General features: G+C 61.1%; 54 protein-coding genes and 1 pseudogene (2 of these 55 running past the window's edge). 32 read left to right on the top strand and 23 right to left on the bottom strand.

All coding sequences use genetic code 11. From position 1 onward, the window contains the following. Positions 1-303, top strand: the final stretch of a protein-coding gene (locus FHT78_RS13890; protein WP_183744667.1) for an SDR family NAD(P)-dependent oxidoreductase. Its footprint begins 654 nt before the window's first position; only the last 303 of its 957 coding nucleotides appear in the window; the start codon falls outside the window, past its left edge; it ends in the stop codon at positions 301-303. On the opposite strand, the gene FHT78_RS13885 is transcribed toward FHT78_RS13890, so the two are convergent. Beyond that, positions 300-1,922, bottom strand: a complete 1,623-nt coding sequence (locus tag FHT78_RS13885) for an ABC-F family ATP-binding cassette domain-containing protein (RefSeq protein WP_183744664.1) — start codon at positions 1,920-1,922, stop codon at positions 300-302. The two genes, FHT78_RS13890 and FHT78_RS13885, sit on opposite strands and share 4 nt — an antisense overlap. 165 nt (positions 1,923-2,087) lie before the next feature. On the opposite strand from FHT78_RS13885, the gene FHT78_RS13880 reads away from it, so the two are divergent. The 4 genes from FHT78_RS13880 to FHT78_RS13865 all read left to right on the top strand — a co-directional run bounded on the left by FHT78_RS13880 (position 2,088) and on the right by FHT78_RS13865 (position 3,585). After that, entirely contained in the window at positions 2,088-2,519 is a 432-nt protein-coding gene (locus FHT78_RS13880) for a DUF1801 domain-containing protein (RefSeq protein ID WP_183744661.1), read from the top strand. Positions 2,520-2,532: 13 nt separating this feature from the next. Further along, entirely contained in the window at positions 2,533-2,964 is a 432-nt protein-coding gene (locus FHT78_RS13875) for a DUF1801 domain-containing protein (protein WP_183744659.1), read from the top strand. 96 nt (positions 2,965-3,060) lie between these two features. Next, entirely contained in the window at positions 3,061-3,204 is a 144-nt protein-coding gene (locus FHT78_RS13870) for a hypothetical protein (protein WP_183744657.1), read from the top strand. A 6-nt stretch (positions 3,205-3,210) separates the two neighbouring features. Further along, entirely contained in the window at positions 3,211-3,585 is a 375-nt protein-coding gene (locus FHT78_RS13865; protein ID WP_183744655.1) for a VOC family protein, read from the top strand. A 10-nt stretch (positions 3,586-3,595) separates the two neighbouring features. Here the strand turns inward: FHT78_RS13865 and FHT78_RS13860 are convergent, their stop codons facing one another. Next, the gene (locus FHT78_RS13860; RefSeq protein WP_183744653.1) at positions 3,596-4,435 is read right to left on the bottom strand and encodes an alpha/beta hydrolase; all 840 of its coding nucleotides are present in this window, start codon (positions 4,433-4,435) and stop codon (positions 3,596-3,598) included. A gap of 242 nt (positions 4,436-4,677) precedes the next feature. Between FHT78_RS13860 and FHT78_RS13855 the strand changes: the two genes are divergently transcribed. Beyond that, positions 4,678-5,298 (top strand): ABATE domain-containing protein, encoded by a 621-nt coding sequence (locus tag FHT78_RS13855; protein ID WP_183744651.1) that lies wholly within the window; start codon positions 4,678-4,680, stop codon positions 5,296-5,298. Positions 5,299-5,318: 20 nt separating this feature from the next. On the opposite strand, the gene FHT78_RS13850 is transcribed toward FHT78_RS13855, so the two are convergent. Then, complete coding sequence (locus FHT78_RS13850) at positions 5,319-6,035, bottom strand: class I SAM-dependent methyltransferase (protein WP_183744649.1); 717 nt, start codon at positions 6,033-6,035, stop codon at positions 5,319-5,321. Between the two features lie 45 nt (positions 6,036-6,080). Then, positions 6,081-6,944: a DMT family transporter gene (locus FHT78_RS13845; RefSeq protein ID WP_183744647.1), complete on the bottom strand. Its 864-nt coding sequence runs from the start codon at positions 6,942-6,944 to the stop codon at positions 6,081-6,083. 87 nt (positions 6,945-7,031) lie between these two features. Here FHT78_RS13845 and FHT78_RS13840 point away from each other — a divergent pair, with 87 nt between their 5' ends. The 5 genes from FHT78_RS13840 (at position 7,032) to FHT78_RS13820 (ending at position 11,937) form a co-directional block, all read left to right on the top strand. Continuing rightward, positions 7,032-8,462, top strand: a complete 1,431-nt coding sequence (locus tag FHT78_RS13840) for a PLP-dependent aminotransferase family protein (RefSeq protein WP_183744644.1) — start codon at positions 7,032-7,034, stop codon at positions 8,460-8,462. 108 nt (positions 8,463-8,570) lie between these two features. Next, positions 8,571-9,974 carry a PLP-dependent aminotransferase family protein gene (locus FHT78_RS13835; protein ID WP_183744641.1) on the top strand — a complete coding sequence of 468 codons (1,404 nt, stop codon included), beginning with the start codon at positions 8,571-8,573 and terminating at the stop codon, positions 9,972-9,974. 339 nt (positions 9,975-10,313) lie between these two features. Then, a complete protein-coding gene (locus FHT78_RS13830) occupies positions 10,314-10,682 on the top strand; it encodes a DUF983 domain-containing protein (protein WP_183735777.1) in 369 nt (122 codons plus the stop codon). A 205-nt stretch (positions 10,683-10,887) separates the two neighbouring features. After that, positions 10,888-11,349 (top strand): nuclear transport factor 2 family protein, encoded by a 462-nt coding sequence (locus FHT78_RS13825; RefSeq protein ID WP_183744638.1) that lies wholly within the window; start codon positions 10,888-10,890, stop codon positions 11,347-11,349. Positions 11,350-11,370: 21 nt separating this feature from the next. Continuing rightward, a complete protein-coding gene (locus FHT78_RS13820) occupies positions 11,371-11,937 on the top strand; it encodes a TetR/AcrR family transcriptional regulator (RefSeq protein WP_183744636.1) in 567 nt (188 codons plus the stop codon). Between the two features lie 94 nt (positions 11,938-12,031). Here FHT78_RS13820 and FHT78_RS29660 read toward each other — a convergent pair whose 3' ends face one another. After that, entirely contained in the window at positions 12,032-12,166 is a 135-nt protein-coding gene (locus tag FHT78_RS29660) for a hypothetical protein (protein ID WP_281412850.1), read from the bottom strand. Between the two features lie 157 nt (positions 12,167-12,323). On the opposite strand from FHT78_RS29660, the pseudogene FHT78_RS13815 reads away from it, so the two are divergent. Then, positions 12,324-13,024: pseudogene (locus FHT78_RS13815) on the top strand (hypothetical protein); the annotation flags it as partial. Between the two features lie 49 nt (positions 13,025-13,073). Next, entirely contained in the window at positions 13,074-13,385 is a 312-nt protein-coding gene (locus FHT78_RS13810) for a Dabb family protein (protein WP_183744631.1), read from the top strand. Between the two features lie 70 nt (positions 13,386-13,455). On the opposite strand, the gene FHT78_RS13805 is transcribed toward FHT78_RS13810, so the two are convergent. Then, on the bottom strand, positions 13,456-13,917 hold the full coding sequence (locus FHT78_RS13805) for a cupin domain-containing protein (RefSeq protein WP_183744628.1): 462 nt from the start codon (positions 13,915-13,917) through the stop codon (positions 13,456-13,458). Positions 13,918-13,940: 23 nt separating this feature from the next. Here FHT78_RS13805 and FHT78_RS13800 point away from each other — a divergent pair, with 23 nt between their 5' ends. Next, on the top strand, positions 13,941-15,008 hold the full coding sequence (locus FHT78_RS13800; protein WP_246715273.1) for a LysR family transcriptional regulator: 1,068 nt from the start codon (positions 13,941-13,943) through the stop codon (positions 15,006-15,008). Positions 15,009-15,482: 474 nt separating this feature from the next. On the opposite strand, the gene FHT78_RS13795 is transcribed toward FHT78_RS13800, so the two are convergent. Further along, positions 15,483-16,697 (bottom strand): MFS transporter, encoded by a 1,215-nt coding sequence (locus FHT78_RS13795; RefSeq protein ID WP_183744625.1) that lies wholly within the window; start codon positions 16,695-16,697, stop codon positions 15,483-15,485. A 286-nt stretch (positions 16,698-16,983) separates the two neighbouring features. On the opposite strand from FHT78_RS13795, the gene FHT78_RS13790 reads away from it, so the two are divergent. From FHT78_RS13790 to FHT78_RS13755, 8 genes are all read left to right on the top strand, one after another. Further along, positions 16,984-17,232 (top strand): hypothetical protein, encoded by a 249-nt coding sequence (locus FHT78_RS13790; RefSeq protein ID WP_183744622.1) that lies wholly within the window; start codon positions 16,984-16,986, stop codon positions 17,230-17,232. A 54-nt stretch (positions 17,233-17,286) separates the two neighbouring features. Continuing rightward, positions 17,287-17,958, top strand: coding sequence for a response regulator transcription factor (locus FHT78_RS13785; protein WP_183744619.1), 672 nt, complete (start codon positions 17,287-17,289; stop codon positions 17,956-17,958). Further along, positions 17,948-19,351, top strand: a complete 1,404-nt coding sequence (locus tag FHT78_RS13780) for a HAMP domain-containing sensor histidine kinase (protein WP_183744617.1) — start codon at positions 17,948-17,950, stop codon at positions 19,349-19,351. Before FHT78_RS13785 ends, FHT78_RS13780 begins: the two co-directional genes overlap by 11 nt. A gap of 120 nt (positions 19,352-19,471) precedes the next feature. Beyond that, a complete protein-coding gene (locus tag FHT78_RS13775) occupies positions 19,472-19,900 on the top strand; it encodes a hypothetical protein (RefSeq protein ID WP_183744614.1) in 429 nt (142 codons plus the stop codon). Positions 19,901-19,999: 99 nt separating this feature from the next. Continuing rightward, positions 20,000-21,190 (top strand): c-type cytochrome biogenesis protein CcmI, encoded by a 1,191-nt coding sequence (ccmI, locus tag FHT78_RS13770; RefSeq protein ID WP_183744611.1) that lies wholly within the window; start codon positions 20,000-20,002, stop codon positions 21,188-21,190. Next, positions 21,187-21,756 carry a cytochrome c maturation protein CcmE gene (ccmE, locus tag FHT78_RS13765; RefSeq protein ID WP_183744608.1) on the top strand — a complete coding sequence of 190 codons (570 nt, stop codon included), beginning with the start codon at positions 21,187-21,189 and terminating at the stop codon, positions 21,754-21,756. Before ccmI ends, ccmE begins: the two co-directional genes overlap by 4 nt. After that, a complete protein-coding gene (locus FHT78_RS13760; protein ID WP_183744605.1) occupies positions 21,753-23,750 on the top strand; it encodes a heme lyase CcmF/NrfE family subunit in 1,998 nt (665 codons plus the stop codon). The genes ccmE and FHT78_RS13760 overlap by 4 nt, the downstream gene beginning before the upstream one ends. Beyond that, on the top strand, positions 23,747-24,202 hold the full coding sequence (locus FHT78_RS13755; RefSeq protein WP_183744602.1) for a cytochrome c-type biogenesis protein: 456 nt from the start codon (positions 23,747-23,749) through the stop codon (positions 24,200-24,202). Before FHT78_RS13760 ends, FHT78_RS13755 begins: the two co-directional genes overlap by 4 nt. 38 nt (positions 24,203-24,240) lie before the next feature. On the opposite strand, the gene FHT78_RS13750 is transcribed toward FHT78_RS13755, so the two are convergent. From FHT78_RS13750 to FHT78_RS13735, 4 genes are read right to left on the bottom strand one after another with little or no spacing between them, the layout of a single operon-like run. Next, positions 24,241-24,630, bottom strand: a complete 390-nt coding sequence (locus tag FHT78_RS13750; RefSeq protein WP_183744599.1) for a DoxX family protein — start codon at positions 24,628-24,630, stop codon at positions 24,241-24,243. Next, positions 24,627-25,043 carry a VOC family protein gene (locus tag FHT78_RS13745; protein ID WP_183744596.1) on the bottom strand — a complete coding sequence of 139 codons (417 nt, stop codon included), beginning with the start codon at positions 25,041-25,043 and terminating at the stop codon, positions 24,627-24,629. Before FHT78_RS13745 ends, FHT78_RS13750 begins: the two co-directional genes overlap by 4 nt. 5 nt (positions 25,044-25,048) lie before the next feature. Beyond that, entirely contained in the window at positions 25,049-25,525 is a 477-nt protein-coding gene (locus tag FHT78_RS13740) for an SRPBCC domain-containing protein (protein WP_183744593.1), read from the bottom strand. Between the two features lie 38 nt (positions 25,526-25,563). Next, on the bottom strand, positions 25,564-25,911 hold the full coding sequence (locus FHT78_RS13735; protein ID WP_183744590.1) for a metalloregulator ArsR/SmtB family transcription factor: 348 nt from the start codon (positions 25,909-25,911) through the stop codon (positions 25,564-25,566). Positions 25,912-26,141: 230 nt separating this feature from the next. Between FHT78_RS13735 and FHT78_RS13730 the strand changes: the two genes are divergently transcribed. The 4 genes from FHT78_RS13730 to FHT78_RS13715 all read left to right on the top strand — a co-directional run bounded on the left by FHT78_RS13730 (position 26,142) and on the right by FHT78_RS13715 (position 32,986). Beyond that, positions 26,142-27,698: a Do family serine endopeptidase gene (locus FHT78_RS13730; RefSeq protein ID WP_183744588.1), complete on the top strand. Its 1,557-nt coding sequence runs from the start codon at positions 26,142-26,144 to the stop codon at positions 27,696-27,698. Positions 27,699-27,797: 99 nt separating this feature from the next. Next, positions 27,798-28,544 (top strand): response regulator transcription factor, encoded by a 747-nt coding sequence (locus FHT78_RS13725; protein ID WP_183744585.1) that lies wholly within the window; start codon positions 27,798-27,800, stop codon positions 28,542-28,544. Then, positions 28,541-29,947 carry a HAMP domain-containing sensor histidine kinase gene (locus FHT78_RS13720; RefSeq protein ID WP_183744583.1) on the top strand — a complete coding sequence of 469 codons (1,407 nt, stop codon included), beginning with the start codon at positions 28,541-28,543 and terminating at the stop codon, positions 29,945-29,947. The genes FHT78_RS13725 and FHT78_RS13720 overlap by 4 nt, the downstream gene beginning before the upstream one ends. A gap of 81 nt (positions 29,948-30,028) precedes the next feature. Continuing rightward, positions 30,029-32,986: a bifunctional [glutamine synthetase] adenylyltransferase/[glutamine synthetase]-adenylyl-L-tyrosine phosphorylase gene (locus tag FHT78_RS13715; RefSeq protein WP_183744580.1), complete on the top strand. Its 2,958-nt coding sequence runs from the start codon at positions 30,029-30,031 to the stop codon at positions 32,984-32,986. An 11-nt stretch (positions 32,987-32,997) separates the two neighbouring features. On the opposite strand, the gene FHT78_RS13710 is transcribed toward FHT78_RS13715, so the two are convergent. The 3 genes from FHT78_RS13710 to FHT78_RS29655 all read right to left on the bottom strand — a co-directional run bounded on the left by FHT78_RS13710 (position 32,998) and on the right by FHT78_RS29655 (position 39,452). Then, positions 32,998-35,313: a PAS domain-containing sensor histidine kinase gene (locus FHT78_RS13710; protein WP_183744577.1), complete on the bottom strand. Its 2,316-nt coding sequence runs from the start codon at positions 35,311-35,313 to the stop codon at positions 32,998-33,000. Between the two features lie 203 nt (positions 35,314-35,516). Continuing rightward, entirely contained in the window at positions 35,517-38,165 is a 2,649-nt protein-coding gene (gene pepN, locus FHT78_RS13705; RefSeq protein WP_183744574.1) for an aminopeptidase N, read from the bottom strand. Positions 38,166-38,345: 180 nt separating this feature from the next. Next, complete coding sequence (locus FHT78_RS29655; protein ID WP_183744571.1) at positions 38,346-39,452, bottom strand: methyl-accepting chemotaxis protein; 1,107 nt, start codon at positions 39,450-39,452, stop codon at positions 38,346-38,348. A 437-nt stretch (positions 39,453-39,889) separates the two neighbouring features. Between FHT78_RS29655 and FHT78_RS13695 the strand changes: the two genes are divergently transcribed. Further along, entirely contained in the window at positions 39,890-40,828 is a 939-nt protein-coding gene (locus FHT78_RS13695; protein WP_183744568.1) for a DMT family transporter, read from the top strand. Between the two features lie 245 nt (positions 40,829-41,073). Next, entirely contained in the window at positions 41,074-41,946 is an 873-nt protein-coding gene (locus FHT78_RS13690) for a hypothetical protein (RefSeq protein ID WP_183744565.1), read from the top strand. Between the two features lie 23 nt (positions 41,947-41,969). On the opposite strand, the gene FHT78_RS13685 is transcribed toward FHT78_RS13690, so the two are convergent. The 5 genes from FHT78_RS13685 to FHT78_RS13665 all read right to left on the bottom strand — a co-directional run bounded on the left by FHT78_RS13685 (position 41,970) and on the right by FHT78_RS13665 (position 45,784). Continuing rightward, on the bottom strand, positions 41,970-42,116 hold the full coding sequence (locus tag FHT78_RS13685; RefSeq protein ID WP_183744562.1) for a hypothetical protein: 147 nt from the start codon (positions 42,114-42,116) through the stop codon (positions 41,970-41,972). A gap of 66 nt (positions 42,117-42,182) precedes the next feature. After that, positions 42,183-42,374, bottom strand: a complete 192-nt coding sequence (locus FHT78_RS13680) for a hypothetical protein (protein ID WP_113427356.1) — start codon at positions 42,372-42,374, stop codon at positions 42,183-42,185. Between the two features lie 134 nt (positions 42,375-42,508). After that, on the bottom strand, positions 42,509-43,384 hold the full coding sequence (locus tag FHT78_RS13675; RefSeq protein WP_183744558.1) for a uracil-DNA glycosylase: 876 nt from the start codon (positions 43,382-43,384) through the stop codon (positions 42,509-42,511). Between the two features lie 68 nt (positions 43,385-43,452). Next, a complete protein-coding gene (locus FHT78_RS13670) occupies positions 43,453-44,748 on the bottom strand; it encodes an Hsp70 family protein (protein WP_183744555.1) in 1,296 nt (431 codons plus the stop codon). A 145-nt stretch (positions 44,749-44,893) separates the two neighbouring features. After that, positions 44,894-45,784 carry a LysR family transcriptional regulator gene (locus FHT78_RS13665; RefSeq protein WP_183744552.1) on the bottom strand — a complete coding sequence of 297 codons (891 nt, stop codon included), beginning with the start codon at positions 45,782-45,784 and terminating at the stop codon, positions 44,894-44,896. Positions 45,785-45,888: 104 nt separating this feature from the next. Between FHT78_RS13665 and blaOXA the strand changes: the two genes are divergently transcribed. Next, positions 45,889-46,713, top strand: a complete 825-nt coding sequence (gene blaOXA / locus FHT78_RS13660; RefSeq protein WP_183744549.1) for a class D beta-lactamase — start codon at positions 45,889-45,891, stop codon at positions 46,711-46,713. Positions 46,714-46,749: 36 nt separating this feature from the next. Here blaOXA and FHT78_RS13655 read toward each other — a convergent pair whose 3' ends face one another. Continuing rightward, positions 46,750-49,869: an efflux RND transporter permease subunit gene (locus FHT78_RS13655; RefSeq protein ID WP_183744548.1), complete on the bottom strand. Its 3,120-nt coding sequence runs from the start codon at positions 49,867-49,869 to the stop codon at positions 46,750-46,752. Then, positions 49,866-51,182, bottom strand: a complete 1,317-nt coding sequence (locus FHT78_RS13650; RefSeq protein ID WP_183744545.1) for an efflux RND transporter periplasmic adaptor subunit — start codon at positions 51,180-51,182, stop codon at positions 49,866-49,868. Before FHT78_RS13650 ends, FHT78_RS13655 begins: the two co-directional genes overlap by 4 nt. Before the next feature lie 296 nt (positions 51,183-51,478). Between FHT78_RS13650 and FHT78_RS13645 the strand changes: the two genes are divergently transcribed. After that, positions 51,479-52,360: an aminoglycoside phosphotransferase family protein gene (locus FHT78_RS13645; RefSeq protein WP_183744542.1), complete on the top strand. Its 882-nt coding sequence runs from the start codon at positions 51,479-51,481 to the stop codon at positions 52,358-52,360. Positions 52,361-52,369: 9 nt separating this feature from the next. On the opposite strand, the gene FHT78_RS13640 is transcribed toward FHT78_RS13645, so the two are convergent. After that, the gene (locus FHT78_RS13640; protein ID WP_183745354.1) at positions 52,370-53,158 is read right to left on the bottom strand and encodes an SDR family oxidoreductase; all 789 of its coding nucleotides are present in this window, start codon (positions 53,156-53,158) and stop codon (positions 52,370-52,372) included. Positions 53,159-53,413: 255 nt separating this feature from the next. On the opposite strand from FHT78_RS13640, the gene FHT78_RS13635 reads away from it, so the two are divergent. Further along, positions 53,414-55,078 (top strand): electron transfer flavoprotein-ubiquinone oxidoreductase, encoded by a 1,665-nt coding sequence (locus FHT78_RS13635; protein ID WP_183744539.1) that lies wholly within the window; start codon positions 53,414-53,416, stop codon positions 55,076-55,078. Positions 55,079-55,290: 212 nt separating this feature from the next. Further along, positions 55,291-55,911: a L,D-transpeptidase gene (locus FHT78_RS13630; RefSeq protein WP_183744536.1), complete on the top strand. Its 621-nt coding sequence runs from the start codon at positions 55,291-55,293 to the stop codon at positions 55,909-55,911. A gap of 74 nt (positions 55,912-55,985) precedes the next feature. Here FHT78_RS13630 and FHT78_RS13625 read toward each other — a convergent pair whose 3' ends face one another. After that, positions 55,986-56,021, bottom strand: partial view of a DMT family transporter gene (locus FHT78_RS13625; protein WP_183744533.1) — the end only. The gene runs 870 nt beyond the window's last position; only the last 36 of its 906 coding nucleotides appear in the window; its start codon lies off the right edge, out of view; it ends in the stop codon at positions 55,986-55,988.

The following is a 56,021-nucleotide window of genomic DNA, read 5'->3' as shown; positions in this document are numbered from 1 at the left end:
CTGCAGCGCCATTTGCAGAAAGAGGACATGGTCGCCGCCGGCTGGATCGATGCCGAAGGCAATGCCGCCGACCCGAGTTTCAAGACCCCAGAACAGGGTGCCGCCACACAGGTCTGGGCTGCAACCTCGCCGCAGCTCGAAGGGCTCGGCGGCCTCTATTGCGCAGACTGCGATGTCTCCGTCATCTCCGATGACGGTGCGGAAACCCGCGTGCGCGCCTATGCCGTCGATCCGGATGAGGCGGCCCGGCTCTGGGCGCTCTCGGCGGAACTGACCGGTGTAGACGCCTTCGCTAGATCCTAGGCGTGGATGCCGGGTGCCTCGTAGCCGGTGCGCTCGACATATTCCGTGTAGCCGCCGCCATACTGGTGAATGCCATCGGGTGTCAGTTCCAGCACCCGGTTGGAAAGTGCTGCCAGGAAATGGCGATCGTGCGAGACGAAGAGCATCGTGCCCTCGAAGTCAGCGAGCGCCTTGATGAGCATTTCCTTGGTGTCGAGGTCGAGGTGGTTGGTCGGCTCGTCGAGCACGAGGAAGTTCGGCGGGTCGAACAGCATGTGGGCCATGACGAGGCGCGCCTTCTCGCCGCCGGACAGCACGCGGCAGCGCTTGTCGACATCATCACCCGAAAAGCCGAAGCAGCCGGCAAGCGCCCTCAGTGGCGCCTGGCCGGCAAGCGGAAAGGAATCTTCAAGCCATTCCAACACGGTGCGCTCGCCGTCCAGCAGATCCATGGCATGCTGAGCGAAATAGCCGAGCTTGACGCTGGCGCCTAGCGCCACGCTGCCGGCATCCGGTTCGGCCGTACCGGTCACCAGCTTCAGAAGCGTGGACTTGCCGGCGCCATTGACACCCATGATGCACCAGCGCTCCTTTCGTCGCACCATGAAGTCCAGCCCTTCATAGATGGTGCGGCTGCCGTATTTCTTGTGCACATTCTTGAGATTGACGACATCTTCGCCCGAGCGCGGCGCCGGCTGGAATTCGAAAGCCACCGTCTGGCGGCGCTTCGGCGGCTCGACGCGCTCGATCTTTTCCAGCTTCTTGACGCGGCTCTGCACCTGCGAGGCATGGCTGGCCCGCGCCTTGAAGCGCTCGATGAACTTGATTTCCTTGGCAAGCATCGCCTGCTGGCGCTCGAACTGCGCCTGCTGCTGCTTTTCGTTCTGTGCCCGCTGTTGTTCGTAGAAGCCGTAGTCGCCGGAATAGCTGTTGAGGGAGCCGGCATCGATCTCGATGATCTTGGTGACGATACGGTTCATGAACTCGCGGTCGTGCGAGGTCATCAAGAGCGCGCCCTCGTAGGTCTTCAGGAATTCCTCGAGCCAGATCAGGCTCTCGAGATCCAGATGGTTGCTCGGTTCGTCGAGCAGCATGACGTCCGGGCGCATCAGCAGGATGCGGGCGAGCGCCACGCGCATCTTCCAGCCGCCCGAGAGCGCGCCGACATCGCCGTCCATCATTTCCTGGCTGAAGCTCAAGCCGTCCAGAACTTCGCGGGCGCGGCCTTCCAGCGCATAGCCGTCCAGTTCCTCGTAGCGTGCCTGCACCTCGCCGTAGCGCTCGATGATCTCTTCCATCTCGTCCATGCGATCAGGATCGGACATGGCCGCTTCCAACTCGCGCAACGCGGCGGCAACGATGCTGACCGGGCCGGCGCCCTCCATGACTTCGGCAACCGCGCTGCGGCCGGCCATTTCACCGACATCCTGGTTGAAATAGCCGATCGTGACGTGCTTTTCGACCGAGACCTGGCCTTCATCCGGCAGCTCTTCGCCGTTGATCATGCGGAAAAGCGTCGTCTTGCCGGCGCCGTTCGGACCGACGAGACCGATCTTTTCGCCGCGATTGAGGGCGGCTGTGGCTTCAATGAAGAGGATGCGGTGGCTGTTCTGCTTGCTGATATTTTCGATACGGATCATGTCTAACGCGGAAGCTTGGGAGAATTTTGGCGTCCTTATGCCACGGGTTCGCCGCCGTGTCGCAGGTTTTCCGCGTCATCAAGCTGTGATCTTTGCAGCCTGTGTCCATTACGCACGACTGGAAATCGAGACATCCTTTCTTATTATCACCAAGGGGAGGTGCCTATGACCAACAAGATATCCGCCAAACCGGCAGAGCCCAAGCTGCTATCCGGCGGCAATCCGCAGATCGTCAAAGGCGAGGGCGATGGCCCGGTGCAGGCCTATATCGCCGCCATGCCCGGCTGGAAAAGTGATGTCGGCCGACGCCTCGATGCGTTGATCATGCAAACCGTTCCCGATGCCCACAAGGCCGTCAAATGGAACTCGCCGTTCTACGGCGTGAAGGGCGACGGCTGGTTCCTCGGCATCCATTGCTACAACAAATACATGAAGGTCGCCTTCTTCCGCGGCGCTGCCTTGCAGCCTGTACCGCCAGAAGAATCCAGGACAGCGCAAACACGCTATTTCCACATCCACGAACAGGATGAGATTGACGAGGCGCAGTTTACATCATGGGTGAAACAGGCAAGCCTGCTGCCCGGCGAGAAAATGTAAGGAAGAGAGTCTGATGAAAGCCGCGACGACGAAAAAGGAAACCGAGAAGAAGGAAGCCTCTCCCTCCGAGCGCATCGATGCGAAGATCGAGGAGCTCGGCGACTGGCGCGGCCAAACGCTCGCCCGCATCAGGGCCATCATCCGCGAGGCTGACCCGGAGGTAGAGGAAACGTGGAAATGGCGCGGCGTCCCCGTTTGGGAACATGCCGGCATCATCTGCACCGGCGAAACCTATAAGGCGGTCGTCAAGCTGACCTTCGCCAAGGGCGCTTCCGTGGAAGACCCGTCCAACCTCTTTAATTCCAGCCTCGAAGGCAATACGCGCCGCGCGATCGATATTCACGAAGGGGAGAAAATCGACGAGGCGGCCCTGACGGCGTTGGTGCAGGCGGCGGTGGCGCTGAACACTGCGCGCAAACCGGCATCGAAGAAAGTGAGCGCTTAATTCGGCGGACCAAAGGCGGTCCCGCCCAATCGCTCATTGCCGATACCGCAGAGCATCCCATGTGGAGCCTTATGAACTCATTTCCATTGACGCCCGATGGCGGGAATGCTCGTCGCCATCCTCCTGTCCAGCCTGTTGACGCTGACGGGAACGCCGCAGCTGATCCTTTTCGCCCTGCTTCCCGCAGCCGGCGGCGCGGTCGCTGAACGTGTCGTCCAGCGCCGCTCCGGCAATTCGTGAGAACCGATGGGTCGTTTGAAGGAAATCGTCATCGATTGCGATGTGCCCTCGCGCGTCGCCCGCTTCTGGGCCGAAGCGCTCGATGGCTATGCAGTTCTGCCTTACGACGACGAGGAAATCGCACGCCTGGCAGTGCTCGGCCTGACACCCGAAACCGACCCGGTGGTGATGGTCGCAGGCCCAGGAACGCGCCTCTGCTTCCATCTTCGCCGGGGAGAGCGGCCGGCCCGCAACCGCGTTCATCTCGATATCGCTGCCGACGACCGGGTAAAAGAGGTCGCGCGCCTGATATCCCTGGGCGCGACCTTCGTGCGGGAGACGGCTGATTACACGGTGCTAAACGATCCAGAAGGCAACAATTTCTGTGTCACTTCCGACTAATCAGTCAACCTCAGCCGAGGAAATCGCGGATCGCAGCGGCAATCTCGTCCGCATGTGTTTCGAGCGCGAAATGGCCCGTATCGAAGAACTTGATCGTGGCGTCAGGAATATCGCGGGCGAAGGCTTCCGCGCCCGGCGGCAGGAAGAAGGGATCGTTCTTGCCCCAAACGGCGAGGAAGCGCGGCCTGTGGGTCCGGAAATAGTTCTGGAAGGTCGGGTAGAGCGCCACATTGCTCTTGTAGTCGCCCATCAAATCGAGCTGTACGTCTTCCGCGCCTGGTCGCGAGAGGTAGAAATTGTCGAGCGAGTAACCGTCGGGCGAATTCCTGGTCGTATCGGCAACGCCATGCGTATACTGCCAGATCGTCGTTTCCGGCCCGAGGAACGCCTTCAGCACGGCGCGGTTTTCTGCGCTGGCGTCCTGCCAATAGGCCTGCACCGGGTTCCATGCATCGCTGAGGCCATCGACATAGGCATTGCCATTCTGCGAGATGATGCCCGTGATCCGCTCTGGGTGCTTCACAGCCAGGCGGAAGCCGGTCGGAGCGCCATAGTCGAAGACATAGACTGCGTAGCGATCGAAGCCGACGATCTCTGTGAAGCGGTCGATCGTGTCTGCAATGCTGTCGAAGCTGTTGACCGCGGGATCGTCCGACTGGCCGAAGCCTGGAAGGTCGGGTGCGATAATATGGTAACGATCGGCCAGCAGCGGGATCAGATCGCGAAACATGTGGCCGGAGGTCGGGAAGCCATGCAGCAGCAGGAGCTTTTGCGCGCCTTTGGGGCCGGCCTCGCGATAGGCGATCTTGATGCCGTCGACGGTGGTGTTGCGGTAGCTGATCTTGGTCATGATCATGTTTCCTTCGGTTGAGATGAGGGGCGATATGTCGGTCGTTCGGGCTGCGGCCACTGTTGCCGCCGCCTCGCGGATGACCTTCTTCTTCGTTTTCAGCTTGTAACTGTTTAAATCGATATAGAACGGTTACTCTCGAATAAAGTAACTTGTCAACAACCTTTTGAGTGGTTACGTATTAATCACGTTTCGAAAGAGGCTGCTTTTGATTGCAACCGGCAGCCGGAATAGGACCTGTGATGGCTAACCCCTCTCCCGCCCTTTTCCTGGGCGACGCGCTAGCGCTGGATTTTCTGAACTCGGTGGCAACAGGCGCCGATGCGCCTGTCGATTGGATCGAGGATGGGGAGGGGTTGCTGTGCTGGCTCGAGCAGGCAAAGCTTGTCTCGCCGGAAACGCTGGAAGCCATGCGGGCTCAGGCGCTGCCGGGAGAATTGGACAAGGTCGCCGATCAAGCGAGGAACCTCCGCGAGTGGTTCCGGACCTTCGTCCGCGAGCACAAGGGAAAACGGTTGAAGCCCGGCGCCCTGGCCGAACTCGAACCGCTGAACCGCCTGCTGGAGCGCGACGAAGGCTATAGCCGCGTCGTGGTGCGGCAGACCGACGAAGGCGAGGCTTTCGAATTCCAGCCGATGCGCAAATGGCGCTCGCCGGAAGCATTGCTGCTGCCGGTCGGCGAGGCGCTCGGCCGCTTCGTCTGCACCGAGGATTTTTCCAATGTAAAAGCCTGCGAGGGACAGTCCTGCACCCTGCTGTTTGCCGACCACACGCGCGGTCACCGCAGGCGCTGGTGCAGCATGGCGCTCTGCGGCAACCGCGCCAAGCAGGCCGCACACCGCGACCGGATCAGGCAGGTCTAAAGGCCGCCGGAGCAGGCTGCCTAAGCATAAGTGACCCATCCCCTGAAGCTGAAGGCGGCGTAGAACAGGCTGACATCTGAAAAGCCTGCCGTGCGCAACATGGCCTCCTCTTCGTCGGGGGCGAGAATATGCAGCCTTTCCCGCACCGCCTTGCGTGCATTCTCCTGTCGGAAAGGGTCTGTTCCGTCAGGCGCGCCATAGGCGATATGGCGATCGATCCACAGCGATCGCTCCGGCTCGGTTTGCGGGAAGCTCATATGCGCAACAACAAAGGGGGCGCCGGCTCTCAGTCGGCGGCGAATTTGCAAAAGTATTTCAAGCCTCTGCTCTACGGGGATATGATGGAAAGTCAGCAGGCAAACGGCGGCGTCGAAAGGGCCTTCAGGCGCGGCATCGATGCCGCCCTGGTGAAAGCCGATACGGCTGCTATGTTCGTCGGCAACCTCCCGCGCCAATTGCAGCATGTCGGCGGAGGGGTCGACGCCATCAAAAGTCCAGCCCGCACGCGCCTCGGCAAAGGCCTTGAGTTCAAGCCCGCCACCGGCGCCGAGCACGAGCACGCGACCATTGTCAGGCATCCGCTCCGCCATCAGCATTGCCGCCATCCGATGCAGGCTTGAAAAGCCAGGTACCTGCCGCGGCGGCCCTTTGAGATAGGATTTGACGGCATCGCCGGTAAAGGCAGATGCCGTCCTGCGAGAGGCGGGCGGACTGGGGTGATCGTCAATCTGCATCATGTAGCTTTTGTTATTACATGACACCCGGCCTGTCAATTTGCCGGCCTATTTCGCGAACCTGCGCGCTCCCGCCACACAGAGGATGATGGCCACCGTCACTGCGAGCATCGACCAGCTCACCGTTTCGCGCAGCAGCGTTGCAGCAAGCGCCAGGCCGAAAAAGGGCTGCAGCAGCTGCAGCTGACCGACGGCGGCGATACCGCCCTGCGCGAGGCCGCGATACCAGAAGATGAAGCCGATCAGCATGCTGAAGAGCGAGACATAGGCGAGCCCCAGCATGGCCGGCGTCTGGATCTCGGCAAAGCTCGGCGGCCGGTAGGCGATTGCTAGAACGATCATCACCGGCAGCGAAACCACCAGTGCCCAGGAGATCACCTGCCAGCCGCCGAGCTGGCGTGACAGTCGTGCTCCTTCTGCATAGCCAAGCCCGCAGACGATAACGGCGCCGAGCATCAGCGCATCGCCGATGGGCGAGGCGGTAAGCCCCTGCATCAGCGCAAAGCCCGCGACCAGCGCGCTGCCGAGCAGCGAGAAGAGCCAGAAAGCCGGCTTCGGGCGCTCACCGCCCCTGATAACGCCGAAGATCGCCGTCGCCAGCGGCAGCAGGCCGATGAAGACGATCGAATGCGCCGAGGTCACATGCTGCAGAGCCAGCGCCGTCAGCAGCGGAAAGCCGACTACGACGCCGAGCGCGATGACAACGAGCGAAGTGAGATCCTGCCGCGAAGGCCGCCTTTCCCGGAAGGCGATCAGCAGGCAGAGCGCCAGGATACCGGCAATCGCCGCTCGCGCCACCGTGATGAACACTGGATCGAGCTGCATCACGGCCACACGCGTGGCCGGCAGCGATCCGCTGAAGATGAGCACGCCGATAAAACCATTGATCCATCCGGTCGTTGTGCGATCCATGTAGGCACTCCTTTGTTTGCCCCATGCTTATCCGCCGTTCGCACTGGCGCTGCCAGCCACGGTTCGATACAATTTGCCGAAACTGTTATGGTGAAGGAAGCAGTACGGATGGACGAACAGATACAAGCAGGCAGCCGGGTCGGCATGGTCATGACGACGATCCGCCAGCGTATTGCCGGCCGCAGCCTCACGCCCGGCGCCAGGCTGCCTTCGATCCGCAGCCTGTCGGGAACCTTGAAAGTCTCGGCCTCGACCGTGGTCGATGCCTATGAGCGGCTGGTCGCCGAAGGCGCGATCCTCTCCCGCCCCGGTTCCGGCTTCTATGTCGCCAGCCAGACAGCTCCGCTCTCGCTCGCCAATATCGGCCCGAAGCTCGACCGCGCCGTCGATCCCTTCTGGGTATCGCGACAATCGCTGGAGGCGCAGGAAAGCGACCTCAAACCGGGCTGCGGCTGGCTGCCGCCCGCATGGCTTCCCGAAGACGCGATCCGCCGGGCATTGCGATCACTATCGCGCGCCGATGCCGCAAGCCTTTCCGATTACGGCTCGCCCCTCGGCCTCAAGCCGCTGCGTCAGCTGATTGCACGCCGCGCGGCGGAGCGCGGCATCGAGGCATCGCCGGATCAGGTCATGCTCACCGAATCCGGCACGCAGGCGATCGATTTTCTTTGCCGTTTCCTCATCGAGCCGGGCGATACCGTGCTGGTCGACGATCCCTGTTACTTCAACTTCCATGCATTGCTCAGAGCCCACCGCGCCAAGGTCGTCAGCGTCCCCTATACGCCCTCAGGCCCCGATATCGAGCTCTTCGCCGCAGCGCTTACCGAGCATCGGCCGCGCCTCTACATCACCAATTCGGCTATCCACAATCCAACCGGGGCCACGCTCTCGCCGGTCACGGCCCACCGGCTGCTCAAGCTTGCCGAGCAACACGGCCTCACCATCATCGAGGACGATATCTTCGCCGATTTCGAACTGACGCCGGCTCCGCGCCTTGCCGCCTTTGACGGCCTCGATCGCGTCATCCATATCGGCAGCTTTTCAAAGACGCTCTCGGCTGCCGCGCGCTGCGGCTTCATCGCGGCGCGACCGCAATGGATCGAGGGCCTGATCGACCTCAAGATCGCCACCTCCTTCGGCGGCGCCAGGCTGAATGCCGAGCTGGTGCTTGGTGTGCTCAGCGACGGCAGCTATCGCAAACATGCCGAGGGCCTGCGCAGCCGTCTTGCCAAGGTGATGTTCGAAGTGACGGCCCGCCTGAAGCCTCTGGGGATTCGCCCCTGGCTGGAGCCGCAGGCCGGCATGTTCCTCTGGTGTCACCTGCCGGATGGCCTGGATGCCGCGGCAGTCGCGCGTGCCGCACTTGCCCGGAATGTTGTCCTCGCCCCGGGCAACGCCTTCAGCCTGTCGCAATCGGCAACAGGCTTCATGCGCTTCAATGTCTCGCAGACGCTGGATGACAGGGTGTTTGTGGTGCTGCGGGACTCGCTCAGGCAGGCGGAACGGTCAGCTGAGTGATACGCTGTCGCATGCCGAATGTTTTGGGATGACAGGATCGCTACACAACAATATACAGTCAATCCAGGCCAGATCCTGCCGGCCTTGAGAATGGATTTTGGATCACACGTGAAAAACTGGCATCCCGACCTTACCCGCTCATCAAGCCCCCGTTACATGGCAATTGCCGATCTGATCGAAATGGATCTGCGAAGCGGCGTGCTCGCGGTGGGGGACCGGCTGCCGCCGCAGCGCGAGCTCGCCAAGCGCCTGAACATCGATTTCACCACGGTGGCGCGCGGTTATGTGGAGGCGCACAAGCGCGGCCTGGTGGATTCGCATGTCGGCCGCGGCACCTTCGTCACCGGCAGGCAGGACAGGGAGCGCCGCGGCTTCGCCTCCGATGCCGCGCCCGATCCGCGCCGCGCCTCCGTCGTCGATTTCTCCATGAACCTGCCGCCCGAGCCGGATGATCAGGATCTGATCGCCCGTATGCGCGAGGGCATGTCGGCGGTGGCAACCAATCTCATCCCGCTGCTACGCTACCAGGGTTTTGGAGGCTCGGGCATGGACAAGGAGGCGGCTGCCGCCTGGCTGAGCCGCCGCGGGCTGGTGCTCTCGCAGGAGCGCATCTTCGTGACACCCGGCGCCCATCCGGCGCTGCTCGCGATCTTCGGCCTGCTGGCCAAGCCTGGCGAGACCGTGCTGTCGGAAAACATCACCTATCCCGGTATGCGCTCGATCGCTGCCCAGTTGCGCCTCAATCTCTCCGGTCTGCCGATGGATGAGGAGGGCATCCTGCCCGATGACTTCGCCGAGGCCTGCGAGCGCCTGGCCCCGAAGGCCCTCTATCTCAATCCGACCCTGCAGAACCCCCTGACGCTGACCATTCCGGAAAAGCGCCGCGAGGAGATTGCCGCCGTCGCCCGCAAATATCATGTGCCTGTCGTCGAGGACGATGCCTATGGCTTCATCCCGCTGCACGGTCCGCCGCCGCTGGCTGCGATCGCGCCCGACCTGACCTGGCATATCGGCGGTCTCGCCAAATGCATCGGTGCCGGCCTTCGCCTTGCCTACGTAGTGGCGCCTGACACCAAGGCAATCTGGCCCTTCGTCAGCGCCATGCGCACCAACAATGTCATGGCCTCGCCGATGACGGTGGCGCTGGCCACCCGCTGGATCGAGGACGGCACCGCGGACACGATCCTGCGCTTCATCCGGGCGGAAACGTCCGCGCGCCAGCAGATGGTGGCGAATATTCTGCCCGAGGGCAGCTACAGGGCCGATCCGATCAGCTTCAACATCTGGCTGCCGCTGACAAACGGCTGGACCCGCTCGACCTTCGGCAGCCACATGCGCTCCTCCGGCATTGGTGTGGTCGCAAGTGACGTTTTCACGGTCGAAGGTGCTGCCCCCGAAGCCGTGCGCGTCTGCCTCGGCGGGCCGATCGGTCGCGAGAGGCTGAAGGGCGCGCTGGACTTCATGGCGCATGCGCTTGAGGGGCCGCCGGAAATGTCGGCTTCGTTTTTCTGAACTGACGGCTTCAATTCAATAAAGACTCCGCCCCAAACCGCTCTCCACAAGGGGAGGGGCTTAACTTGCTGCGGCCGCTTCTCACTTCCTCAATGTTTCAAGCTGGGCGATACGGTGCCACGGGTTAGCCCCGGGGGAGGGGTTTTGACGAGCGCGCAAATGCGCCCAGCAGCCGCAATTCTCCCGCCGTCACACGTCGCAAACCCAACGCGCAAATCCCTGCGTCATTCTGACGAATAGACTGGCAATCCGCTTTCAATGTAATTATATTGTATGCATACATTATGGAGCATTGAATGGATTAACCGATGCCCCGCAACGTCGAGAAGCGAGATCGCCATGGACACCGAATATCCTCCTCTTCCTCCGATGCAGACCGGCATCCGGGGCCGCTGCCCGCGCTGCGGACAGGGGCATATGTTCAAGGGTTTCCTCACGCTGCAGAAGGAATGCGAAGTCTGCGGGCTGGATTATTCCTTCGCCGACCCGGCCGACGGCCCGGCCTTCTTCGTGATCTGTTTCGCCTGCGTGCCGAGTGTGCTGCTTGGCGTCTGGCTGGAAGTCGCCTTCTCGGCGCCGCTCTGGGTCCAGCTGCTGGTCACCGGCCCCTTCATGTTCGCCACCTGTATTCCGCCGCTGAGGCCGCTGAAGGGATGGCTGGTGGCAAGCCAGTATTTCTATAAGGCGGAAGAAGGCAAGCTCGCCTGACGTCCATTGGAAGTGCCGCGCTCTGAAAAGCGCTTGATGTGAGAGTGCCAGGGCCGTTCGAACTCCTCGAACGGCCTTTTTTGCTGTACGCATGCCGCCCTCAAGTCATCATGTCGCAGACGGCATCCGCCGAAACCGCTTGCGCCAGTTGTACTGATCGGTACAATACAAAACGAAAGGTACAATTAAACAAAGGAGACAAGACATGCCTGCACCGCTTCCCCCCTTTACCCATGAAACCGCAACCCAGAAGGTCCGCCTTGCCGAAGACGGCTGGAACAGCCGCGATCCGCAGCGCGTCTCGCTCGTCTACACGCCAGACAGCCAGTGGCGGAACCGCGCCGAATTCGTCACCGGCCGCACCGAGATTGTCGCTTTTCTGACCCGCAAGTGGGCGAAGGAGCTGGATTACCGGCTGATCAAGGAGCTCTGGGCCTTCACTGAAAACCGCATCGCGGTGCGATTTGCCTATGAATGGCATGATGACAGCGGGAACTGGTTCCGCTCCTATGGCAATGAGAACTGGGAATTCGATGCAGAGGGCTTGATGCAGCGCCGTTTCGCCTGCATCAACGATCTGCCGATCAAGGAATCGGATCGCAAGTTCCACTGGCCGCTCGGCCGGCGGCCCGATAATCATCCGGGCCTTTCCGACCTCGGCCTTTGAGGCGCGAAGGTAAGGTGACGTGTGAAGACCGTTTATGAACGTGCCGATGTCGTGCCGCTGCTGGCCGAAATCTTCCGCGAGCTCGGCTACGAGGGCACGACATTGAGCCGCATCACCGAGCGCACCGGCATCGGCAAGGGCAGTCTCTATCACTTCTTCCCCGGCGGGAAAGAGGAGATGGCGGCCGCCGTCCTTGCCGATGTCGACGGCTGGTTCGAACGCGCTATCTACGAGCCATTGCGCCATGACGATCCCAGGGCGGCGATCGATGCGATGTGGGCGAATGTGATGGACTATTTCCGCTCCGGCAGCCGTGTCTGCCTCGTCGGAGCCTTTGCTCTGGACGAAACGCGCCAGCGCTTCTCGCCGGTCATCAGGGATTATTTCGTCCGCTGGATCGAGGCGCTGCGCCAGGCGCTGGTCCGCGCCGGCTGCGCCGAGGATGACGCACTCGCCGCGGCCGAAGAGGCGGTATCCGGCATTCAGGGCGCGCTGGTGCTCTCGCGGGCGCTGGATGACAAGGAAATGTTCCGCAGAACCCTGGACCGGCTGGCTGACAGGCTGGCTGCGACGAAGCGTGGGGGATAAGTCGTGGCCGCTGCGATGGCAGGAGCACGAGTGCCGGCAACGCGGGGAGCAGCGGGTGAGGGGTCCAGGACGTCCTCACCCGTCATGATTGTGTTCAAGCGTCGTTCTGGGAGGGCAGGCGGACCGGGCGCGGATTCTCGCGCTGCGTGCGTACCTGGCGCCACTCGCTTTCCATCTGGTCGACGACGTGCTGGGGGATCTTGGTCGGAGTTTCTGCGGTGGTCTGCATCGTATACCTCTGTTCCTCAGCAAGGGTGTGCTTACGGATTGATGCATTGCACAACAAAAACTGCGTGTAAATCGACCTCGGTCACACTTGAAACGATTAAAAAAATTTCAATCGATTAAGCCGGCATTAACCACAGCGGACCTTAGAGAAGCGTATCATGACTGCCTCACTCGATCGGCAATTCTTCTTCGACATGGTGCAGCATGCGCTGTTCAAGGGCAGTCTCGCGCCGGCCCAGATCGAAGGCATGAATGCGATCCTCGACTACTGGGACGCGAATTTGACCAGTGCTGATCGGCGCTGGCTGGCCTATATATTGGCCACCGCCTTTCATGAGACCGCTTTCACGATGCAGCCTGTGCGCGAGACATTGGCAACGAGCGATTCGCGTGCCGTCGAGATCCTCGAAACCGCCTTCGCGTCCGGCCGGCTCTCCTGGGTGAAGTCGCCTTACTGGCGAGCGGACGAGGACGGCAAGTGCTGGCTCGGCCGCGGGCTGGTGCAGCTTACCCATAAGCGAAACTACGAGGCGATGAGCGACGTGACCGGCATCGATCTCGTCGCTGAGCCCGATCGTGCCATGGAAATGGCGCCGGCCGTGGCGATCCTGATCGAGGGCATGCTGCGCGGCAGCTTCACCGGTCATCGGCTTTGTGATCACCTTAATGAAGAGCGGGAAGACTGGGTCAATGCCCGCCGCATCGTCAACGGCACCGACAGGGCGGAAAAGCTTGCCGAATATGGACGGGCTTTCCTCGCGGCGATCCGCCCCCATCCAGCTCTTTGAACGTAGGGCATAGGCTTGACCGCGGCATTGTGGCCCGGTTGATGGCCCGGGCGGCGCGTGTTATCGCCCGGTTCAGGCTTGTAAAGCTCAATCCAGAGAACTGCCACAGGAGTGTCCCGCGTGATCCGCCATATCGTCTTCTTCACCGTGCCGGAAGAAAACCGCGATGCGGTGCGCAAGGGGCTCTCGATACTGACGGGCATACCGCACGCGCTGAAGTTGGAAATCGGCGAAAACGTCAAGGTGGACCAGTGGGGCAATGCGATCGATTTTGTCGTCTACGGAGAATTCGAAAGCGAAGAAGCGCTCGCCGCCTACAAGGCGCATCCCGATTATGACCTTTCCACTCGCACGGTGAAGCCGCTCCGCGATACCAGGATCGCCGCCGATTTCGACAGCGAACAGGCAGTCACCAAGCCCCTGCAGGACTGACGATGGCTATTGTGCCCGCCATTCATCCGTAGCAATTACTGCCTCAATCAGCTGTAGCTCAATGCTGTTCTCAATGCGCCTGGTCGACTACCCAGTTCGCCGGCCCGCGAAATTCGATGCCATATCGGTCGCTCAGTTGCAGTAACCGATCCATGTGCTCGGGTAGCCGTGGGGCCTGTGCAGCCGCCTCGACGAAGAATTCCTCCATGCCGCCGGGTGTCAAGATTGTCAGGTTACGTCCCGGAGAGGTGCTGGCGACCCGAAAAGTATGTGCGACACCGCGGGGCAGGAAGATAGAGTTGCCGGGACGTACCAGGATGACTTCGCCATTCATCCAAAATTCATAGTCGCCCTCGATCACATGGATCACTTCGTCCTCATTGTGATGAATGTGGACAGGCGGCCCGCCGCCTGCAGGCACGGTACTTTCAAAAACTCCGACGATTCCGCCGCTTTCGAACCTTCCGACATTGATGGTGTAAGTTGTGCCCATCCAAGTAACAGTGCGTATGTTTTCCGCAGCGACGCTCATCGTCATTTCCCTCCAAAGGGTTATTGACTAGAATTCTGTGCTGCTGTCGATCATTATCCCAGGGCGTCGCCCTAAGGAAATCTAATGATCATATAGGGGATATTGATCCCGTGAATTTCGCCGCCCTCGATCTAAACCTGCTGCGTGTATTCGACGCCATGATGGCCGAACTTTCGACAGTGAGAGCCGGCGAGCGTGTCGGCTTGTCCCAGCCGGCCGTGAGCTCGGCGCTCGGAAGACTGCGCGCCCTGTTGGATGACGAATTGTTCGTGCGCGAGGGCAATCAGATGAAGCCAACCGCCCGCGCGTTCGAGCTGAGCGAACCCATCCGGCAAGCACTGGCAGGAATGGAAGCGGCATTGGTGACGACCATTGCTTTTGATCCCGCCACGTCGACCCGGTCGTTCATGTTGGTTGGTTCGGATTATTTCTCCACGCTGCTGATGCCACCCCTTGCTGCCCGTGTTGCCGAAGCGGCACCCTCCATCACTCTCCAGATGATAGATCATCCCTCATCTGAGGTTTTCGAAATGCTGCGTGATGGAAGAGCGGACATCGTTATCGATCGATCGCTCGAACCACCCGATTGGGTCGGGAGCCGCAAGGTCCTCCGATCTTGGCTGGTATGCATCGCAAAACGGGGGCACTCGCATCTCGCCCGTCGCGGTATTCGTCCAGGAGACGCAATACCGGTTGATGTCTTTTGCGACCTCCCTCACGTTCTGCGCTCAGCCGATGGCAGCAATGTCGGCACGATCGATCCAGCACTCGCGCGCCTTGGCCTGTCTCGACGTGTTATGATCACGGTGCCGCATTTCCAGGCGGTCGCCCTTGCTGTGGAAGCGAGCGAAATGCTTGGAAGCATTCCGGTTCACTTCGCCGGCATGTTGACCGACCGGCTCAGGATCGACGTCTTCATGCCACCGATGGATTCGCCGAAAATGGACGTGACCATGTATTGGCTTCGCCGCTTCGACCGCGATCCGGGAAGTGCCTGGATCCGGGATCAGATTGCCGCCGTCCTCGCTGCGCTGGAGCGGCGTTCAGTCCCATCGTTACCCGGTCCCCTGCCGATACACCCGGAAGATTGATCGCGCGCCAAATTGCTTGCAGCGACAAGTTTTCAACAGGGCCGGCTGGAGGGGTGAGCGTCCGGTGATGCGGCTGGCGGCTGGTATGGCACAGCAGCGAGGCGGTCCGCCATAGCCGGTGGCGCGCCACCAGTGCCTCGCTAACTCATTGATCCTGAATAAGTGTTTCACCTGGCGACAAAAATCTCAAATAATTCGAGCTCGGCAAAGTCGCTTTCTGTTTTCGAAATTCTTTACGCGAAGATTTGAGGATAAGTGAAACACTTATTCAGGATCAATGACTTAGCCACAAAAACACGGCATTAAAGGCTCAGTTTGAAAATTCTTATTCAGGTTCAAATAGATACCGAAAAGCCTGGAAACGACGCCGGTACCAGATGAATCTATCTGTGAAGGACCGGAAGCAGCCCTTTAGAAAAAAGCTGCAAATGATTCAAAAGTTTAACGGACTGGCAGCGCTCGGTCCGCTCCCGTTCAGGCTGGCTGCACGCTCGGCCTTGCGCCGCGCACCAGCGCCATCAGCATCAGTACGAAAACCATTGCAATGGCCGCAAGCACTGCGCAGGTGATGATCGTCGGGCCGGCGCCGGCACGGTCGAGGATGGCGGTGAAGATGACGGGTGCGATGGCATTGGCGAGGTTCTGCGGCATCGACAGGCGGGCAGCCTGCAGCCCATATTCCTTGGCCGAAAAGAGGGCGAGCGGCAGCAGCGCCCGGGCAACCGCCAGCACCCCGGAGCCGAAACCATAGAGCAGCACGAAGGTGATGAGCAACGGCATCGACGGCGAAACGAGGAAGAGCATCAGGAAGCTGAACAGCATCAGGCTGACGCCCATAATCGATGTCAGGATCGGATTGCCGCGCCTGCCGAGCAGCATGTCGAGTGCGCGCGCCGAAATGCCGATAACGCCGCGGGCCGAACCGAGCTGCAGCGCAAGCGCTGGCGATGCGCCGGTCTGACGGAAGATTTCGAGCAGCGATGGTGAAACGCCGAAGGTGATGAAGGTGCAGAGCGTGGTGGAGACGGCAATCAGCAGAAAGGCCTTACGGCGGTCGGCCGGCGATAGCGCCACTGGCGGCGTTTCGGCGGCAGCCCCCTGCGTATGGCTGGCCACCGGTTTCGGCAGACCGAAGAGGTGCAGCGGCAGGCAGACGAAGAATTGCAGGCCGGCACTGACGACAAAAGTGATGCGCCAGCCGAAACTTTCATTGAGCAGCGTCAGGATCGGCCAGAAGATGGTCGCCGAAAGACCCGTAAACAGCATCAGGATGGCGATGACGCGCTTGCCGTTCACGCCCTCGCGTTCGACAACGGCGGTATAGCAGGGCGCAGAAAGGCCGAGCGCGCCGCCGATCCCGATAACGACCCAGGCAATGGCATAGACGATGATGTTGGTCGTGGCGGCAAGCAGCAGCAAGCCAGTCGCAAAGGTGACCGACGACGCGGCCAGCACCTTGGCTGCGCCGTAGCGGCCGAGCCAGCGCCCGGTGGTGGGACCGGCGAAGGCGCTGACCACCATCATGATGGTCAGCCCGGCAAAGATCGCTTCATTTGGAAGCCCGAGCGAAGGCGCGATCACCCGGCCCATGACACCGAGCATATCGAAGGTGGTGCCCCAGCCGATAAGCTGGGTGACGGCGAGCACACCAACCGTCTGTGCCGTACGGAGCGAAAATGATTTTTGCATTGATTCTGGATACGCAGCCAATGAAGGTAGCCGAGCGATAGCAGTTTCAACCTAATGGTGAAAGGCTCGGTCGAACAAGTCCGGTGCAGATTTAACAGAGGGTGGGATTTTCGCGGCAATGGAAGGCGTTGACGGCATTTTCCGTCCATCGTTCGGAAATCAGATATATTTCGCGCAATAGTCGAGAATTGTTCTAAAAACCCTGTGTTACCGTGCATTCATTTGCCATTCAGGTCACGTGAGTACATATTTGGGGCAAGTTGGCATTACATTGAAAGCACAGCACATGGCCTCTCCTCTGAGCGTCGCAGTATTGGCCGCCGGCCTGGCGGTTTCGGCGCCCTCACCGGACGATACACACACGCTTGTCCTGCGTGTGGCGGGCGATTGCAGCGCCGCAGCCCAGCAGGTCGTGGACGAGACGGGCGGCCAGCTTCTTTCCGTGCAGCCGGTTGGCAATACCTGCATCATAACCGTTCTCGTTCAGGGTAATGGCCAGCGTCCGCGCAAGGTGACGGTAAAGGTTCCGATGTAAGCGGAATCGGCTTATTCATGGTTCCAGTGATTTGCAGCGGAAGAAGGCCAAGCGATGCGCATTCTGGTAGTCGAAGACGACGTCAATCTGAACCGGCAGCTGAGCGACACGCTGAAAGAGGCGGGATACGTCGTCGATCAGGCGTTCGACGGTGAGGAGGGACACTTCCTCGGCGATACCGAACCCTATGACGCCATCATCCTCGACATTGGCCTGCCCGAATTGGACGGCGTCACGGTGCTCGAAAAATGGCGCGGCGCCGGCCGCACGATGCCGGTTCTGATCCTGACTGCCCGCGACAGGTGGAGCGACAAGGTTGCCGGTATCGATGCCGGCGCCGACGACTATGTGACCAAGCCCTTCCATGTCGAAGAAGTGCTCGCCCGCATCCGCGCGCTCATCCGCCGCGCCGCCGGCCACGCCTCCTCGGAAATCGTCTGCGGCCCGGTGCGGCTCGACACAAAGAGCTCGAAGGCAATCGTCAACGGCGTGGCGCTGAAGCTCACCTCGCACGAATACCGGCTGCTTGCCTATCTCATGCATCACATGGGCGAGGTTGTTTCTCGCACGGAGCTCGTCGAGCATATGTACGATCAGGATTTCGACCGCGATTCCAATACGATCGAAGTCTTCGTCGGCCGCCTGCGCAAGAAGATGGGTGTCGATCTGATCGAAACGGTGCGCGGGCTCGGTTACCGCATCCAAGCGCCGACCAATGCGAATTAAGTCGCTCACCGCACGCGTGCTGCTTCTGACCACGGTCTGGTCGACAGTGGCGCTGGTGGTGATCGGCCTTTTGATCTCGACACTCTATAGACGCAGCGCCGAACGCGGCTTTCAGGACCTGCTGCGTGCGCAGCTCTACAACGTTATCAATTCCGTGACGATCGGCGATCAGGGCGCGCTGTCCGGCAGTCCCCAGCTCGGCGACCTGCGCTTCGCCCAGCCGAAGACAGGGTGGTACTGGGTGGTCGAGCCGCTCGGCACCTATACGACAGCGCCGCTCGTCTCGCCGTCGTTGGGTTCCGCGACTATCCCCGTGCTGTCGGTCGTCGAGGCGCCCTTCGACAAGAACTACGAGCGCTATTATCAAGTGATGGATGCCTCCGGTAACCGCGTGCAAGTGGCAGAAACGGAAGTCGTGCTCGACACCGATGGCCGTGCCGCCCGCGTCCGTGTGACAGGCAATGTCGATGTCGTGGAAGACGATGTCCGCAACTTCTCTCACCGGCTCTATCTGGCGCTCGCAGGCTTCGGTGTCGGCAGTCTCATCGTCAATGCGCTCGCCATTCTCTATGGCCTCAGACCGCTGGATAAGGCCCGCGCAGCCCTTGAGCGTATCCGCGCCGGCGAAAGCGAGCAGCTGAAGGGCGATTTCCCCCGTGAAATCCTGCCGCTTGCCAACGAGGTCAACGCGCTGATCGACAGCAATCGCCGCATCGTCGAGCGGGCGCGCATGCAGGTTGGCAATCTTGCCCACTCCCTGAAGACGCCGATTGCCGTGCTGCTCAATGAAGCGCGCGTGCTCGAAAGGTCGCATGGCGATCTCGTGCGCAATCAGGCCGAGGCCATGCAGGGCCAGGTGCAATCCTACCTCAACCGCGCGCGCATTGCCGCCCAGCGTGAATCCGTGCTTGCGCGTACCGATGCCGAACCGGCACTGGAACGATTGGTGCGCGTCATGCGCCGCCTAAACGTCGAAACCGAATTCGAGCTGATCGTCCAGCCGCCGCATCTGGCCGTCGCCATGGAGCAGCAGGACCTCGAGGAGACGGTCGGCAATCTTCTGGAAAACGCCGCCCGTTTTGCCAAGAGCAAGGTGCGTCTCTCGGCCGTCGAAGCCGGTGATGACGTGAAGGGAATAGAGGCAAGTCCCCGCAAGCATTGGGTGGAACTTGCCGTCGAGGACGACGGCCCCGGACTGGAACCCGACCAGATCCGCGAGGCGCTGAAGCGCGGGCGTCGGCTGGACGAGAGCAAGCCCGGTACCGGCCTCGGCCTCTCGATCGTAACGGAGATTTCCAACGAGTACCAGGGCCGTCTGGAGCTCACGCGCGGGGAGTGGGGCGGGCTGAAAGCCAAGCTTATCCTGCCGGGTGTGACAAAGGATGTTGCATGAGCAACTGCTTGATGTCACAAAGATAGTGGCAAATGTATAGCATGCATTGCCTTAATGCTGACACGGGGACACTGCACTTCGATCGGCTCAACTGACACCCCTGATCGTGGTTCGATTGCAATGACTCTACGTTGGCAAGGCATGATCGTTTCTTCCCTGGTTGTCGCCATTGCGCTCTCTGGCTGCACGACGACGAAGGGCGCCGCTACGCGCGGTCTTTTTGGCGGCGGCAAACCCCCGGCTTCGGCTGCGTTCATCGCGGCATTGCAGGGCGGCATCGTCGCCCGCACCGGCGTGGAGCTTGGTGACAGTGACAAGCAGCGGGCACTGGAAGCGGAATACCGGGCGCTCGAAGGCGCTGCCGTCGGCCAGCCGGTCACCTGGACCGGACACAGCGCCAAGGGCAGTGTCGTGGCGGCAGCACCCTATCAGGTCGGCTCGCAGAACTGCCGACAATACACCCATACGGTGACGGTCGACGGCAAGGATACGCTGGCGCGCGGTGCCGCCTGTCGCAACGAAAACGGTACCTGGTCGCCACTCGGCTGAACTCTCTTGCTCGTTATCCTTGCGGCCAAAAGCCTCAAATCTTCGTCATCTCGGCATTGCCGGTTGGAATGAGAGCGCGCTTCAAGTAATTGAGCCGATATGCTGTTCTGGATTCTCGTGGCCGTCCTGACGGCGGCCGTTGCCGCCATTCTGCTTTACCCTCTTTTGCGTGGAGCGAAGGCGGTCGAGGATACGCGCGCCGGTGAGGCGGCCGTCTATCGCGATCAGTTGCGCGAACTCGACAGGGATCTCTCCGGCGGCTTGATCAGTGCCGACGAGGCCGAATATGCGCGGGCCGAGATCGGCCGGCGGCTGATCGCCGTTTCAGGTGCTGCTCCGGCCGAGGCACGCAAGCCGGCGCGGCATCACCGCGCGACCGAAGCCTTCATAGTGCTGCTCCTGCCCGTCATCGGGCTCTGTCTTTACATGAATACCGGCAGGCCAGATCTGCCGTCCCAGCCGCTTGAGGCGCGGCTTGCCAATCCCGGCAGCGACATGGCCGTTCTCGTCGCCAAGGCGGAGCGGCATCTGGCGCAGAATCCCGACGACGGCAAGGGCTGGGATGTGCTGGCACCGATCTATTTCAGCACCATGCGCGTTTCCGATGCCGAGACCGCCTATCGTAACGCCATTCGCTTACTTGGTCCAAACCCCGCTCGCCTCGACGGTCTTGCCGAAACGCTGATGGCGATCTCCGAAGGTGTGGTGACGGAAGATGCACGCAAGGTGCTCGAACAGTCGCTCTCCCTTGAGCCGAACAACCCGCGTGCCCGTTTTTACGTTGCCCTGAGCATGGAGCAGGCGGGGCGGCCGGAAGAGGCGCGTGGCGCCTTCGAGGCGCTGGCCAAGCAATCGCCTGCCGATGCCCCCTGGCTGCCGCTGGTCAACGAGCACATCGCCAAGAACGGCGGCACGGCGGTAGCAGGGCAAGTACCGCCTGCGACCCCACCGTCCGTTCCGGGCGGCCCGACTTCCGAGGATGTGGCGGCAGCTGAGACGATGAGTAGCGGCGATCGGCAGCAGATGATCCGCGCCATGGTGGAAAGCCTGGATGCCAAACTGTCTGCCGATCCTGATAATTTCGAGGGCTGGATGCGTCTTGTCCGCTCTTACGCCGTTTTAGACGATAAAGATCGCGCCGCGGCTGCCGTAAAGCGCGGGCTTGCCGCCTTCCCGGCATCGGGCGATCAGGGCAGGCAGTTGCTGGCGCTGGCAAAAGAACTCGGCATCGCCACGGAAGGATCGGTGGCCCCGGAAGGAAACAGCGCCACGGAAGGAAAGAGCAGATGACGCGCAAGCAGAAACGCCTGGCGGTGATTGCCGGCGGCATGAGCTTCATCCTTGTCGCGGTGCTGCTCGTCATGTTCGCCTTCAGCCAGTCGGTCGCCTATTTCTATATGCCCGGCGATCTCGCCAAGACGCCGGTGGCACCGGGCACCCGCATCCGCCTCGGCGGGCTGGTGGGAGCGGGCAGCGTCCTGCGCGGCGAGGGCTCGGTGGTACGCTTTGCGGTGACCGACCCGAGCGGTGAGATCGTCAATGTCCGCTACCAGGGCATCCTGCCGGACCTGTTCCGCGAAGGGCAGGGGGTGGTGACCGAAGGCACCTTCGAGACCGGCAGCAACGTCTTTACCGCCGATACCGTGCTTGCCAAGCATGACGAGACCTATATGCCGAAGGACGTGGCCGACAGGCTGAAGGCGCAGGGCCTGTGGGAAGAGGGCAAGGGAGCCGCACCGCAGGGTGAGCCGCAAGGTGCTGAAGCCAAGGGTCCGGAAGCAAAGAGCCAGGAAGCAAAGGCGCAACAGACAAAGGCCCAGGCAACGAAGGCCCAGGCAACGAAGGCAACACCATGATCATCGAGATCGGCCACTATGCGCTGGTTCTGGCGCTCGCAACGGCAATCGTCCTGTCGCTCGTGCCTGTGATCGGTGCCAGGCGCGGCGATCAGGCGATGATGGATGTGGCGCCCTTGGGCTCCGTTCTGCTCTTTGCCCTCGTCGCCTTCTCCTTCGGCGTGCTCACCTATGCGCATGTCGTCTCCGACTTCTCCGTTCAGAACGTCTGGGAGAACTCGCATTCGCTGGTGCCGCTGATCTACAAATATTCCGGCGTCTGGGGCAATCACGAGGGCTCGATGATGCTCTGGCTCTTGATCCTGGCCCTGTTCAGCGCGCTGGTGGCGATCTTCGGGCGCAATCTGCCGGAGACGCTGAAGGCCAATGTGCTCTCGGTCCAGGCCTGGATCTCGGTCGCCTTCATCCTCTTCATCCTTCTAACCTCCAATCCCTTCGTCCGCCTCGATCCGGCCCCCGCCGAGGGCAGGGATCTCAACCCGGTGCTGCAGGATGTCGGGCTGGCCATCCATCCGCCGCTGCTCTATCTCGGCTATGTCGGCTTCTCCGTCTGCTTCTCCTTTGCGGTTGCCGCCCTTCTCGACGGCCGCATCGACGCTGCCTGGGCGCGCTGGGTGCGGCCCTGGACGCTGGCGGCCTGGACCTTCCTGACGCTTGGCATCGCCATGGGCTCCTACTGGGCCTATTACGAACTCGGCTGGGGCGGCTGGTGGTTCTGGGATCCGGTGGAGAACGCCTCCTTCATGCCCTGGCTTGCCGGCACGGCCCTGTTGCACTCGGCGCTCGTCATGGAAAAGCGCGAGGCCTTGAAGATCTGGACGGTGCTGCTGGCCATCCTCACCTTCTCGCTGTCGCTGATGGGCACCTTCCTGGTGCGCTCCGGTGTCCTGACCTCGGTGCATGCCTTTGCCAGCGACCCGAGTAGAGGCGTCTTCATCCTCTGCATCCTCCTGATCTTCATCGGCGGGGCGCTGTCGCTGTTTGCCTTGCGCGCGCCGCTGCTCTCGGCCGGCGGGTTGTTTGCGCCGATCTCGCGCGAGGGCGCGCTCGTCGTCAACAACCTGATCCTGACGGTTGCCTGCGGCACGGTGCTAACAGGCACGCTCTATCCGCTGGTCCTGGAAACGCTGACCGGCGACAAGATCTCCGTCGGCCCGCCCTTCTTCAACCTGACCTTCGGCCTGCTGATGGCGCCGCTTTTGATCATCGTGCCCTTCGGGCCACTGCTTGCCTGGAAGCGCGGCGATCTGCTCGGCGCGCTGCAGCGGCTCTATGTCGTGGCCGGCCTCGCGTTCGCCGCAGCGCTCGTCTTCTTCTACATCCAGCACGGCGGTCCGGTCATGGCCGTGCTCGGCCTTGCCGCCGGCCTGTTCCTGATCTTAGGCGCTATCGCCGATCTCTGGTATCGCGCCGGCATCGGCAAGGTGAAGGCGGATATCGCCTGGCGACGGTTGACCGGCCTGCCGCGCTCGGCCTTCGGCACCGCCCTTGCCCATGCCGGGCTTGGCGTCACCGTGCTCGGCATCGTCGCGGTCACCACCTTCCAGACCGAACATGTGGTCGAGATGAAGCAGGGCCAGTGGACCGAAGCCGGCGGCTACAGCATCGTCTTCGATGGCATTGAGCCGGCGACCGGCCCGAACTATAGCGAGGACCGCGGCCACTTCTCGATCCGCCGGGGCGGGGCAGAGATTGCCGATGTCTGGTCGGCCAAGCGGCTCTATACCGCCCGCCAGATGCCGACGACGGAAGCCGGTATTCTCACCTTCGGGCTCAGCCAGCTCTATGTGTCGCTCGGCGACGCGACGAAGGATGGCGGCATCGTCGTGCGCATCTGGTGGAAGCCGTTCATCCTGTGCATCTGGGGTGGAGCGCTCATCATGGCGACAGGCGGCTTCGTGTCGCTGACCGACCGGCGCCTGCGGGTCGGAGCGCCGAGCCGTAAGGCAAAGCCAGCCAAGCCGGCAGCACCCGCCATGGAGCCGGCGGAATGATCAAGCGTTTCCTGCTTGCTCTGACCCTGATCCTCTCGGCGGCACCAGCCTTCGCCGTCAACCCCGACGAGATGCTCGCCGATCCCGCCCTTGAGGCCCGGGCGCGAACACTGTCGGCGGAACTGCGCTGCATGGTCTGCCAGAACCAGTCGATCGACGATTCCAATGCCGATCTCGCCAAGGACCTGCGCCTGTTGGTGCGCGAGCGCATCACCGATGGCGACAGCGACGACGAGGTGCTGAACTACATCGTCTCGCGTTACGGCGAGTTCGTGCTCTTGAAGCCGCGTTTCAGTGTGCGCACATTGCTGCTCTGGGGTGCCCCCGTGCTGCTGATCCTCGCCGGCGGGGCTTCGCTCATCGTCTTCGCCCGCAAACGGGCCGGCAAACCCACCGGCAGCAAGCTGACGGCCGAAGAACAGGCAAGGCTCGACGAGTTGCTGGAAAAGTAAAAACCATTCCGCCGCATAGGCCGCGGAGCGGCTGATCTTCAAGCTTTCCGATAGGGAAACAGCGCCCGTATGGCAGGATCACGTAGCCACAACCCACCCCACATGAACAGCCCGAGATAGATGCTGAACAATATATGGCTGAAGAGCGGGCTTCCGGCCCGGATCTGCGTCGCCATCGCGCCGCCGAGCAGCCCCATCATCAGCACCGCCCCAAGGACGCTCGTCTGGGGGATGAGGTAGAGCAGGAGGCAGGTCAGCTCGATCAGGCCGATCATCAGCACATATCCGTTCGGCCATCCGAGCTGGGTCATCGTTTCCTCGGCAATCGGCAGGCCCAGAAGCTTGGGCGCAATCGATGCGCCGAGCATGAAGAGCGCAAAAAGCACGGTGAGCACGCGACCGGTCCAGATCATGGCCTTTTCGTTCATGGCTGACCCGCCGGGAGCGTGTTGACCATCCAGGGTGTGCCGAAGCGATCGGTGAACATGCCGAAACCTGGCGACCAGAAGGTCGCGTTGAAGGGCATGGTCACCTTGCCTCCCTCCGAGAGCGCGTCGAAGACCCGCCTGGTCTCTGCCGCATCCTCACTGTGATAGGTGGCGCTGAAGCCGCCCATATCCTCCTGATATCCGGGAGGAGCGTCACAGCCCATCAGCGACTGGTCACCGACATCGAGCCAGGCATGCATGATCTTGTCCTTGAAGGACGGATCGATCGGCATGTCGCCGGGCGCCTCCCCGAACGTATGCATGCCCGTCAGCTTGCCGCCGAGCACTTTGGCGTAGAATTCAAAGGCCTGCCGGCATTCGCCTTTGAAGACGAGATTAGTCACGAGTTTCATGGTCCTCACTCCCTTTGATTTCCCTGCGTTGCAATCCAGCCTTCCAGCCTGCCGAAGCTGCTCTCCCAGCCATATCTGTGTCCAGCAAGACTCTCCTCGGATTTCAGGTCCGCATGGGTGAAATCCATCCGCGTACGGCCATCGGCCAATTCCTCGAAGACGACGGTCACGAGGGTTACTACCGGTCCGCCATCCTCATGCGATCCCTCCCACTGGAAGGTGAAGGACAGGCGCGAGGGCTCCTCGATCTCCCTGTAAACGCCGCTCTGCCATAGCAGGCGGCCATCCTCCGCATTCTTTAAGCATGCCCTGTAGGAGCCACCCACACGCAGGTCCTGCACGACGCTGACCGCCGGCCATTCCACCGGGCCAAGCCAGGCGACGACCATTTCCGGCCGCGTCCAGGCGGCCCATAACAGCGCACGCGGTGCATCGAATATCCGCTGCATATGCAATGTGGGGCGCGATAGCTGATCGGCCATGCTTCTCTTCCCTGTTTGATTAAGATGTGCGTCGATGTTCAGTTGCGGGAGCTGCTGTCGTCCGCTTTCTGGATCTTTTGAAGATAGCCATCCAACCGGTCGAAGCTCGATTCCCAGAAGCGCCTGTATTGCTCCAGCCAGTCGGCAATGCTCTTCATCGCCATCGGCTCCAGCTTGGCCGGCCGCCATTGCGCCTCCTTGCCCCGGCTGATGAGGCCTGCCTTTTCCAGCACTTTCAGATGTTTCGAGACTGCCGGAAGGGTCATGTCGAAGGGGGCGGCGAGTTCGTTGACCGAAGCCTCGCCTTCGGCAAGCCGCGCAATGATTGCCCGGCGCGTGGGGTCTGCGAGGGCTGCGAAAACGGCGCTCAGAATGTCGGTCTGCATGATGGCCTCGTATGTAACTTTACGGTTAAATAAAGGCTGGGAGCTGGATTGTCAACCAATCGGTTAAATACGATCTCTCACATCCCGCGTGCAACCAAAAGAATGTCGGGACATTACGAATTTTTCATGGACCGGACAGTTCGCAGTAAGGTGCGGCGTCCTATATCTCGGTCCATCACTGATCCGGCATCGCCGGAACGAAGGTCTGAACAAGAAGAGAAGGTGCTCTAATGCTGAAAAATTTCCGCGGACGTCCGTCCCTCAAAACGGTGCTCCAGGCGTCCACCGTTGCCGGTCTGGCAGCCGCCGTGCTCGCAACCGGTATCCCTGTCGAGATCTCCCGTTCCTATGCCGAGGCTGTCAATGTCCAGTCTCCTTCGGTTCCGAGCTTCGCCAATGTCGTTGACGCCGTTTCCCCGGCCGTTGTTTCCGTCCGCGTCGAAAGCCGCGTCAAGCCGGCCTCCGACGATGGCGACGGTTTCACCTTCGATTTCAACGGCCGCGGCTTCGATGATCTGCCCGACGCTCTGAAGCCATTCTTCCGCCAATTCGGTGAACAGGGCCACCAGGGCCAGAACCAGCAGCGCCGCTTCGGCCAGCCGGGCGGTCCGGGCCGCCTGCGTCCGGTCGCTCAAGGGTCAGGCTTCTTCATTAGCGAAGACGGCTATATCGTCACCAACAACCACGTCGTTTCCGACGGCTCGGCTTTCGTTGCCGTCATGAATGACGGGACCGAGCTTGACGCCAAGCTGATCGGCAAGGACCCGCGCACCGACCTCGCTGTGCTGAAGGTCGATGGCAAGGGCCGCAAATTCACCTACGTGAACTGGGCCGATGACAACAAGGTCCGCGTTGGTGACTGGGTCGTCGCCGTCGGCAATCCCTTCGGTCTCGGCGGCACGGTCACGGCCGGCATCGTTTCGGCCCGCGGTCGTGATATCGGCTCCGGCCCCTATGACGATTACCTGCAGGTCGACGCAGCCGTGAACCGCGGCAACTCTGGCGGACCGACCTTCAACCTCAACGGCCAGGTCGTCGGCATCAACACGGCGATCTTCTCGCCGTCGGGCGGCAGCGTCGGCATCGCCTTCGCAATCCCGGCCTCCACCGCCAAGGATGTCGTTGCCGACCTGATGAAGGACGGCACGGTTTCGCGCGGCTACCTCGGCGTTCAGATCCAGCCCGTCACCAAGGATATTGCCGACTCCCTCGGCCTCTCCGAAGCCAATGGCGCTCTGGTCGTCTCCGCACAGGAAGGCACGCCGGGCCAGAAGGCCGGCATGAAGACCGGTGACGTCGTCACCGCCGTCAATGGTGAACCGGTCAAGGATGCCCGCGATCTCAGCCGCCGCATCGGCGCGATGACGCCCGGCAGCAAGGTCGAGCTTTCGGTATGGCGTTCCGGCAAGGCTCAGTCCGTGACTGTCGAGCTCGGCACGCTGCCGGCCGACCAGCAGGCTTCTGCAGAAGACGAGAACGATCAGCAGCAGGCTCAGCCGCCGGCTTCCGAGAAGGCGCTTGCCGATCTCGGCCTGACGGTCGGCCCGTCGGATGACGGCAAGGGCCTCGCCATCACCGGCATCGATCCGAATTCGGATGCTGCCGACAAGGGCATCAAGGAAGGCGAAACGATCACCTCGGTCAACAACCAGGAGGTCTCCAGCGCCGACGATGTCGTCCGCGTCATCAACCAGGCCAAGAAGGACGGCCGCACCCGCGCGCTGTTCCAGATCCAGTCGAAGGACGGCAGCCGTTTCGTCGCCCTTCCGATCAACGGTCAGGGCTGATCTCCGCCCTCAGAAGGCGGGAACCGCGCAGGCGTAAAGGCTGCGCGGTTCCAAATTCTCCAGATCTGCCAAATTCTTCACATCCGAAGGACGACCGCGATGCCCACCGCACAACAGGAAGACGCTTTGAACCTTGCCGAAACGCAACCGGCGGGTAATGTCGGCCGCATGAAGATTCTCATCATCGAAGACGATCTGGAAGCGGCGGTCTATCTCACGAAAGCGTTTCGCGAGGCAGGCATCGTTGCCGACCATGCAAGCGACGGCGAGAGCGGCCTGTTCATGGGCTCGGAAAATACCTACGACGTGATCGTCATTGACCGCATGCTGCCGCGTCGCGATGGTCTCTCCGTCATCAGCGAGCTGCGACGCAAGGGCGTCCATACGCCCGTTCTCATTCTTTCCGCCCTCGGCCAGGTCGACGACCGGGTGACCGGCCTGCGCGCCGGCGGCGACGACTATCTTCCGAAGCCCTACGCTTTCAGTGAGCTGCTTGCCCGCGTCGAAGTGCTCGGCCGCCGCAAGGGCACGCCCGATCAGGACGTGGTCTACCGCGTTGGCGATCTCGAGCTCGACCGCCTTTCCCATGAGGTCCGCCGCGGCGGCAAGGAAATCCCGCTGCAGCCGCGCGAATTCCGCCTGCTGGAATATCTCATGAAGAATGCCGGTCAGGTGGTAACCCGCACCATGCTGCTGGAGAATGTCTGGGATTACCATTTCGATCCGCAGACCAACGTCATCGACGTGCATGTCTCGCGCCTGCGCTCAAAGATCGAAAAGGACTTCAGCCAGCCGCTGCTGAAGACGATCCGCGGCGCGGGTTATATGATCAAGGACGAGGGATGAGCCGTTTCTGGGTTCTCTTCAAGTCCACAGCAGTCCGCCTTTCGGCCCTTTATATTCTGCTCTTCGCCATCTGCGCCGCAACGCTCGTCGTCTATGTGACGGCGATGTCGGAGCGGCTGCTGTCCGGCCAGATCCGCGATGCGGTTGCCCAGGAGGTGACGCAGGTGCAGCGCGCCTATGACGCCGGGGGAATGAACCTGCTTCTGCGCACGATGGAGCGGCGCGCCCGCCAGCCGGGCGCCAATCTCTATCTCATCGCCGGCCCCTCGGGTGACATACTGGCCGGCAACGTCGCTTCCGTGCAGCCGGGCGTCTTCGAGGAACAGGGCTGGACTTCGGTGCCCTTCACGTATCAGCGCTACACCGATAGCGGAGTGGTCGGGCATACGGCGATCGCCAACATCTTCGTTCTCGACAACGGCCTGCGGGTGCTGATCGGGCGCGACCTCGGCGAGCCGGAACGTTTCCGCAAGTTGGTGCGCCAGGCGCTGATGATCGCGCTCGCCATCATGGGTCTCGGCGCCATCATCATCTGGTTCGGCATCGGCCGCAACGCACTGAAGCGCATCGATCGCATGTCGGACGCCGGCAAGAAGATCATGGCCGGCGATCTCTCGCAGCGTCTGCCGGTCGGCGGTTCGGGCGACGAGTTCGACCGACTCTCCGTTTCGCTGAACAACATGCTGGAACGCATCGAAAAGCTGAACGAAGGCTTGCGGCAGGTATCGGACAATATCGCCCACGACCTGAAGACGCCGCTGACGCGGCTGCGCAACAAGGCCGCCGATGCGCTCGACATCGAGGACGGTCAGGTGCGACGCAGCGCGTTGGAAGGCATCATCTCCGAATCCGATCAGCTGATCCGCACCTTCAATGCGCTGCTGATGATCTCTCGCGTAGAGGCCGGCTCCGTAGCCGCCGAAATGTCGCCGATCGAACTGTCGGCCATCGTCGCCGACAGCGCCGAACTCTATGAGCCGGTCGCCGACGAAGCCGGCATGACGCTGATCTCGGAAATCGAGCCCGGCCTTGAGATCCTGGGCAACCGCGAACTGATCGGCCAGGCGATCTTCAACCTGCTCGACAACGCGATCAAATATTCCGCCGATACCGAAGGGGCAGGCTCCGTCTCGGTGAAGCTGAGCCGCCGTCCCGACGGCATCTGCCTCTCCGTTGCCGATCACGGCCCGGGCGTCCCGCCCGACCGGCGCGAGGACGTGCTGAAGCGCTTCGTGCGCCTGGACGAGAGTCGCTCGAAACCGGGCACCGGCCTCGGTCTCTCGCTGGTCGAGGCTATCATGGAGCTGCATGGCGGCACGCTGGAACTGTCCGATACCGAGCCCGGTCATGCCGATCGCCCCGGCCTCACCGTCAGCATGGTTTTCCCTGCTAAGCCAACCTGATTTTCCTGATCATTTTCATATTGGCGCTTTCGTTTTGACACCCTAGTTTAAAGTCGCATTGCAGCATGGCAGGGAGAGCGAATGCTGACGAAATCGAACCACGGCCTGAAGGATGTCACTGGAGGGCTCCTGCGACCGCTGAGCCAGTCGGAGCTGAAATCGGCTCTTGCCGATCTGCAGGATATCGGCAAGAGCGAGCCTGTCGTCGCCGATATGCTGAAGGCCGAGGGGCCGCTCCGGGACTTTATCTCCGCTGTCCTGACGCTCTCCCCTTACCTGCGCGAAATCGCCAATCTCGATCCGGCAATCCTTGCCTCTGCGATCAGCGATCCGCTGGAGCCGCAGATCGAGGCGCTGATTTCTGAGGCGCGCGATTGCTGGAAGTCGGACAGTGATGGAAGCGCGCCGAGCGAAAGCCAGGTGATGACGAGGCTGCGTATCATCAAGCGCAGAGTGGCCTTCCTCATTGCCCTTGCCGATCTCTCACGCATCTTTGACGGCCGGATGACGACGGCCTGGCTCAGCGAACTTGCCGAGGCCTCGGTCACGGCCGCCGTCGATCACCTGCTGCTGTCTACCCACCAGAGTGGCAAGCTGAAGCTGAAAAATATCGCTGCACCGAGCGAAGGCTCCGGCCTGATCGTTCTCGGCATGGGCAAGCTGGGCGCTTCCGAACTCAACTATTCCTCCGATATCGACCTCGTCGTCTTCTTTGACGAAGAGGCCGGCATCGTGCCCGACCCTGACGACGCGATCGAGATCTTTCCGCGCATGATGCGGCGGCTGGTGCGTATCCTGCAGGAACGCACCGCGGATGGTTATGTCTTCCGCACCGATCTCAGGCTGCGGCCCGATCCCGGCTCCACGCCGCTCGCAATCCCCGTCGATGCGGCCATGATCTATTACGAGGGCAGGGGGCAGAACTGGGAGCGGGCCGCCTTCATCAAGGCCCGTGCGGTTGCCGGCGATATCGCGGCCGGCAAGCAGTTCCTGCGCGGCCTCGCTCCCTTCGTCTTCCGCAAATATCTCGATTATGCGGCGATTGCCGATATCCATTCCATCAAGCGGCAGATCCACGCCCACAAGGGCCATGGTGCGATTGCCGTGAAAGGCCACAACGTCAAGCTCGGCCGTGGCGGCATCCGCGAGATCGAGTTCTTCGTGCAGACCCAGCAACTAATTGCCGGCGGCCGCATGCCCACTCTTCGCTCCCGCGTGACGGAGGAGACGCTCTGCGAACTCACGAGGGCAAAATGGATCGATGCAGAAACCCGCGATGAGCTCACGGAAGCCTATTGGTTCCTTAGGGACGTCGAGCACCGCATCCAGATGGTGCGCGACGAGCAGACCCATCTTCTTCCGGAGACGGACGCGGAACTGAAGCGCATCGCCTTCTTGATGGGCTTCAATGATACGCCGAGTTTTTCCGAACGCCTGGTGGAGGTGCTGAAGGCGGTCGAGCGGCGTTATGCAGACCTCTTCGAACAGGAAACCAAACTCTCTGTGGGCACCGGCAATCTCGTCTTTACCGGCCAGGGGGACGATCCCGATACGCTGGAAACGCTGAGGAAACTCGGCTTCGAGCGTCCTTCGGATATTTCCCGCATCATCCGCACCTGGCATTACGGCCGCTACCGCGCCACCCAATCGGTCGAGGCGCGCGAGCGCCTGACGGAGCTGACGCCCGAGCTCCTGCGCGTCTTCGGTGAAAGCAAGCGGGCGGACGAGGCGCTGCTGCGTTTCGACAGCTTTATTTCCGGCCTGCCGTCAGGCATCCAGCTTTTCTCGCTGCTTGGCAGCAATCCGGCGCTGCTCTCGCTCATTGTCAACATCATGTCCTCTGCGCCGAAGCTCGCGGAAGTCATCGCCGCCAGACCGCATGTCTTCGACGGCATGCTCGACCCCGGATTGATGGCGGAACTGCCGACGCGCGATTATCTCGGCGAGCGGCTGAAGGCCTCGCTGGTGCAGGCGCGGCACTATGAAGAGATACTGGACAGGCTGCGTATCTTCGCGTCCGAGCAGCGCTTCCTGATCGGTATCCGCCTGCTCACGGGCTCGATCAACGGCGACATGGCGGCTCGTGCCTTCACCCATCTCGCCGATCTCATCATTGAAGCCGCTCTGGACGCGGTCACGAACGAGATCCGCCTCGCACACGGCAATTATCCCGGCGGACGGATTGCGATTGCCGGCATGGGCAAACTCGGCAGCTTCGAACTGACGGCGGGTTCCGATATCGACCTCATCCTGCTTTACGACTACGACGATGCCGCCGGCGAATCCGACGGTGCAAAGCCGCTCGATGCGACACGGTACTTCACCCGCATCACCCAGCGTCTGATTGCCGCCCTCTCGGCCCCCACGGCCGAAGGCGTACTTTATGAAGTCGACATGCGGCTTCGCCCCTCCGGCAACAAGGGGCCGGTCGCAACCCGCATCAATGCCTTCGGCAAATACCAGCGCGAGGAGGCCTGGACCTGGGAACATATGGCGCTGTCGCGCGCCCGGCTGATCTGCGGCGATCAAAGCCTGATCGGCGAGGCGGAAGCCATCATCACAGATGTGCTCCGGACAAAGCGGGACATCGCCAAAGTCGCCCATGACGTGGCCGAGATGCGCGACCTGATCGAGAAAGAGAAAGCGCCTGATAACGCCTGGGACCTCAAGCTCATTCCGGGCGGCGTCGTCGATATCGAATTCATCGCTCAATATCTTGCCCTGATTGCGCCGGAAAAAGGCGTCGAAATAAAGATCAACGGCCTCACGACAGGTGCTGCCCTGAAGGCTCTCGGCGAGAAGCTGATGGGCTCGGGCGACCTCGATACCTGCCTCGAAGCTTTCGCGCTCTATACCGAGCTTTCGCAACTGATCCGTCTCTGCATTGACGGCCTCTTCGATCCGAAGGAGGCACCCGCCGGCCTGACCGAGCTCGTCTGCCGGGCTGGAGACTGCCCTGACATCAAGACTTTGGAGGGTGAAGTGAAGCGGCTCTCCAAAGCCGTCCGCAAGGTCTTCCAGACGGTTGTAAGGGCTTAAGCCTATCCGCGTCAGCCGTGATCGGGAATGCGCAGCGAGATCACCGTACCGATAGATTCGCGGGAGCGAATCTTCATGCTGCCGCCATGCAGATTGGTCAGCGAGCGCGAGATGGCGAGACCGAGGCCGGAGCCGCCCTTGCTCTTGGCATATTGGCTCTGCACCTGCTCGAAAGGCTGGCCGATCTTGTTCAACGCCGTCTGGGGAATGCCGATGCCGGTATCGGCGATAGTGACCATGACGCCATCGGCGACACGGCGGGTGCGTACAGCGATGCGCCCGCCCTCATTGGTGAACTTCACGGCATTGGAGAGCAGGTTCAGCAGCACCTGCTTCATGGCACGGCGGTCGGCCATCAGCGTCATGCCCGAGGAGATGCGCTGTTCGATGACGATGTTCTTTTCGGCTGCCGGAATGGCGGTAAAGCGCAGGCTTTCCTCGATCAGCGGCGCAAGGTCGGTTGGCTCGCGCGACAACAGCATATGACCTGCTTCGATCTTCGACATGTCAAGGATATCGTTGATGACGTTGAGCAGATGCTTGCCGCTGTCATGGATATCGCGGGCATATTCATTGTACTTGGCTGAGCCGAGCGGTCCGAACATCTGGTTCTGCAGGATTTCTGAGAAGCCGAGGATGGCGTTGAGCGGCGTGCGCAGCTCGTGCGACATATTGGCCAGGAATTCCGACTTCGCCTTGTTGGCCGCTTCCGCACGCTCTTTCTCCGCGAGATAGTTGGAATTGGCGGTCGAAAGCTCGGCCTTCTGCAGTTCCAGCGTCTGGCGCGAGGCGGAGAGGTCGTTGATCGTCGCCATCAGCCGGCGCTCGGAATCGCGCAGGCGCTCCTGATGGCGCTTCAAGGGCGTGATGTCGGTGCCGACGGATACGCGGCCGCCGTCGCGGGTGCGGCGCTCGTTGATCTGCAGCCAGCGCTCGTCGGCCAGCTGCACTTCCGTGGTTCGCGAATAGCCGGAGCCGTCCGCATCGGCGATGCGCCGCTCGATCACCGGGCGTGCCGCTGCGGCGTGGACGACCGTGCGCTCGGTGCCAGGCACGAGCACGCTGTCGGGAAGACCGTAGGCCTGCTGGAAATGCGCGTTGCACATGACGAGCCGGTCGTTCTTGTCCCATAGCACGAAGGCTTCTGAAGTGCACTCGATAGCATCGGCCAGACGCTGGTCGGCCTCGGCGTAGCGTTGAGCAAGCCGATGCTGCTCGGTCACGTCCATGGCGATGCCGATCATGTGCACGCGGCCGGAATGGCCGCGGATCACCTGGGCGCGGGCGCGCATCCAGACATAGTGACCGCTCGCGTGGCGCATGCGGAAGATCTGATCGACCTGGCCGGAATCACCCTTGGCGACGGCGCGGGCGATCTCGTGCAACCCGTTATCCTCCGGGTGCATGAGCCGTGCCGCATCGGCAAAGCTCATCGTCTTGTCGGAGCCGGCAAGCCCGAGCATGTCGTACATCGAGCGTGACCAGAAGAATTCGCGATTGTGGAAATCGAAATCCCAGAGGCCGCAGCGGCCGCGCGACAGCGCCGTCTCGACCCTGAGATTGGATTCCAGGAAGATGTCGTCGGCATCGCGTGCCCGCTTCACCTGCATGTAATAGGCGTAAAGGACGACGAGCAGGATGGAGGAAATGCCGGCAAACAGCGTGACGTTGAGGGTCAGTTCCTCGCGCCAGAGACGGTTGATGTCGTTGAGCGAGGTGGCGGAAACGATATAGCCGCCGGCCGTGCCCACCAGGGAAATCTCGGCATAGTGCAGCTCGCCGCCGATGCTGGTTTCGATGACATCGGAGCGGTCGCCGAAGCGGCGGATGGCGGATATCTCGGGGAAGAGGGCGGAGACATCGGCGCCGACATAGGCGGCGCCGGCCGTCGTTGCTGCAAACACCTTGCCGCTCGCCTCCACCAGCAGCACGAAGGCGCCGTTTTCCAGCCGGTCCTGCGGCAGGAATTTCACAAGGCGCGCCTGCGCCTCTGCCGCGCTGCCGCCATCGAAGAGATCGGTCGCATCGGCAAAGACGGCGGCCGCCGTTGCAGCCGAGAGCGCCGTCGCATGGCGCGCGGAGGCTTCCATGCGGCTATATTCGCTGACCATGCCGAAGAAATGCGAGGCCGCCACGACGGCAAGGAAGGCGACGATCAGAACGGGGATCGTGCGCTTCAGGAGAAGCTCTGCCTTCGGCAGGTGGCGCAGCAATGGTTCAGGAGCTTTCGCAGCATTTCCGGACAGGCTGTCGCGCCAGGCTTTGAGCCCGCCAAAATCGACACGCAGCCGTCCTTCGGCCGCGGTTGCCCGCCGCACGTCCATCATCTCTGAACCTGATCCCTCGTGTGATTCGCGCGCCGCTCGCTCGAACTACATACAGAGAATCATGCGTGATTCGCCTTGTCCAGAGCTGACGGTAAAAATTTGTTAACCATTTGTGATTGCTGGTTTTTCACAGGGATTCGTCAATGGCCGGCCTGGCTGCCTGAAGAACTCAAGACAGCCAGGCGGCAAATCATTGCGGCAAATCACCCCTTGAGGGTGCGCTCGACGATATCGCGGATATCGGTCGAAAGGTTGGCTGCCCCTTCGATCTCGAGCAATGCCGAGCGTGCATGATCGGCACGAACCGATTCCAGCGATCGCCAGGAGCGCATCGAGGTCAGCAGGCGTGCGGCAAGCTGAGGGTTGCGCTGGTCGATATCGAGGATCTGGCTGGCCAGAAAGCGATAGCCTTCGCCATCGGCGCGGCCGAAGCCGGTCGGATTGCCGAAGGCGAAGGTGCCGACCAGCGAGCGCATGCGGTTCGGGTTGGTCCGCTTGAAGAGCGGGTTTTCCATCAGTGCCTTGACGCGATCGACTGCGCCCTGTCCGGGAATGCCGGCCTGGATCGCAAACCACTTGTCGACGACGAGCGCATTTTCCTGGAAACGGCTGCGGAAGGCTTCGAGTGCCGCCTTTTCCTCTGCACTGTCGGGGAAGCGATGGGCGAGGATCGTCAGCGCATGGCTGAGATCGGTCATGTTGTTGGCGCCGTCGAAGGCGGCCTTGGCACGAGCCGGGCTGCTCTCGGCATAGGAGAGATAGGTAAGGGCAGTATTGCGCAGCGCGCGGCGACCGGCGCTTTTGGCATCCGGGCTGAATTCGCCTGATGTGATCATCGCGTCATAGAGGGCCGCGAAGGTGGCTTTGCCGGCTTCGGCGATCTGCTTCAGGATCGCCTGGCGGCCCGCATGTACGGCATCGGGATCGATGTTGCTGCCGAGTTCGCGGGCAATGTCGGACTCGCTCGGCAAGGCCAGCGCCTGGGCGCGGAAGGCGGGCTCGAGGCTCTCATCGGCGGCGGCCGCAATCAGCGTATCGGCGAAGGTCTGTTCGCAGACGATCGGCGCACCCTCGCGGGCATCGCGGGCGGCCTTCAGGAGGTTCGGGAGCGCCAGATCCGTCAGCGCCTGCCAGCGGGCGAAATGATCCGTCTCGTTGCGGGCGAGCAGGGCGAGATCAGCCGGGCTCTGGTCGAAATGCAGGTTGATCGGTGCGGAGAAGCTGCGGTTGATCGAAACAACAGGACGCGAGGCAACGCCGTGGAAGACGGCCGTCTGAGTCCGTTCCGTCAAATGCAGCACCTCGCCGGCATATTCGGCGCCGTCGACGGTAGCAGGCTCGATCTTGGAGCCGTCCTCGGCAAAGAGCGCGAGGCTCAGCGGAATGTGCATCGGCTCCTTGGTCGGCTGGCCGGGGGTAGCGGGGATCATCTGTTCCAGCGACAGGCTGAAAGTCTTGGCGCCTGCATCATAGGTGCCGGAGGCGGTGACCAGCGGCGTACCTGCCTGGTGGTACCAGAGCGAGAACTGCGAAAGGTCGCGGCCGCTCGCATCCTCGAAGCATTTGACGAAATCCTCGATCGTGACGGCCTGCCCGTCATGGCGATCGAAATAGAGGTCCATGCCCTTCTTGAAGGTCTCGCGGCCGAGCAAGGTCGCGATCATGCGCGTGACTTCGCTGCCCTTCTCGTAGACCGTCGTCGTATAGAAGTTGTTGATCTCGCGATACTTGGTCGGGCGCACCGGATGGGCGAGCGGGCCACCGTCTTCCGGGAACTGCTCGGATTTCAGGTGGCGAACTTCGGCGATGCGCTTGACCGGGCGCGAGCGCTGATCCGACGAGAATTCGTGGTCGCGATAAACGGTCAGGCCTTCCTTGAGGCAGAGCTGGAACCAGTCGCGGCAGGTAATGCGATTGCCTGTCCAGTTATGGAAATATTCATGCGCGATGATCGCTTCGATATTGGCGTAATCGGCATCGGTCGCCGTTTCAGGGTCGGCGAGCACGTATTTGTCGTTGAAGATGTTGAGGCCCTTGTTCTCCATGGCCCCCATGTTGAAGTCGGACACGGCAACGATCATGAAGATATCGAGATCGTATTCGCGCCCGAACACGTCTTCATCCCACTTCATCGAACGCTTCAGCGCGTCCATGGCATAGGCTGCGCGCGGCTCCTTGCCATGTTCGACATAGATCTTCAGCACGACCTCGCGGCCGGACATCGTGGTGAACGTGTCTTCGACGACGCCTAGATCACCGGCAACCAGCGCGAAGAGATAGCTCGGCTTCGGATGCGGGTCGAACCAGGCGGCGAAATGCTTGCCCGGACCATAGCCGGCGCCGCCAAGGAAATTGCCGTTCGACAGGAGCAGCGGATTGGCATCCTTGTCGGCGATAATGTTGACCGTATAGGGCGCCAGCACATCCGGCCGGTCGGGGAAATAGGTGATGCGGCGGAAGCCTTCGGCCTCGCATTGCGTGCAATAGATGCCGCTCGTGCGGTAAAGACCCATCAGCTGGGTATTGGCTTCCGGATTGATGATCGTGGTGACGGTCACTTCGAAAGGCGCTGTTTCCGGCAGGTCGCGGATGGTGAGGCTTTCGGCCGTTACCGTGTAGCGCTCCGGCGCCAATTCGTTCTGGTCGAAGAGAAGGCTGGAAAGATTGAGTTCGTCGCCGTCGAGAACAAGGGGAGCGGAGACATCGGCACCTTCGCGGCGATGGAAGATCAGCCGGGCTTCCACCTTTGTTTCCGTCGGATCCAGTTCGAGGGTCAGGTCGACGCGTTCCAGCACGAAATCTGTTGGGCGGTAATCTGCCAGATTGACGACCTGACCGGTATCTGTTCGCATGTTGCCTGAAGACCTTTTTTAGACAATGGCCGAATGCAGAGGCGGGGCGCGCTCTGCTGAAATTGGCGGCCATGATTACATTAAAGTCTGAACTAAACTTAAAGCAAATTGGCAGTGAACGAGAAGTTCACAGCCAAATTATTATGGTCGAATTATCGTGCATGCAGCAGAAGAAGATTGCTATTTGAGATTGAGGGCGTTCTTGATCGCAACATCGCTTTCCGTCTGCTGCACCACGACACCATACCAGCCGAGCCCGTCATAATCCTCGTAGCCGAGCGTGCGGGCGAAGGCGACGATCGAGCCGTTATTGTCGTAATAGCTGCCCTTCGACTGGCTGGTCTGATTGGCGAGCGCGAAATGGGCAAACAGCATGGCTGGATTGGTGCTGGCAATCACCCGGCTTGCGCCGTCGAGCAGCATGACAGTGGTCTTCTCCGCAAGCTGCGGCGGCAGGTTCGCTTCCTTCTCGACGATCGACTGGCCCTGGTTCTGCCAGTCGAAATAGACGCCGAGCGTGCCGAGCAGCTTGCCGTCGAGCTTGCCGCCTTCCCGGATGCCGGTCGCGTAGACAAGCGCATGCCGCTGGTCGTGCAGAAGGCTCGGTTTTACCTCATCGACGATATAGTCGTCGCCGGAAGCGCAGCCTGCGGCGGCCCTGAACCAGGGATCTCCCGCAAGCGATGAACCTGATATCTTGCGCTGGAAAGTCGGGTTGGCCGATGCGATCACCCGGCCGGAGAGATCGGTCATGACGAGGTCGAGATAGACGGTATAGAAGCGGTTGATGACGCCGAGACGCTCGGCTGCGAAGGCGATCCGATCCTTGTCCGGCTCCTGCAACGCCTGCCAGAGCGCCGGATCCGTCGCCCACCAGCGCACGTCGGCGGTGCGTTCGAACAGGTTGCGCACGATAAGCTGAACCAGTGTCTGCGCGAGATCGGTCAGCCGCACACCTTCCATTTCGGTCACCAGCGAATCCGCCATCACACGGCTGAGCCCGATGCGCCCGAGTACGTTGCTTTCGAATTTGCTGGTGATTTCGGTCGCGATCTGCGCCAGACGCTGCACTTCATTGGCGACGACGGCAAAGCCCTTGCCGGTTTCACCTGCGCGTGCCGCTTCGATCAGCGCGTTGATGGCAAGCAGCTTGATCTGTTTGACGATACTGGTGTTGTCGGTGCTGAAACGCTCCAGATCGGTGCTGATGCCATCGGTCACGACACGCATCGAGCGGGGCGTTGCGTTTTGTGACTGGGATATGATCTCTGCGCTGAGCGGCTTCATCAAAAGGATCCTAAAAAATGTGACGTGACTGGCTGCGGAACGAATGCGATTCTTTTGTATGATAATTAGTTGAGAACGATGCGGTGGCATGGTTTGCAACCGGTTAACGCAAAGGGTCCGAATCTGAACATTTTCGGGGGAATGAACGTAAAACGCGAAGTTTTTTGATTAGAAAACGGACTTGCACAGAAAAGCGGCAGATGAAAAGCGGCTAATACTTGCTGGCTACAGCGTCGGTTCGAAAATTTTCGGAAAGCCTGATACGTAGATTCCAGGAGTTGGAGCGTCATGTGTGCGTCCGAATGGACCCACGGAGCTCGAGTGCGCGCAGATTTTTCCCCATCGGCACATTTCTTCGGTTACGATGAGAAACTCGTCCGCTGCGTTCGAGTCGAACGCGTCTCCCCGCTCGGCATGCCCGCATAAGAGCCTGAATCATGGAATCGGTTCTCAGAAACCCGATGAGAGGCATTGCGCTGAAAGTCTCGTCGGTCGTGGTCTTCCTGGCCATGCAGACATTCATCAAGCTGGCAGGGTCGGACATCCCGCCGGGGCAGGTGACCTTCTGCCGCTCCTTCTTCGCGCTGTTTCCGATCATGGCCTATCTCGGCTACCGACATCAACTGCGCTCTGCCTTCTACACCGCTAATCCGATCGGCCATCTGAAGCGGGGCACGCTCGGCATCATCTCGATGGGACTGGGCTTCTACGGGCTTTTGCATCTGCCGCTCCCCGAAGCGATTGCGCTCGGTTACGCCACGCCGCTCATCGCCGTCATTTTCGCGGCCGTCTTCCTGGGAGAGACGGTGCGCGTCTACCGCTGGAGCGCCGTTTGCTTCGGCATCATCGGTGTCGCCATCATCTCCTGGCCGAAGCTCACGCTGTTCCGCGAAGGCGGCATGGCGACCGAACAGGCAGTCGGGGCACTCTGCGTACTCTTGTCGGCCGTGCTTGGCGGCATGGCGATGATCCAGGTTCGCCGCCTTGTCGAGGACGAGAAGACGGCGACGATCGTGCTCTACTTTTCGATCACTGCTTCTGTCTTCTCGTTGGCGACGATCCCCTTCGGCTGGCTTCTCCTCGACTGGCCCTCGGCACTTTTCCTCATCGCAGCCGGTTTTTGCGGCGGTGTGGCGCAGATCCTTTTGACCGAGAGCTACCGGCATGCGGACGTGTCCACCATCGCTCCGTTCGAATACAGTTCGATCCTGCTTGGCGGTATCGTCGCTTATTTCGTTTTCGGCGACATTCCGAGCAGCACCATGCTGTTCGGCACCGTCATCGTCATCGCCGCCGGCATCTTCATCATCTATCGCGAGCATCAGCTTGGCCTCGAGCGTCGGGAAGCGCGAAAAGCCGGCGCACAGCAATCCTGAGCGGCTGAACCCATATTATACGTCGAATTAATATCGTAGTGATTGAAAAATTATGCCCACCTATCCTCAAAAAAGAGCAGAACTGGCAAAATCTTAGGATATCGCTTCGCCCGAAAATATGGATATGAAAGTGAATTACTTTCATTTATTCAAAGCTATGCATAATCGATAGGCCATAGATGCCGGGGGAGTTTCGGTATCGCTGCTCCGAACGCTGGCTTGCGAGCGAGGGTGAGGAAAAGCATATGGCGTTCACGGCAGAGCAACTGGCGCAGAACCCTTCCTTTGTGGTGAGCATTCGTTTCCTGGCCGGGCAAATGCGCGGCTTGTTCGATGCGGGGCCGCGGCTGGCGCGCCTGCTGGCCTCGCATCAACGCTGGCTGCTGACGCAGACGGCCTATGCGCTGCATCTGGAATATAATCCGCAGGACCCGACTTCAGGTTTCACTGCCGTTCGGCTGACCGGCAAGATCACGGCACACAAGATTGCCAGCCGCAACACGGTGCTGGCCTTCATCGAAGAGCTCTTTACCTACCGCTTCATTACCCATACGCCCGGTGACGAACGCCGCCGCCCGCGCCATTTCGAGCCGGCCGAAGTCAGCCATCAGGCAATGTTCGGCTGGTTGCACTCCAACCTCGGGGCGCTTGACCTCATCGATGGCGGAAACCGGGCGACGTTTCTACATGAAAATCCTGTGCTTTTCCGCCGGATCCAACCGCGTGTCGCCTATAACTGCCTCGAAGATAGCAGATGGCGCGAACCGCCTGAACAGGTGGCGCTATTCCTCTGGACGGAAGCGGGCGGTATGGTCATCGATCATTTCATGTCCCGGCTCGATCTCGAGGGAAGCGATCCGGCACGGCTCTCGATCGGCAGGGTGGAGACCCGCCCGCTCGCCGGTGATTTCATGATGTCGCGCACGCATCTCCAGCGGCTGCTCGCCAAGGGTGCCCAGCGCGGCTGTCTCGGCTGGCACGACGAGCCGAGGAAGTCGCAACTGTGGCTGTCGCGCGATTTCCTGAGGGAATATGTCGGCTGGCAGGCGATCAAGTTCGCCTATGTGGACGAAGCCTTCGAATGGGCAAAGGCGAGATTCGAGGCCGAAAACTGCTGAAGTAATTCCAGCAAACTGTGCTCTCAGAGCGCGATCGCGGAAGCCGGGGTCATGGCCTCTGGCGGTGTGTCGGAAAGCTCGCGACGATATTCGTGAGCAGCACAGACGGCAGCACGGATATGCTCGAAGGAGTGTATATTGCGCAGCAGTGAAATCAGAATTGTGGACATCTGTCGTTACTTTCGGAAATACGAAAAGGCAGGCGAACCGCCTGCCGGATCATCATTCCGGAATCTTCAATATTCCTGGAAATCGGCGAAAATCGCGGCCGGACGCGAGGTACGGCTGCTGATGCCGGTGCCGCGGGCGATCATCTGTTCGTTTGTGGCAAAGCCGAAACGGCTGTAGCCCTGGGTAGTGCGAACCTGATCGCTTGCTTGGCGCAGGGTTTCAAACCCGCAATGTATAGGACGAAAACGCTTGCTCATGGCCTTGGTTCCTGTTCGTTCCTCCCAAGACACGCCTTCTATATTGCAGTGCAGCATTGATTCTTCAATGCACCCTTGCAGGATGCAGCCATGCGTATATTGCATGGACAAATTCATAATATTTTTAAACTTGGCTAATTTGTAAGCAGAGACAGCTCTTTAAGTCTAGCCTGAAAGGCCAGCAGATCGCTCCAGGCCAGCCGCTTATTGACCGGCGCGGTTAACAGGTCCTGCGGATGCAGGCTGGCGATGGCCGGAATGATCTGATCTGCGACAGCGATCTCCTTCCACCGGCCGCGAAGCCCGTGAATCGTGTCATTCTCGCCGAAGAAGAAGCGCGCCGTGTAATTGCCGAGTAGCAAAATGGCGCGCGGTTCGGCAAGCGCGATCTGCCGCTCGATGAAGGGACGGCAGATTTCAGTTTCGGCCGCCGACGGCATGCGGTTGCCCGGCGGACGCCAGGGAATGATCTGCGTCAGGAGAATGGCTGACCGCTCAAGGCCGATCGAGGCCAGCATCCGGTCCAGCAACTGGCCCTGCCGGCCGGCGAAGGCCGTGCCTTCGCGCTCGTCGTCCGCACCCGGCGCCGGACCGATCACCATGATACCGCTTGCCGGATTGCCGCTCGCGAAGATGGTCGAGCGGGCGCTGTTTTTCAGATTACAGCCATTGAAGGCTTCGAGCGCCGTCTTGAGTTCTGCAAGCGAGCGGGCGCTCGCGGCCGCGAACCGCGCCTGCTGCACCGCGTCGCCGTCAGGGATTGCCGGTTGCGGCCGCGAGGCAGGAGCTGGTGCGGCCGCGCGCTGCTCTGGTGCAGGGCGGGCGGGTATTTGCCGTTCCGGCTGCGGCTGTGTGGCCGGAGCTGCCGAACGGCGTGCCGCCTTCATCGCCTCGAATTCGGCGAAACGGTCGACGGGCTCTTCCTCCAGCAGCCAATCCACACCCGCTTCCGCATGGAAATGCAGAAGCGCTGCAAGTTCGGCCGGACTCAGGTCGTTGGCGGAGATCATGGTGCGACTTTAGCGGAGCGAAAACGGCAATGAAAGGGCGGGCAGAGCAGCCCACGCCCTTTCGCCCGTTATTGCACAGTCCATTGGTCGATATCGCTGCGTTCGCCGATCAGCGCCAGACCATGGGCGATCGACAACAATTCGCCGCCGGTCTCGATCTTGTCCCTGTCGAAGCGCTCGGTGAAGATGCGCCGCACGGCCGGCACGAACGACGTCCCGCCGGTCAGGAATACCTTGTCGATGCCGGATGCATCCGTATTGGTCTTTTCCAGCACCTCGTCGAGCGCGCCTTCGATGCGGGCGAGGTCGTCGACGATCCAGCTTTCGAAATCGCTGCGCTTGATCGTGCGGTGGCCGCCGCGCCCAAGCGGAGCAAAATCGAAGGGGGCTTCCTCTGCGGAGGAAAGCGCCATCTTCGTTGCCGAGACCGCCTGATAGAGCGGATAGCCTTCGTCATGGTCGATGAGATCGACAAAGGTTTCCAGCTTCTCCGGTTCCAGCGCCGTGCGCACCAGCTTCTTCAGATCCTCGAATTCCCTGGAGGTCTTGAAGATTGACAGCTGGTTCCAGCGGCTGAAGCTCGCATAGTAGTTCGAGGGAACCTCAAGGATTTTGTCAAAGCTCTTGAAATGGCTGCCCTTGCCGATCAGCGGCGCGACGATATTGTCGATCATGCGGGCGTCGAAATGATCGCCTGCCACGCCGACACCGGAATGGCCGATCGGCGTTGCCGTCAGTTTACCTGCCTTGGTCTCGAAGCGGATCAGGGAATAGTCGGTCGTACCGCCGCCAAAGTCGGCGACGAGAACGGTCGCATCGGACTTCAGGTTCTGCGCGAAGTAGAAAGCAGCCGCAACAGGCTCGTAGACATAGTGAATTTCCGGAAAGCCGAAGCGCGTCAGCGCCTCGTTGTAGCGCTGCACCGCCAGCACCGGATCCGGACTGGCGCCGGCAAAATGCACCGGGCGGCCGGCGATGATGCGGCTGGTATCATCGGGCCAGTTCTCGCCTGCGTAATGGCGCAGGCGCCGGATGAAGATTTCCATCAGGTCTTCGAAGCTCTGGCGCTTGCCGAAGATGATCGTGCCCTGGAAAAGCGCGCTTGCCGCAAAGGTTTTGATCGACTGCAGGAAACGACAGTCGCCGGGATTGTCGATGAACTGCTGGATTGCCGCGTGCCCGGCCTCGACCTTCAGCGCCGAAGCACCGAGTTGCGGATCCTTCATGAAGGAGAGCGCGGTGCGCATGCTGTCGGCCGTGCCGGCGCTGCTGGTCAGCGATATGGAATGCGTGTCTGCGCCGCCATCTGCCAGCGCCAGAACAGTATTGGTCGTGCCGAAGTCAAGCCCGAGCGCCCGTGCCATGGCCGTGCTCCCTATCAGATCTGTCGAAAATCATTAAACCGGGGCAGGTGCCCCGAAATACGAAAGGGCGCCTTATGGTGCGCCCCTGACATGTTGTGAGAGGCGCGTGATCGCACAGGAGAGGGTGGAAAGCAACCCGACCAAATTACTTTCCGACGTGTGCGCGCGTCTCCTCGGCCATCCTGCCGATCCACTTGCGGAACATCTCCATGGCGGGCGTGACGGAGCGGGATTTGAGCCGCATCAGCCAGTAGCTGCCCTTGGAAATCCAGATCGGGAAGGGCTGCTCCAGCTCCCCCGCTGCAAGCTGGCGGGAAAACATCAAGGGTGGCGCCAGCGCAACCCCCGCACCCTGGAGCGCCGCCTCGATCATCAGCACGGAGGAATCGAAGACCATGCCCCGGATCGGCGGCGGTGTGACGCCTGCCGTCTCGAACCAACCAGGCCATTCGTCGGCGCGGTAGGAGCGCAGCAGTGTCTGATGGGCGACATCGTCAGGGGAGGAAAGCTGGCGGGCGATTGCGGGAGTGCAGAGCACCGAGAGCGGCGCTTCGAACAGCGGTTCGGCCTCTATGTCGTGCCAGGCGCCATTGCCGAACTTGATCGTATAGTCGAGCCCTTCAGCGGCAATATCGACGCGGTTGTTGTTGGTCGAAAGCCTGAGATCGATAAAGGGATATTGCTCGCGAAAATCGGCAAGCCGCGGCAACAGCCAGCCGACGGCGAGCGTGCCGACGGCGCCGAGCTTCAGCACCTCGCGCACATGGCCGCCCTCGAAACGCTCCAGCATGTCGGCCATGCGGTCGAAGGAATCCTGCAGGGCAGGCAGGAGCGCCAGCCCTTCCTCCGTGATCATCAGCCCACGCGGCAAGCGGCGGAACAGGCTCACCCCGAGGCGCTGTTCCAGGAGCTTCACCTGATGGCTGACGGCCGCCTGCGTAACGCAGAGTTCGATCGCCGCCCGAGTGAATGAAAGATGCCGCGCCGCCGCCTCGAAGGCGCGCAGCGAGTTCAGCGGCAAATATGGTCGAACCATGGCAATGGCCTAATCTGATTTATGCCTGACCGGAAATATCATCGTTTGATCGGGCCTTCCAGGCCGGCCTAGAAAGCTGAGGTCGAACCATATGGAGAACGAAAGTGGCCTTCGAAAGACTTCTTCTTCTGGCAATTTCCATAAGTATTACAGCATTTTCCATGAATGTATCGTCGGCCGATGCCGCTGATCCGATCCGCTGCACCGTCATCATCGATGAGAAGACCGGCGAGACGATTTACCGTCAGGGCAATTGCGATCAGGGCTTCTACCCGCAATCGACCTTCAAACTGCCTTTGGCCATGATGGGCTATGATGCCGGCATTTTGGTCGATGAGCATAATCCGCTCTGGACATACGATCCGAAGCTCAAGCGACCGCAGCGCGAGCAGAAGGACACTGACCCGACCATCTGGGAGCGGGATTCCATCGTCTGGTTCTCACAGGCGCTGACCCGCAAGCTCGGCAAGCGCGCCTTTGCCGATTACGTCAGGCGCTTCGGCTACGGCAATGAGGATGTCTCGGGCGGTCCTGATAACACGGATGGGCTGACCGAATCCTGGCTGATGTCGTCGCTCAGGATCTCCGCCGAGGATCAGGTGCGCTTCCTGCGCCGCTTCCGCACCGGCAGCCTGCCGATCTCGCAGCGCGCGCGGCAGATGACGGAGGCCATCGTGCCGCATTTCCAAGCGGCCGACGGCTGGGATATCCAGGGCAAGACCGGCGCCGGCTGGCTGCGCAACGCGGCCGGCAAGACCAATTATGAACGGCCGCTCGGCTGGTTTGTCGGCTGGGCGACGAAGGGTGACCGGCGGCTGATCTTTGCAAGGCTCTATATCGCCAATCACCGCTACAGTGACAATCCCGTCAGTTTCGAGACACGGGATTCACTGGTTACGGATTTGCCAAAGCTGGTCGAAGGCCGCTGATGCGAAAAGGGCGCCGGAAGGCGCCCTTTTGTCTGTTTACTCCGCGGCGATCGCCCTCGTTTCCGCTGCCACATGCTCTTCCTCCTTCTTCTGGCCGCTGAGCATGCGGTGGAGGAAATTCCCGAAGCGGTCCATTTCGACGAAGATGACGGGTGTGATGAACAGCGTCAGAAGCTGCGACACGATCAGGCCGCCGACGACGGCGATACCGAGCGGCTGGCGCAGTTCCGAGCTCGCACCCGTGCCGAGTGCGATCGGCAGGGCACCGAGCAGGGCGCAGAAAGTCGTCATCATGATCGGGCGGAAGCGTCGCACGCAGGCTTCGTGGATCGCTGCCGTCGCCTTCTCGCCCGTCGTTCGCATGGTTTCCACAGCCACGTCGATCATCATGATCGCGTTCTTCTTGACGATGCCGATCAGCATCAGGAGGCCGATGAGCGCTATGATCGACAGGTCGAAGCCCATGATCTTGAGCGCCAGAAGCGCACCGAAGGCCGCCGCCGGCAGGCCGGACAGGATGGTCAGCGGGTGGATGAAGCTTTCATAGAGCACGCCGAGCACGACATAGATGGTCAGCACCGCCGCCAGGATCAGATAGGGCGTATTGCCCTGCGACTGCTGGAAGATCTCTGCCGTGCCGCCGTAGGAGGTGAAGACGTCGGCCGGCATGTCGAGGTCCTTCTTGATCTGATCGATCCTCGCCGTCGCGTCGCTGAGCGATACGCCTTCCGGCAGGTTGAAGGAAACGGTGGTCGAGACGAGCTGGCCCGTCTGGTTGATGGTGACGGGTCCGACCGTGCGCTCGACATGCGCAAAGTTCGAAAGCGGCACCAGGCTGCCATTGGAAGAAGCGACCCGAATTTCCGAGAGCTTCTGATCATCCCAGGGCTTGCTCGTGTCATATTCGACGATGACATCGTAGCTGTCGCCCGTCGACTGGATCTCCGCGGCCGCAAAGCCACTGAAGGATTCCTGCAGCGTCGTGCGCAGCGTGTCGTTGTCGATCCCGTAGGCTGCTGCCCGCTCGGTATCGATGACAATGCTCGCCTGCAGCGCATTGTTCTGCGCATCCGAGGTCACGTCCGTGAACAGGCGGTCGGCGCGCATCGCCTGCTGGATCTTGCCGGCCCATAGGTTGGTCTGGTCGGCGTTCAGCGCCTGGATGACCAGCTGATATTGGCTGGCAGTCTGACGGCCGCCGAAGCGCAGGCTCTGGTTCGGTGTCACGAAGGCCTGCAGGCCGGGGATCTTGTTGATATCAGTGCGCAGCTCGCGCAGTGTCCGGTCAAGCGGTTCACGCTGATCCTTTTCCTTCAGTTCGACGAACATCGAGCCGTTGTTCTGGGGTTTGTTGGGGTTGCCGCCGATCGTCGACATCACGTGGTTGACGGCCGGGTTCGCCTTGACGACCGCCGCCGCCTGCTGCTGCAGGGCCTCCATCGCCGAATAGGAAATATCTTGTCGCGCCTGCGTGCTGATCGTCAGGCGCCCGATATCTTCCTGCGGGAAGAAGCTCGTCGGCAGCGTCATGAAGAAATAGACGGTCAGCGCGACGGACGCGAGGAAGATCCCGAGGATGAAAGGACGATGGCGAAGGCACCAGCCGACTGCATTGTCATAGCCGCGCAGCGTCCGCTCGAAACCGGCATCGAAGATGCGGATGAGCAGCGGCGGGCGACTGTGGTTGTTGGAAAGGCGCGAGCCGAGCATCGGCGTCACCGTCAGCGACACGATCGCCGAAGCGATGATGGCAATCGCCACCACCATGCCGAATTCGTTGAACACGCGGCCGACGACACCGCCCATCAGCAGGATCGGGATGAAGACCGCGATCAGCGACACCGACATGGAAATGATGGTGTAGCTGACTTCGCCGGCACCCTTGATCGCCGCCTCCCGCACCGGCATGCCTTCCTCGACATGGCGCAAGATGTTTTCCAGCATGACGATCGCGTCGTCGACGACGAGACCCACCGCGAGCGTCAAACCCAGCAGCGATATGTTGTCGATGCTGTAGCCGAGCACGTACATCATGCCGAAGGTCGAGATCAGCGACAGCGGAACGGCAAGGCCCGGAATGATCGTAGCCGTTGCATGACCGGTGAAGAGATAGATGACAAGAACGACGAGGCCGATCGTCAGAAGCAGCGTGAACTTCACGTCGGCGATGGCATCGCGGATCGGCTTTGCGGCATCGTTCATGATGACCGTGTTGACCGAGGGCGGGATCTCGGCGTGAAGCTGCGGCAGCTTGGCGTTGATCGCGTCGACGACGTCGACAGTATTGGCATCCGGCTGGCGCTGGATGGCCAGGATGATGCCGCGCTGGCCGTCATACCAGCTGCCCGTATACTGGTTCTCGACGCTGTCCTGGACATCGGCAATATCGCCGAGATGGATCGGCGCGCCATTCGGATTGGCGATGACCAGAGAACGGAACTGCTCGGCGTTGGTGCGCTGCGTATTGGCCGTGATGGTCATGGCCTGCGAATTGTTCTGCAGCGTGCCCACGGGCTGTTGGCTGTTGGCAGCGGCAAGCGCCTTGTTGACGGTATCGATGCCGATACCGCGGGTGAGCAGCTTGTTGGGGTCGACCTCGACGCGCACGGCATAGGTCTGCGCGCCGAAGACGCTGACCTGGGCGACGCCCGGAAGCGTCGACAGCGATGGCGAGATGATGTCTTCGGCGATCTCGTCGAGCTTGCTGCGCGGCATGGTATTGCTTTGCACCGAAAGCAGCATGATCGGCGCATCGGCCGGGTTGGTCTTGCGGTAACTCGGCGGCGTCGTCATGTTGTCGGGCAGCTGCCGCGTCGCATGCGAAATGGCCGCCTGCACGTCGGCGGCGGCCGCATCGATATCGCGGTTCAGGTCGAATTGCAGCACGATACTGGTGCTGCCGAGCGAACTCGACGCGCTGATCTCGCTGATGCCGGGGATCGTTTCGAACTGCTTGATCAAGGGTGTCGCGACCGAAGTCGCCATCGTCTGCGGCGAGGCGCCGCTCAGCTGCGCCGAGACGTTGATAGTCGGAAAGTCGACCTGCGGCAGAGCCGCGACCGGCACGAGCCGATAGCCCGCAAGACCTGCCAGAATGACGCCGATCGCAAGCAGCGTTGTTGCGACCGGGCGCTGAATACAGAAATTCGGGATCATTGCTGAGCCCCCACCGCGATCGTCTCGGCCTGCTGCTGTTGCTGAGGCACGTCAGCGGAAGCGACATCAAGCGTCTTGTCGTCGAATTGCTCGCTGACCGCCTGCTGGTCGTTGAGCTGGCCCTGGCCTTCGACGACCACGTGGTCGCCCTCCGAAAGGCCTGACGCGATGGCCGTGAAGCCCCCATTGGCGCGGGCGACGGTCACAGGCGTCAGATGCGATTTGCCGTCCTTGGCCACGAAGGCAAAGAAACCGTCGGGGCCGGGGCTGACGGCAACCGTCGGCACGACCACCTGCTGCTCGTCATTGTTGAAATGCACGACGATATTGACCGACTGGCCGGGCCACAGAGCGCCGGAGGCATTTTCGAACTTCGCTTTGGCAAGGATCGTGCCTGATGCGGTGTCGACAGTGTTGTCGTAGAAGCTGATCTCGCCCTTGCGCACCTTTCCCTTGGTGGAATTGGGTGCCGTGCTGACTTCGACCGGACCGACGGCCAGCGCTTTCTTCAGTTCACGCAGGTAACGTTCCTGCAGGTGGAACTTCACATAGATCGGATCGTATTTGGCAATGGTGACGATGGCCGCACCGGCATTGACGAAAGCGCCCTTGCTGAGGGCGATATCGCCGAGCCTGCCGTCGAAAGGCGCACGAATATCGGTATGCTCGAGGATGACCTGGTCCGAGGCGAGCGTAGCCTTGTCGGCTTCGACGGTTGCGGCCGCAGTATCACGGGCAGCCTTGGCCTGATCGAGGCTCTGCTGGGTTCCGGCCTTCTGGTTGAAGAGGTCCTGCGCCCGGGTCAGCGCCGTCTCGGATTCTGCGAGCGTTGCCGTATCGCGCACGATCATCGCATTGTCCTTGTCGACGGCGGCCTTTGCCGTGCGGTCGTCCAGCTTGGCGATCAGGTCGCCTTCCTTGACCGTCGCACCGTCTTCGGCTTCGATGCTGACGACGAGGCCCTGTTCCTGCGCGGCAATCGTCGTATTATTCTCGGCATCGGCCCAGCCGGTCGCCGTCACATCCATGGGCAGAGCGGCCTTCACGGCTGCCACGGTCTTGACCATAGTGGGGCCACCGGCACCGCGCCTGCGCCCGCCACCCTGCTGTTGACCACCCTGCTGCCCGCCGCCGCTTTGGGCCTGATCGGCCTGCGCCTGCTGATGGCCGCTATGCTGCCCGCCCTCAGGTTTGTCGATGAGCTGTGACAGATAGGGGATATCGGACGCATAGGGGATTTTATCCCCGAACTGCCAGAAGCCAACTGCGGCCACGGCTATAATGCTGACGGTGATCCAGAAAAATTTCTTCATGGGCGAGACCGGTTTTGTCTTGGGCAGATTGCATGATTTTCTACGCTGATTGAGCCGCCTATATTGCGGCGCAAAAAAGACATAATCACCCCCGCGGTGATCACTAACCAGTTATAACGGCTTAAATTTTCGTAATGAACATCCTGTAATATTCAAGCTATACTAATATATATTTGGGTAGGCAGCGTCGTCCACCTGGTGACCTGCCAAGCGCAGACTGCATTGGCGAACCACTTTTGAGCTGCACTGCAGATCTCGCGCGGGATGGAACCTGGAAAACGCAGAGGCAGGCAGTCATGGCTGAGTTGAATGCCGGTGAATTTCGCTCACTCATCACCAACATCTTTCCGGAGCTTACGGCTTCCGTTTTCAGGCTCGCGACGAAGGGCTGGGACTCGATAGCCATCGATGTAGATGACCGCCTGATCTTCAAGTTTCCGCGCAATCCGGCCGCCGAACGGGCGCTGCTGAAGGAGGCCGCCCTTCTCGGCATCCTTGGGCCGTCGCTGTCGATCGCGGTCCCCGATATGCGCATCCATGACGGCCCGCCGATCTTCTCCAGCCACGCCAAGATCCAAGGCGAACATCTCATCACCGACGATTATGAGGCTCTGCCGAACGCGGCCCGCCAGCGTCTCGGCGACGATCTCGCCCGCTTCTATGCCGAACTGCATGATCTCGATGACGACCGCATGCGTGCGCTTGGTGCCGGGCCGATCCTGCCGTGGCAATCGCCCGAGACCGTCAGGGACAAGGCCCTGCCGCTGTTATCCTCTGAATTGGCAAGCTATGCGGAAAAGATCATCTGGGATTTCCAGGCATTGCCTCCTGATCCTTACGGCAACACCTACGGCTTCTTCGACGGTCACGGCTGGAATATGGCCTTCGATCATGCTGCGGGCAGGCTGAACGGTCTCTATGACTTCGCCGATTCCGGCTTCGGGCCGCTGCATCAGGAATTCATCTATTCGAACTTCATCTCACCCGATCTGACGGCGCGTATCGTCTCGGCCTATGAGACGCTGACAGGTCGCCGGCTCGACCGTCGGCGCATCGCCATTCTGACCGGCTTCCATCGCCTGTCCGAACTCGCCGAACTTGCGGATGATCCCGCCTATATCGGCGCAAAGATCGATAGCGTCACGGCATGGGCCGCTGCTTCGGCCCATGCCGGATAATGCAATCAGTCAGACGGAACGCGCCGCACCGCCGTCGCAACGGATCAGCGAGCCGGTGATGTAACTTGCCGGCTGGCTGCAGAGGAAGGCGGCCGTTGCGGCGAATTCCTCGACCTTGCCGTACCGCCCGACCGGAATGCGCGCTTTCTTCTCTGTGCGGATGTCTTCGACGCTCTTGCCGGTCCGCTTTGCGGCGGCACCATCGAGATCGTCGAGCCGCGCGGTGAGGATGCTGCCGGGCAGCAGCAGGTTGGTGGTGACGCCATGGCCGGCCACTTCCGATGCCAGCGTCTTGCTCCAGCCGGCAAGGGCCGGGCGCAGCGTGTTCGACAGCGCCAGATTGGCGATCGGCTCGATCACGCCTGAAGAGGCGACCGTCAAAATGCGACCCCAGCCCTGCGCCTTCATGCCGGGAAGAAGCGCGTTGGTGAGCGTGATGACGCGCGCCACCATCGAAAGGAAATAGGTTTCGAGCTTTTCCGGCGTCATGTCCTCGGTCGTGCCGGGCGTCGGGCCACCGGTATTGTTGACGAGGATATCGAGCCCGCCGAACTTCTCCTGGACGGCAGCCGTGACGGTCTGGACGAAATTATCATCGGAAAGGTCGGCCCAAATCCAGTCGGCCTTGCCTTTGCCTTCGGCGTTGATCGCCTTGCAATTGGTTTCGAGCTGCTCGCCGCTGCGGCCGCAAAGGAGAACGTTTGCCCCTTCCTGCGCCAGCGCCTTCGCAATGCCGAGCCCGAGGCCGCGCGAGGAAGCCAGTACGAGTGCGCGTTTGCCTTTGATGCCGAGATCCATGACTTCCTCCATTTCCTGTCGCCTCTCTATAAGGCGCAAGTCCCGTGAAAGAAAAGCTCGAAGAGGCGCTTTCACGGCCCTCAAATAATTGACGTTAACGTAAGCGTTATATAATCTTTTGTGTTAGGGAATATCATTGTGCGAATTGGAGGATTGGCTGTCGCTTCCCGGCTCGACAATGTTTTCCGGTTTTGACAAGAGAATAGCTTAGAATGGGGATGAACGGCCTTGAGAAGGCCGAGCGGAGACGGATTGATGACTGAAATGACTGAGCTGCCGGAACGCGAGAGCATGGAATTCGACGTGGTGATCGTCGGCGCCGGTCCGGCCGGCCTTTCGGCCGCCATCCGCCTGAAGCAGGTCAATCCGGAACTTTCCGTCGTCGTCCTGGAAAAGGGCGCTGAAGTCGGCGCCCATATCCTCTCCGGCGCCGTCGTCGACCCCATCGGTATCGACCGCCTGCTGCCCGGCTGGCGCAGCGAAAGCGACCATCCCTTCAAGACCGAAGTCAAGGACGATCATTTCCTGCTGCTCGGCCCGGCCGGTTCCATCCGTCTGCCGAACATCATGATGCCGCCGCTGATGAGCAATCATGGCAATTACATCGTATCGCTTGGGCTTGTCTGTCGCTGGCTGGCGACGAAGGCGGAGGAACTCGGCGTCGAGATCTATCCCGGCTTTGCCGCCACCGAAGTGCTCTACAACGATGAGGGCGCCGTCATCGGTGTTGCGACGGGCGACATGGGCATCGAGAAAAATGGCGAGCCCGGCCCGAACTATGCGCGTGGCATGGCGCTCATGGGCAAATATGTGCTTGTTGGAGAGGGTGTGCGCGGTTCACTCGCCAAGCAGCTGATCGCCAAGTTCGACTTGCAGAAGGATCGCGAGCCGCAGAAATTCGGCATCGGCATCAAAGAGCTCTGGGAGGTGAAGCCCGAGAACCACAGCCGAGGCCTCGTGCAGCATTCCTTCGGCTGGCCTCTCGGCATGTCGACGGGTGGCGGCTCGTTCCTCTATCACCTGGAAGACAATCTCGTCGCCGTCGGCTTCGTCGTCCACCTGAACTACAAGAACCCCTATCTCTACCCCTTCGAGGAATTCCAGCGCTTCAAGACGCATCCGGCGATCCGCGGTACCTTCGAGGGCGGCAAGCGCCTCTCCTATGGTGCGCGCGCCATCACCGAAGGCGGCTATCAGTCGGTGCCGAAGCTTTCCTTCCCTGGCGGTGCGCTGATCGGCTGTTCGGCGGGTTTCGTCAACGTGCCGCGCATCAAGGGCAGCCACAATGCCGTGCTCTCAGGCATGATGGCGGCTGACCGTATCGCCGCAGCGATTGCATCGGGCCGTGCCAATGACGAAGTGGTCGAGATCGAAAACGACTGGCGCAAGAGCGATATCGGCAAGGACCTGAAGCGCGTGCGCAACGTCAAGCCGCTCTGGTCGAAGTTCGGCACGGCCGTCGGCGTGGCTCTCGGCGGTCTCGACATGTGGACGAACCAGCTCTTCGGCTTCTCCTTCTTCGGCACCCTTGGTCATGGCAAGACCGACGCCGCCTCGCTGGAGCCTGCCTCGCAGCACAGGAAGATCGACTATCCGAAGCCGGATGGTGTGCTGACCTTCGACCGCCTGTCCTCCGTCTTCCTGTCGAACACCAACCATGAAGAGGACCAGCCGGTCCATCTTCAGGTGAAGGACATGGCGCTGCAGAAATCTTCCGAGCTCGGCGTCTATGCCGGCCCGTCGACCCGCTACTGTCCGGCCGGGGTCTACGAATGGGTGGAAAATGACGGCGAAGAGACCTTCGTCATCAACGCCCAGAACTGCGTCCACTGCAAGACCTGCGACATCAAGGACCCCAACCAGAACATCAACTGGGTGCCCCCGCAAGGTGGCGAAGGGCCGGTCTATCCGAATATGTAAGGTCGCGTGGTTTTCGGCGCCGTAAATCCGGCGCCGAAAAGGTGATGAGAATTTTCCTGCGCTGTCGAGTAACTCTCAGGCAATCGTCGAGTAGTGCGCTGCTTATACCTGATAACGCATTCGTTATCTCTTTTCGTTCCGCTCATTTATCATTTCATTAACCATAATCTCCTTAGCTTGCGACATCTTCTTGACGCACTAAGGACACGTTCATGACGATCTCGCGCCGGGGCTTCCTGATCGCTCTGCCCCTCTTTGTCGCCGGTTGCTCTTCGACCACTCTGAACAGCCAGACGAATTATGCCGCCCTTCCGGATGAGAAATTCCCGCTGAGGCAGGTGCCCATCGATCAGATCAAGCCGGAGCTGCGTCGCACCGAAGTCGCCTATGAGGGCGACTATGCGCCGGGCACTATCATCGTCGATACGCCGGCGCGGCGGGCCTATTACATTATCGGGGATGGCCGCGCGATGCGTTACGGCGTCGGTGTCGGCCGCGAGGGTCTTGCCTTCGCCGGCAATGCCTATGTCGGCCGCAAGGCGGAATGGCCGAGCTGGACGCCAACGGAAAACATGCAGCGTCGCGAGGAGCGTTATCGCAAGCTTGCCGCCGGCATGCCGGGCGGCCCGAACAATCCGCTCGGTGCGCGCGCCATGTATCTCTATCGCGGCGGTAACGACACGCATTTTCGGATCCACGGCACCAACCAGCCGCAATCAATCGGCCTTGCCATGTCGAGCGGCTGCATCCGCATGATGAACCACGATGTGATCGACCTCTACAGCCGCGTCGAAGTTGGCGCCAGGGTCGTCGTCATCCAGGCGGCAGCCTGAGGCTTAGGCCCGAACAGGTATACAAAAAGCCGCCGCAGCGGATCGCTGTCGGCGGCTTTGTTTTGGGCGAATGCTCAGCGGCGCTTGGCAGCGATGCCGGTCGAAAGTGC

It is taken from the genome of Rhizobium sp. BK196, assembly GCF_014193255.1.
In the GTDB taxonomy this organism is placed as follows: domain Bacteria; phylum Pseudomonadota; class Alphaproteobacteria; order Rhizobiales; family Rhizobiaceae; genus Rhizobium.
This window is presented reverse-complemented; position numbering and strand designations above follow the sequence as displayed.

Bases quoted from the DNA above. Each gene is read 5' to 3' on its own strand.
- FHT78_RS13695 (WP_183744568.1), top strand. From the start codon at position 39,890: ATGGAATCGGTTCTCAGAAACCCGATGAGAGGCATTGCGCTGAAAGTC.
- FHT78_RS13845 (WP_183744647.1), bottom strand. From the start codon at position 6,944: ATGGATCGCACAACGACCGGATGGATCAATGGTTTTATCGGCGTGCTC.
- FHT78_RS13830 (WP_183735777.1), top strand. From the start codon at position 10,314: ATGGACACCGAATATCCTCCTCTTCCTCCGATGCAGACCGGCATCCGG.
- FHT78_RS13875 (WP_183744659.1), top strand. From the start codon at position 2,533: ATGAAAGCCGCGACGACGAAAAAGGAAACCGAGAAGAAGGAAGCCTCT.
- FHT78_RS13685 (WP_183744562.1), bottom strand. From the start codon at position 42,116: ATGTCCACAATTCTGATTTCACTGCTGCGCAATATACACTCCTTCGAG.
- FHT78_RS29660 (WP_281412850.1), bottom strand. From the start codon at position 12,166: ATGCAGACCACCGCAGAAACTCCGACCAAGATCCCCCAGCACGTCGTC.
- pepN (WP_183744574.1), bottom strand. From the start codon at position 38,165: ATGCGAACAGATACCGGTCAGGTCGTCAATCTGGCAGATTACCGCCCA.
- FHT78_RS13795 (WP_183744625.1), bottom strand. From the start codon at position 16,697: ATGCAAAAATCATTTTCGCTCCGTACGGCACAGACGGTTGGTGTGCTC.
- FHT78_RS13880 (WP_183744661.1), top strand. From the start codon at position 2,088: ATGACCAACAAGATATCCGCCAAACCGGCAGAGCCCAAGCTGCTATCC.
- FHT78_RS13865 (WP_183744655.1), top strand. From the start codon at position 3,211: ATGGGTCGTTTGAAGGAAATCGTCATCGATTGCGATGTGCCCTCGCGC.
- FHT78_RS13840 (WP_183744644.1), top strand. From the start codon at position 7,032: ATGGTGAAGGAAGCAGTACGGATGGACGAACAGATACAAGCAGGCAGC.
- FHT78_RS13650 (WP_183744545.1), bottom strand. From the start codon at position 51,182: ATGAAGAAATTTTTCTGGATCACCGTCAGCATTATAGCCGTGGCCGCA.
- FHT78_RS13630 (WP_183744536.1), top strand. From the start codon at position 55,291: ATGACGATCTCGCGCCGGGGCTTCCTGATCGCTCTGCCCCTCTTTGTC.
- FHT78_RS13855 (WP_183744651.1), top strand. From the start codon at position 4,678: ATGGCTAACCCCTCTCCCGCCCTTTTCCTGGGCGACGCGCTAGCGCTG.
- FHT78_RS13805 (WP_183744628.1), bottom strand. From the start codon at position 13,917: ATGAGCGTCGCTGCGGAAAACATACGCACTGTTACTTGGATGGGCACA.
- FHT78_RS13645 (WP_183744542.1), top strand. From the start codon at position 51,479: ATGGCTGAGTTGAATGCCGGTGAATTTCGCTCACTCATCACCAACATC.
- FHT78_RS13640 (WP_183745354.1), bottom strand. From the start codon at position 53,158: ATGGATCTCGGCATCAAAGGCAAACGCGCACTCGTACTGGCTTCCTCG.
- FHT78_RS13720 (WP_183744583.1), top strand. From the start codon at position 28,541: ATGAGCCGTTTCTGGGTTCTCTTCAAGTCCACAGCAGTCCGCCTTTCG.
- FHT78_RS13755 (WP_183744602.1), top strand. From the start codon at position 23,747: ATGATCAAGCGTTTCCTGCTTGCTCTGACCCTGATCCTCTCGGCGGCA.
- FHT78_RS13750 (WP_183744599.1), bottom strand. From the start codon at position 24,630: ATGAACGAAAAGGCCATGATCTGGACCGGTCGCGTGCTCACCGTGCTT.
- FHT78_RS29655 (WP_183744571.1), bottom strand. From the start codon at position 39,452: ATGAAGCCGCTCAGCGCAGAGATCATATCCCAGTCACAAAACGCAACG.
- FHT78_RS13870 (WP_183744657.1), top strand. From the start codon at position 3,061: ATGGCGGGAATGCTCGTCGCCATCCTCCTGTCCAGCCTGTTGACGCTG.
- FHT78_RS13710 (WP_183744577.1), bottom strand. From the start codon at position 35,313: ATGATGGACGTGCGGCGGGCAACCGCGGCCGAAGGACGGCTGCGTGTC.
- FHT78_RS13680 (WP_113427356.1), bottom strand. From the start codon at position 42,374: ATGAGCAAGCGTTTTCGTCCTATACATTGCGGGTTTGAAACCCTGCGC.
- FHT78_RS13790 (WP_183744622.1), top strand. From the start codon at position 16,984: ATGGCCTCTCCTCTGAGCGTCGCAGTATTGGCCGCCGGCCTGGCGGTT.
- FHT78_RS13825 (WP_183744638.1), top strand. From the start codon at position 10,888: ATGCCTGCACCGCTTCCCCCCTTTACCCATGAAACCGCAACCCAGAAG.
- FHT78_RS13715 (WP_183744580.1), top strand. From the start codon at position 30,029: ATGCTGACGAAATCGAACCACGGCCTGAAGGATGTCACTGGAGGGCTC.
- FHT78_RS13785 (WP_183744619.1), top strand. From the start codon at position 17,287: ATGCGCATTCTGGTAGTCGAAGACGACGTCAATCTGAACCGGCAGCTG.
- FHT78_RS13745 (WP_183744596.1), bottom strand. From the start codon at position 25,043: ATGAAACTCGTGACTAATCTCGTCTTCAAAGGCGAATGCCGGCAGGCC.
- FHT78_RS13655 (WP_183744548.1), bottom strand. From the start codon at position 49,869: ATGATCCCGAATTTCTGTATTCAGCGCCCGGTCGCAACAACGCTGCTT.
- ccmE (WP_183744608.1), top strand. From the start codon at position 21,187: ATGACGCGCAAGCAGAAACGCCTGGCGGTGATTGCCGGCGGCATGAGC.
- FHT78_RS13740 (WP_183744593.1), bottom strand. From the start codon at position 25,525: ATGGCCGATCAGCTATCGCGCCCCACATTGCATATGCAGCGGATATTC.
- FHT78_RS13730 (WP_183744588.1), top strand. From the start codon at position 26,142: ATGCTGAAAAATTTCCGCGGACGTCCGTCCCTCAAAACGGTGCTCCAG.
- ccmI (WP_183744611.1), top strand. From the start codon at position 20,000: ATGCTGTTCTGGATTCTCGTGGCCGTCCTGACGGCGGCCGTTGCCGCC.
- FHT78_RS13635 (WP_183744539.1), top strand. From the start codon at position 53,414: ATGACTGAAATGACTGAGCTGCCGGAACGCGAGAGCATGGAATTCGAC.
- FHT78_RS13775 (WP_183744614.1), top strand. From the start codon at position 19,472: ATGACTCTACGTTGGCAAGGCATGATCGTTTCTTCCCTGGTTGTCGCC.
- FHT78_RS13675 (WP_183744558.1), bottom strand. From the start codon at position 43,384: ATGATCTCCGCCAACGACCTGAGTCCGGCCGAACTTGCAGCGCTTCTG.
- FHT78_RS13860 (WP_183744653.1), bottom strand. From the start codon at position 4,435: ATGACCAAGATCAGCTACCGCAACACCACCGTCGACGGCATCAAGATC.
- FHT78_RS13885 (WP_183744664.1), bottom strand. From the start codon at position 1,922: ATGATCCGTATCGAAAATATCAGCAAGCAGAACAGCCACCGCATCCTC.
- FHT78_RS13725 (WP_183744585.1), top strand. From the start codon at position 27,798: ATGCCCACCGCACAACAGGAAGACGCTTTGAACCTTGCCGAAACGCAA.
- FHT78_RS13665 (WP_183744552.1), bottom strand. From the start codon at position 45,784: ATGGTTCGACCATATTTGCCGCTGAACTCGCTGCGCGCCTTCGAGGCG.
- FHT78_RS13780 (WP_183744617.1), top strand. From the start codon at position 17,948: ATGCGAATTAAGTCGCTCACCGCACGCGTGCTGCTTCTGACCACGGTC.
- FHT78_RS13690 (WP_183744565.1), top strand. From the start codon at position 41,074: ATGGCGTTCACGGCAGAGCAACTGGCGCAGAACCCTTCCTTTGTGGTG.
- FHT78_RS13670 (WP_183744555.1), bottom strand. From the start codon at position 44,748: ATGGCACGGGCGCTCGGGCTTGACTTCGGCACGACCAATACTGTTCTG.
- FHT78_RS13760 (WP_183744605.1), top strand. From the start codon at position 21,753: ATGATCATCGAGATCGGCCACTATGCGCTGGTTCTGGCGCTCGCAACG.
- FHT78_RS13850 (WP_183744649.1), bottom strand. From the start codon at position 6,035: ATGATGCAGATTGACGATCACCCCAGTCCGCCCGCCTCTCGCAGGACG.
- FHT78_RS13735 (WP_183744590.1), bottom strand. From the start codon at position 25,911: ATGCAGACCGACATTCTGAGCGCCGTTTTCGCAGCCCTCGCAGACCCC.